At 72.9% G+C, this 55,753-nt stretch carries 51 protein-coding genes, 1 tRNA gene and 3 pseudogenes (2 of these 55 only partly in view); 34 read left to right on the forward strand and 21 right to left on the reverse strand.

Annotated features, from left to right (window positions below; translation table 11 throughout):
• The 3 genes from AC3D3D_RS13690 to AC3D3D_RS13700 all read left to right on the forward strand — a co-directional run.
• A protein-coding gene (locus AC3D3D_RS13690; RefSeq protein ID WP_463663007.1) for a restriction endonuclease subunit S crosses the window boundary here: on the forward strand, positions 1–146 show its 3' portion. 1,123 nt of this gene lie to the left of the window's left edge; 146 of the gene's 1,269 nt are visible here — the last part of the coding sequence; its start codon lies off the left edge, out of view; its stop codon occupies positions 144–146.
• A 286-nt stretch (positions 147–432) separates the two neighbouring features.
• Positions 433–3,585, forward strand: coding sequence for a type I restriction endonuclease subunit R (locus tag AC3D3D_RS13695; RefSeq protein ID WP_463663008.1), 3,153 nt, complete (start codon positions 433–435; stop codon positions 3,583–3,585).
• A gap of 140 nt (positions 3,586–3,725) precedes the next feature.
• Complete coding sequence (locus AC3D3D_RS13700) at positions 3,726–5,471, forward strand: pyruvate dehydrogenase (RefSeq protein WP_463663009.1); 1,746 nt, start codon at positions 3,726–3,728, stop codon at positions 5,469–5,471.
• Positions 5,472–5,492: 21 nt separating this feature from the next.
• Here AC3D3D_RS13700 and AC3D3D_RS13705 read toward each other — a convergent pair whose 3' ends face one another.
• Positions 5,493–5,801, reverse strand: a complete 309-nt coding sequence (locus AC3D3D_RS13705; RefSeq protein WP_463663010.1) for a DUF6157 family protein — start codon at positions 5,799–5,801, stop codon at positions 5,493–5,495.
• Positions 5,802–5,919: 118 nt separating this feature from the next.
• Here AC3D3D_RS13705 and AC3D3D_RS13710 point away from each other — a divergent pair.
• Positions 5,920–6,747: pseudogene (locus AC3D3D_RS13710) on the forward strand (IS1634 family transposase); the annotation flags it as partial.
• Positions 6,748–6,779: 32 nt separating this feature from the next.
• On the opposite strand, the pseudogene AC3D3D_RS13715 reads toward AC3D3D_RS13710, so the two are convergent.
• Positions 6,780–7,966 (reverse strand): annotated as a pseudogene (locus AC3D3D_RS13715) (IS3 family transposase).
• A gap of 63 nt (positions 7,967–8,029) precedes the next feature.
• On the opposite strand from AC3D3D_RS13715, the pseudogene AC3D3D_RS13720 reads away from it, so the two are divergent.
• The 3 genes and pseudogenes from AC3D3D_RS13720 to AC3D3D_RS13730 all read left to right on the forward strand — a co-directional run.
• Positions 8,030–8,824, forward strand: a pseudogene (locus AC3D3D_RS13720) (IS1634 family transposase); the annotation flags it as partial.
• A gap of 273 nt (positions 8,825–9,097) precedes the next feature.
• On the forward strand, positions 9,098–10,198 hold the full coding sequence (locus AC3D3D_RS13725; protein ID WP_463663502.1) for a serine hydrolase domain-containing protein: 1,101 nt from the start codon (positions 9,098–9,100) through the stop codon (positions 10,196–10,198).
• A gap of 107 nt (positions 10,199–10,305) precedes the next feature.
• The gene (locus tag AC3D3D_RS13730) at positions 10,306–11,241 is read left to right on the forward strand and encodes an Rv1352/Rv1906c domain-containing protein (RefSeq protein ID WP_463663501.1); all 936 of its coding nucleotides are present in this window, start codon (positions 10,306–10,308) and stop codon (positions 11,239–11,241) included.
• 10 nt (positions 11,242–11,251) lie between these two features.
• On the opposite strand, the gene AC3D3D_RS13735 is transcribed toward AC3D3D_RS13730, so the two are convergent.
• From AC3D3D_RS13735 to AC3D3D_RS13745, 3 genes are all read right to left on the reverse strand, one after another.
• Complete coding sequence (locus tag AC3D3D_RS13735; protein WP_463663500.1) at positions 11,252–12,235, reverse strand: NAD(P)/FAD-dependent oxidoreductase; 984 nt, start codon at positions 12,233–12,235, stop codon at positions 11,252–11,254.
• 142 nt (positions 12,236–12,377) lie between these two features.
• The gene (locus AC3D3D_RS13740; RefSeq protein WP_463663505.1) at positions 12,378–13,340 is read right to left on the reverse strand and encodes an arsenic resistance protein; all 963 of its coding nucleotides are present in this window, start codon (positions 13,338–13,340) and stop codon (positions 12,378–12,380) included.
• Between the two features lie 108 nt (positions 13,341–13,448).
• The gene (locus tag AC3D3D_RS13745; RefSeq protein ID WP_463663499.1) at positions 13,449–14,300 is read right to left on the reverse strand and encodes a GAP family protein; all 852 of its coding nucleotides are present in this window, start codon (positions 14,298–14,300) and stop codon (positions 13,449–13,451) included.
• Positions 14,301–14,408: 108 nt separating this feature from the next.
• Here AC3D3D_RS13745 and AC3D3D_RS13750 point away from each other — a divergent pair, with 108 nt between their 5' ends.
• The 4 genes from AC3D3D_RS13750 to AC3D3D_RS13765 are packed head-to-tail and all read left to right on the forward strand — an operon-like array spanning position 14,409 to position 17,694.
• Entirely contained in the window at positions 14,409–15,674 is a 1,266-nt protein-coding gene (locus AC3D3D_RS13750; protein WP_463663498.1) for a sensor histidine kinase, read from the forward strand.
• Positions 15,671–16,372 carry a response regulator gene (locus tag AC3D3D_RS13755; RefSeq protein WP_463663497.1) on the forward strand — a complete coding sequence of 234 codons (702 nt, stop codon included), beginning with the start codon at positions 15,671–15,673 and terminating at the stop codon, positions 16,370–16,372. The genes AC3D3D_RS13750 and AC3D3D_RS13755 overlap by 4 nt, the downstream gene beginning before the upstream one ends.
• Before the next feature lie 49 nt (positions 16,373–16,421).
• Positions 16,422–17,108, forward strand: coding sequence for a DNA alkylation repair protein (locus AC3D3D_RS13760; RefSeq protein WP_463663496.1), 687 nt, complete (start codon positions 16,422–16,424; stop codon positions 17,106–17,108).
• Positions 17,109–17,139: 31 nt separating this feature from the next.
• Entirely contained in the window at positions 17,140–17,694 is a 555-nt protein-coding gene (locus AC3D3D_RS13765) for a DnaJ family domain-containing protein (RefSeq protein ID WP_463663495.1), read from the forward strand.
• A 52-nt stretch (positions 17,695–17,746) separates the two neighbouring features.
• On the opposite strand, the gene AC3D3D_RS13770 is transcribed toward AC3D3D_RS13765, so the two are convergent.
• Both AC3D3D_RS13770 and AC3D3D_RS13775 read right to left on the reverse strand, forming a co-directional pair.
• A complete protein-coding gene (locus tag AC3D3D_RS13770) occupies positions 17,747–17,947 on the reverse strand; it encodes a hypothetical protein (protein WP_463663494.1) in 201 nt (66 codons plus the stop codon).
• Positions 17,948–18,378: 431 nt separating this feature from the next.
• A tRNA-Arg gene (locus tag AC3D3D_RS13775) sits at positions 18,379–18,451 on the reverse strand.
• Between the two features lie 227 nt (positions 18,452–18,678).
• Between AC3D3D_RS13775 and AC3D3D_RS13780 the strand changes: the two genes are divergently transcribed.
• Complete coding sequence (locus AC3D3D_RS13780; RefSeq protein WP_463663493.1) at positions 18,679–18,990, forward strand: thiamine-binding protein; 312 nt, start codon at positions 18,679–18,681, stop codon at positions 18,988–18,990.
• An 82-nt stretch (positions 18,991–19,072) separates the two neighbouring features.
• Here AC3D3D_RS13780 and AC3D3D_RS13785 read toward each other — a convergent pair whose 3' ends face one another.
• From AC3D3D_RS13785 to AC3D3D_RS13800, 4 genes are all read right to left on the reverse strand, one after another.
• Entirely contained in the window at positions 19,073–19,930 is an 858-nt protein-coding gene (locus tag AC3D3D_RS13785; protein WP_463663492.1) for an HAD family hydrolase, read from the reverse strand.
• Positions 19,931–19,993: 63 nt separating this feature from the next.
• Positions 19,994–21,157, reverse strand: coding sequence for an ABC transporter permease (locus AC3D3D_RS13790; RefSeq protein ID WP_463663491.1), 1,164 nt, complete (start codon positions 21,155–21,157; stop codon positions 19,994–19,996).
• Positions 21,154–22,299, reverse strand: a complete 1,146-nt coding sequence (locus AC3D3D_RS13795) for an ABC transporter permease (RefSeq protein WP_488512156.1) — start codon at positions 22,297–22,299, stop codon at positions 21,154–21,156. The genes AC3D3D_RS13790 and AC3D3D_RS13795 overlap by 4 nt, the downstream gene beginning before the upstream one ends.
• Before the next feature lie 19 nt (positions 22,300–22,318).
• Complete coding sequence (locus AC3D3D_RS13800) at positions 22,319–23,308, reverse strand: ABC transporter ATP-binding protein (RefSeq protein ID WP_463663489.1); 990 nt, start codon at positions 23,306–23,308, stop codon at positions 22,319–22,321.
• Positions 23,309–23,522: 214 nt separating this feature from the next.
• Here AC3D3D_RS13800 and AC3D3D_RS13805 point away from each other — a divergent pair, with 214 nt between their 5' ends.
• The 6 genes from AC3D3D_RS13805 to AC3D3D_RS13830 all read left to right on the forward strand — a co-directional run bounded on the left by AC3D3D_RS13805 (position 23,523) and on the right by AC3D3D_RS13830 (position 30,498).
• Positions 23,523–25,166 (forward strand): GTPase domain-containing protein, encoded by a 1,644-nt coding sequence (locus AC3D3D_RS13805; protein ID WP_463663488.1) that lies wholly within the window; start codon positions 23,523–23,525, stop codon positions 25,164–25,166.
• The gene (locus AC3D3D_RS13810) at positions 25,163–26,647 is read left to right on the forward strand and encodes a GTPase (RefSeq protein WP_463663487.1); all 1,485 of its coding nucleotides are present in this window, start codon (positions 25,163–25,165) and stop codon (positions 26,645–26,647) included. Before AC3D3D_RS13805 ends, AC3D3D_RS13810 begins: the two co-directional genes overlap by 4 nt.
• A gap of 194 nt (positions 26,648–26,841) precedes the next feature.
• Positions 26,842–27,420: a single-stranded DNA-binding protein gene (locus AC3D3D_RS13815; RefSeq protein ID WP_463663486.1), complete on the forward strand. Its 579-nt coding sequence runs from the start codon at positions 26,842–26,844 to the stop codon at positions 27,418–27,420.
• 138 nt (positions 27,421–27,558) lie between these two features.
• Positions 27,559–29,241: an energy-dependent translational throttle protein EttA gene (gene ettA, locus AC3D3D_RS13820; RefSeq protein WP_463663485.1), complete on the forward strand. Its 1,683-nt coding sequence runs from the start codon at positions 27,559–27,561 to the stop codon at positions 29,239–29,241.
• Positions 29,242–29,384: 143 nt separating this feature from the next.
• On the forward strand, positions 29,385–29,864 hold the full coding sequence (locus AC3D3D_RS13825) for a DUF4282 domain-containing protein (RefSeq protein ID WP_463663484.1): 480 nt from the start codon (positions 29,385–29,387) through the stop codon (positions 29,862–29,864).
• A gap of 94 nt (positions 29,865–29,958) precedes the next feature.
• Positions 29,959–30,498, forward strand: a complete 540-nt coding sequence (locus tag AC3D3D_RS13830; RefSeq protein WP_463663483.1) for an acyl-CoA thioesterase — start codon at positions 29,959–29,961, stop codon at positions 30,496–30,498.
• 9 nt (positions 30,499–30,507) lie between these two features.
• Here the strand turns inward: AC3D3D_RS13830 and AC3D3D_RS13835 are convergent, their stop codons facing one another.
• Both AC3D3D_RS13835 and AC3D3D_RS13840 read right to left on the reverse strand, forming a co-directional pair.
• Positions 30,508–31,425 (reverse strand): acyl-CoA thioesterase, encoded by a 918-nt coding sequence (locus AC3D3D_RS13835; RefSeq protein WP_463663504.1) that lies wholly within the window; start codon positions 31,423–31,425, stop codon positions 30,508–30,510.
• 83 nt (positions 31,426–31,508) lie between these two features.
• Positions 31,509–31,925, reverse strand: coding sequence for a globin (locus AC3D3D_RS13840; RefSeq protein ID WP_463663482.1), 417 nt, complete (start codon positions 31,923–31,925; stop codon positions 31,509–31,511).
• A gap of 137 nt (positions 31,926–32,062) precedes the next feature.
• Here AC3D3D_RS13840 and malQ point away from each other — a divergent pair, with 137 nt between their 5' ends.
• Positions 32,063–34,207: a 4-alpha-glucanotransferase gene (gene malQ / locus AC3D3D_RS13845; protein ID WP_463663481.1), complete on the forward strand. Its 2,145-nt coding sequence runs from the start codon at positions 32,063–32,065 to the stop codon at positions 34,205–34,207.
• A 30-nt stretch (positions 34,208–34,237) separates the two neighbouring features.
• On the opposite strand, the gene pepN is transcribed toward malQ, so the two are convergent.
• A complete protein-coding gene (gene pepN / locus AC3D3D_RS13850) occupies positions 34,238–36,814 on the reverse strand; it encodes an aminopeptidase N (RefSeq protein ID WP_463663480.1) in 2,577 nt (858 codons plus the stop codon).
• Between the two features lie 161 nt (positions 36,815–36,975).
• Here pepN and AC3D3D_RS13855 point away from each other — a divergent pair, with 161 nt between their 5' ends.
• From AC3D3D_RS13855 to AC3D3D_RS13890, 8 genes are all read left to right on the forward strand, one after another.
• Positions 36,976–37,602 (forward strand): mycothiol-dependent nitroreductase Rv2466c family protein, encoded by a 627-nt coding sequence (locus AC3D3D_RS13855; protein ID WP_463663479.1) that lies wholly within the window; start codon positions 36,976–36,978, stop codon positions 37,600–37,602.
• A gap of 54 nt (positions 37,603–37,656) precedes the next feature.
• Entirely contained in the window at positions 37,657–38,400 is a 744-nt protein-coding gene (locus AC3D3D_RS13860) for a hypothetical protein (RefSeq protein WP_463663478.1), read from the forward strand.
• 92 nt (positions 38,401–38,492) lie between these two features.
• On the forward strand, positions 38,493–39,284 hold the full coding sequence (locus AC3D3D_RS13865; protein WP_463663477.1) for a hypothetical protein: 792 nt from the start codon (positions 38,493–38,495) through the stop codon (positions 39,282–39,284).
• Between the two features lie 187 nt (positions 39,285–39,471).
• Positions 39,472–40,197: a hypothetical protein gene (locus AC3D3D_RS13870; protein ID WP_463663476.1), complete on the forward strand. Its 726-nt coding sequence runs from the start codon at positions 39,472–39,474 to the stop codon at positions 40,195–40,197.
• Positions 40,198–40,317: 120 nt separating this feature from the next.
• A complete protein-coding gene (locus tag AC3D3D_RS13875) occupies positions 40,318–40,965 on the forward strand; it encodes a hypothetical protein (protein WP_463663475.1) in 648 nt (215 codons plus the stop codon).
• A gap of 76 nt (positions 40,966–41,041) precedes the next feature.
• Positions 41,042–41,785, forward strand: a complete 744-nt coding sequence (locus AC3D3D_RS13880; RefSeq protein WP_463663474.1) for a hypothetical protein — start codon at positions 41,042–41,044, stop codon at positions 41,783–41,785.
• Positions 41,786–41,968: 183 nt separating this feature from the next.
• Positions 41,969–42,721 carry a hypothetical protein gene (locus AC3D3D_RS13885; protein WP_463663473.1) on the forward strand — a complete coding sequence of 251 codons (753 nt, stop codon included), beginning with the start codon at positions 41,969–41,971 and terminating at the stop codon, positions 42,719–42,721.
• A 188-nt stretch (positions 42,722–42,909) separates the two neighbouring features.
• Positions 42,910–43,650 (forward strand): hypothetical protein, encoded by a 741-nt coding sequence (locus tag AC3D3D_RS13890; RefSeq protein ID WP_463663472.1) that lies wholly within the window; start codon positions 42,910–42,912, stop codon positions 43,648–43,650.
• 3 nt (positions 43,651–43,653) lie between these two features.
• Here the strand turns inward: AC3D3D_RS13890 and AC3D3D_RS13895 are convergent, their stop codons facing one another.
• The gene (locus AC3D3D_RS13895; protein ID WP_463663471.1) at positions 43,654–45,723 is read right to left on the reverse strand and encodes a M13 family metallopeptidase; all 2,070 of its coding nucleotides are present in this window, start codon (positions 45,721–45,723) and stop codon (positions 43,654–43,656) included.
• Between the two features lie 44 nt (positions 45,724–45,767).
• Between AC3D3D_RS13895 and AC3D3D_RS13900 the strand changes: the two genes are divergently transcribed.
• From AC3D3D_RS13900 to AC3D3D_RS13910, 3 genes are read left to right on the forward strand one after another with little or no spacing between them, the layout of a single operon-like run.
• Entirely contained in the window at positions 45,768–46,211 is a 444-nt protein-coding gene (locus AC3D3D_RS13900) for a ribose-5-phosphate isomerase (RefSeq protein WP_463663470.1), read from the forward strand.
• On the forward strand, positions 46,208–46,975 hold the full coding sequence (locus tag AC3D3D_RS13905) for a hypothetical protein (RefSeq protein ID WP_463663469.1): 768 nt from the start codon (positions 46,208–46,210) through the stop codon (positions 46,973–46,975). Before AC3D3D_RS13900 ends, AC3D3D_RS13905 begins: the two co-directional genes overlap by 4 nt.
• A 7-nt stretch (positions 46,976–46,982) precedes the next feature.
• A complete protein-coding gene (locus AC3D3D_RS13910; RefSeq protein ID WP_463663468.1) occupies positions 46,983–47,840 on the forward strand; it encodes an alpha/beta fold hydrolase in 858 nt (285 codons plus the stop codon).
• Positions 47,841–47,963: 123 nt separating this feature from the next.
• Here AC3D3D_RS13910 and AC3D3D_RS13915 read toward each other — a convergent pair whose 3' ends face one another.
• On the reverse strand, positions 47,964–48,674 hold the full coding sequence (locus AC3D3D_RS13915) for a hypothetical protein (RefSeq protein WP_463663467.1): 711 nt from the start codon (positions 48,672–48,674) through the stop codon (positions 47,964–47,966).
• Between the two features lie 22 nt (positions 48,675–48,696).
• Between AC3D3D_RS13915 and AC3D3D_RS13920 the strand changes: the two genes are divergently transcribed.
• The 4 genes from AC3D3D_RS13920 to ptsP all read left to right on the forward strand — a co-directional run bounded on the left by AC3D3D_RS13920 (position 48,697) and on the right by ptsP (position 52,204).
• Positions 48,697–49,065 carry an MGMT family protein gene (locus AC3D3D_RS13920; protein WP_463663466.1) on the forward strand — a complete coding sequence of 123 codons (369 nt, stop codon included), beginning with the start codon at positions 48,697–48,699 and terminating at the stop codon, positions 49,063–49,065.
• Positions 49,058–50,128 carry an Fpg/Nei family DNA glycosylase gene (locus AC3D3D_RS13925; RefSeq protein WP_463663465.1) on the forward strand — a complete coding sequence of 357 codons (1,071 nt, stop codon included), beginning with the start codon at positions 49,058–49,060 and terminating at the stop codon, positions 50,126–50,128. Before AC3D3D_RS13920 ends, AC3D3D_RS13925 begins: the two co-directional genes overlap by 8 nt.
• A 115-nt stretch (positions 50,129–50,243) precedes the next feature.
• Positions 50,244–50,510 (forward strand): HPr family phosphocarrier protein, encoded by a 267-nt coding sequence (locus tag AC3D3D_RS13930; RefSeq protein ID WP_463663464.1) that lies wholly within the window; start codon positions 50,244–50,246, stop codon positions 50,508–50,510.
• Positions 50,510–52,204 (forward strand): phosphoenolpyruvate--protein phosphotransferase, encoded by a 1,695-nt coding sequence (gene ptsP, locus AC3D3D_RS13935; protein ID WP_463663463.1) that lies wholly within the window; start codon positions 50,510–50,512, stop codon positions 52,202–52,204. Before AC3D3D_RS13930 ends, ptsP begins: the two co-directional genes overlap by 1 nt.
• Before the next feature lie 46 nt (positions 52,205–52,250).
• Here the strand turns inward: ptsP and ulaA are convergent, their stop codons facing one another.
• The 5 genes from ulaA to epsC all read right to left on the reverse strand — a co-directional run.
• Positions 52,251–53,639 (reverse strand): PTS ascorbate transporter subunit IIC, encoded by a 1,389-nt coding sequence (gene ulaA, locus AC3D3D_RS13940; protein WP_463663462.1) that lies wholly within the window; start codon positions 53,637–53,639, stop codon positions 52,251–52,253.
• A gap of 44 nt (positions 53,640–53,683) precedes the next feature.
• A complete protein-coding gene (locus tag AC3D3D_RS13945) occupies positions 53,684–53,974 on the reverse strand; it encodes a PTS sugar transporter subunit IIB (protein ID WP_463663461.1) in 291 nt (96 codons plus the stop codon).
• A gap of 37 nt (positions 53,975–54,011) precedes the next feature.
• Positions 54,012–54,458, reverse strand: coding sequence for a PTS sugar transporter subunit IIA (locus AC3D3D_RS13950; protein ID WP_488512166.1), 447 nt, complete (start codon positions 54,456–54,458; stop codon positions 54,012–54,014).
• Entirely contained in the window at positions 54,455–55,264 is an 810-nt protein-coding gene (locus tag AC3D3D_RS13955; protein ID WP_463663459.1) for a GntR family transcriptional regulator, read from the reverse strand. Before AC3D3D_RS13955 ends, AC3D3D_RS13950 begins: the two co-directional genes overlap by 4 nt.
• Before the next feature lie 322 nt (positions 55,265–55,586).
• A protein-coding gene (gene epsC / locus AC3D3D_RS13960; protein WP_463663458.1) for a serine O-acetyltransferase EpsC crosses the window boundary here: on the reverse strand, positions 55,587–55,753 show its final stretch. Its footprint extends 433 nt past the window's final position; 167 of the gene's 600 nt are visible here — the last part of the coding sequence; the start codon falls outside the window, past its right edge; it ends in the stop codon at positions 55,587–55,589.

Below are 55,753 nucleotides of genomic sequence, written 5' to 3' on the forward strand. Positions count from 1 at the left end.
TCGCGGAGACAGCGCGCTTCATCGAGCTGTCGCGCGAGCGTCGAGCGGCGCTGATCACGGCGGCGGTGACTGGTCAGATCGACGTGCGAGCGGCGTCGTCCGATGAGGCGGCGGGCATCGTCAGTGAGGTCAGTGAAGTTCACTGAGGTCGGGTAGTGTGCACTGAGAGCCACAGTGACGTTCACTGAGGTTCGCTGACGGCATCTGAGGAGTAGCAGGGTGGCCCGCAACCGTCCGAGGCGCAGGTGATCGACGCGTTGTCGGTCGATGTGCCCATGGGGATCCACGAGCTTGCGGACACGTTGCGGAAGTCGTCGGGCGCTTTGCGCCCGATCCGTCGACGCGTGGTCCACGATGTCCAAGTGATTGCCACAGCCCCGCCGACCAGCCCCGATCGAAAGTATCTCCGTCCGGTGCCAGCAGGTGTTGATCATGGCTGACCACAACGAGGTGGTCTTCGAGGACGAGATCTGCGCGCACCTCGAGGCGCACGGCTGGTTCTACGCGAAGGACGACGCGGGCTACGACCGGGAGCGGGCGCTCTTCCCCAAGGACCTCTTCGCGTGGCTGGAGGCGACCCAGCCGACGCCCTTCGCCAAGGTTCTGAAAACCGCGGGATCAGAGGCGAAGTTCCTTGACGTCCTCGTCGCCGCGTTGGACCAGCCGCTCGAGCGCGGCGGCGGGATGCTCAACATCTTGCGCAACGGCGTGCAGTTCATCGGTGGGCGCCGACTGAAGATGGCCCAGTTCCGCCCCGAGACCTCATTGAACGCGACGACGGTCGAGCAGTACGCGGCGATGCGGGTGCGGGTGATGCGCCAGGTACGTTTCTCGACCGCAGATCAGCGCAGCATCGACCTGGTGTTCTTCGTCAACGGTCTGCCGGTCGCGACGGTGGAGCTGAAGACCGACTTCACCCAGTCGTTGAACGAGGCGATCAACCAGTACAAGCAGGACCGCCGCCCGGTGACCAACGGGCGGGTGGAGCCGCTGCTGTCCTTTGGCCACCGCGCACTGGTGCACTTCGCGGTCTCGAACGACCTGGCCGCGATGACCACTCGTCTCGAGGGCGACAAGACGCACTTCCTGCCCTTCAACACCGGCAACGACGGCAGTGCTGGCAACCCGCCCGCGGCGGACGGGAAGTCGGCCACGGCGTATCTCTGGGAGCGGGTGTGGGAGAAGCATGCCTGGCTGAACATCCTCGGCCGACTGATGCTCGTCGAGAACAAGGACGAGTGGGACGTGGCGACGGGGAACTCCGTCCGCCGCACCCCGATGCTCTTCCCTCGCTTCCACCAGTGGGAGGCCGTCACGTCCATAGCCGCCGCGATCGAGGAGGAGGGAGTCGGGCACCGGTACCTCATTGAGCACTCGGCGGGCTCTGGCAAGACGAACACGATCGCGTGGACAGCGCACCGGTTGGCACGCATGCACGTCGACGACCAGAAGGTTTTCGACTCGGTGATCGTCGTCGTGGACCGCACCGTACTCGACGGGCAGCTGCAGGACGCCATCCGGCAGATCGACGGTGGCAACAAGATCGTGGCGACGATCAGCCCGGAGGACGTGCGCAAGGCGGGCGCGACGTCGAAGTCGAGCCTCCTGGCGAAGGCGCTGAGGAACGGCGAGCTGATCATCGCGGTGACGGTGCAGACCTTCCCCTACGCGCTGGAGGAGATCCGGGCCGACTCGGCGCTCAAGGGCAAGACCTTCGCCGTCATCGCCGACGAGGCGCACTCCTCCCAGTCCGGCCAGGTCTCCGCGAAGCTCAAGGCGGTGCTGACCGCAGAGGAGGTCAAGGACATCGAGGAGGGCGGGCAGGTCGACGTCGAGTCGGTCCTGGCCGCGGAGATGGGGGTGCGGGCAGAGTCGCCGAACATCTCCTACCTTGCCTTCACCGCGACGCCGAAGAACAAGACGCTCGAGCTCTTCGGCCGGAAGGGGCCCGACGGCAAGCCGGTGGAGTTCCACCTGTACTCGATGAAGCAGGCCATCGAGGAGGGCTACATCCTCGACGTGCTCAAGGGGTACCAGTCCTACGACACCGCACTGAAGATCGCCGGAAACGCCAACGCGGACGGGGAGGTCGAGGAAGGCGCCGCGCGCAAGGGGCTGATGCGCTGGGTGCAACTGCACCCGACGAACATCAGCCAGAAGGTACAGATCATCGTCGAGCACTTCCATGCCAACGTCGCGCACCTGCTCGAGGGCAAGGCCAAAGCCATGGTCGTCACGGACTCGCGCCGGTCGGCCGTGAAGTACAAGAAGGCGATCGACGCCTTCATCGCCAAGCGCGCCGCCGAGGACCCCTCGTACAACTATCGGACACTCGTCGCCTTCTCCGGCGGGGTGACGATGGACGAGAACGAGGTGTGGACCGTCGAGTGGGGACCTGCGCCGAGCAAGGACGACGAGTTCACCGAGGCCAACATGAACCCCGGCGCGGGCACTGACCTCGCCGCGGCCTTCAAGGGCGATACGTACACGTTCATGACGGTCGCCAACAAGTTCCAGACCGGCTTCGACCAGCCGCTGCTGTCGGCGATGTACGTCGACAAGCGCCTGGCCGGTGTGACCGCCGTGCAGACCCTCTCTCGGCTGAACCGCACGCACCGTACGGCGGGTGGGGAGCAGAAGCGCAAGACCTTCGTCATCGACTTCGTCAACAAGCCCGAGGACATACGGGAGGCCTTCGAGCCGTACTTCGTCAACGCGACCCTCGAGACCGAGACGGACCCGTACGTCGTCGTCCACCTGGCCACCAAGCTGGCGCACGCGGGGATCTTCAGCGAGGACGAGGTCCGCCGGACGGCTGAGCTGTGGGTGACGCGCAAGGGCAACAACGCGCTGTCAGCCGCGGTCGCGCCGGCGAAGACCGCCTTCGCCAAGCGTTACGAGCAGGCGCTCGAGACCGACGACAAGGTGCTGCTCAACGAGCTCGACCTCTTCCGCAAGGACGTGTCCACGTACGTGCGGCTGTACGACTTCATGAGCCAGATCGTCGACTACGGCGACCCGTACATGGAGATGCTCTCCATCTACCTTCGGCTGCTCGAGCGTGTCATCAAGGACGAATCGTGGTCCGCCGAGGTCGACCTGTCCGACGTCGTGCTCGTCGGGGTCACGCACACCAAGGCCGCGACCGCCGACATCTCCCTCACCGGCGACGGCGAGCTCAAGGGCATCAGCGCCGCCGGCTCCGGTGTGAGGAAGGAGCCGAAGTATGTCGCGCTGCAGGTCGTCATCGACCGGATGAACGACCTCTTCGGGGCCGAGTCCTTCCTCGAGTCGCAGATCCGGGAGTTCATCAACGGTCTCGTCGGGAGGCTGCTGGAGGACCCTGAGCTCGTGGTGCAGACGCAGGTCAACTCGAAGAAGCAGTTCATGGAGTCGCAGGACTTCCAGGCCGCCGTGACCGAGGCTGTCGTGGACAACCAGGACGCCCACAACGCCATGGCCGACTACTTCTTCAGCGACGGGCCCGGCGTGCACGGAGTCGTTCTGGCGCTCGCTGATGCGTTCTACGAGACGGCGCACGCCGAGAGGGTGGGCGCCGGTCGGGGCACCGGGTCCGTGGACTGAGTGCACGCGCCGGGCGCGGTCGGGGCCGCCCCCGGATGCCCTCCCTTGCGCACCGGGCTAGCCTGGACGGAACCCAGGATCGACCCGGTGCCACGGCGACCGCAGTCGGGTGGCGCGTCGGGGTCAAGGAAGGTTGACCCGTGAAGCTCGCCGAGCAGATCGTCGCCCAGCTCCAGGCCGTCGGAGTCCGCCGCATCTACGGGATCGTCGGCGACAGCCTCAACCCCGTCGTCGACGCCGTGCGCCGCACCGGCGGCAGCGCGAACGGCGGGATCGACTGGATCCACGTCCGCCACGAGGAGGCCGCCGCGCTCGCCGCCGCGGCCGACGCCCAGCTGACCGGCGAGCTCGCCGTCTGCGCGGGCTCCTGCGGCCCCGGCAACCTCCACCTCATCAACGGCCTCTACGACGCCAACCGCTCCGGCGCCCCGGTCCTGGCCATCGCCAGCCACATCCCCAGCTCCCAGATCGGGCAGTCCTACTTCCAGGAGACCCACCCCGACCGCCTGTTCACCGAGGCCTCCGTCTACAGCGAGCTCATCAGCACCCCCGACCAGTCCCCGCGGGTCGTGCACGCCGCGATCACGCACGCGCTGGCCGCCCCAGGCGTCGCCGTCGTCACCCTGCCCGGCGACGTCGCCGACGAGTCCGCCTCCGCCGACGCCCCGACCTACGTCCCCGCCGTCCGCGGCACCCTCGAGCCCGCGGAGTCCGCCCTCGCGGCGGCGGTCGAGGCCATCGACGACGCCAAGCGGGTGGCGATCTTCGCCGGCGCCGGCGTGCGCGGCTCCCACGAGTCCCTCGTCGAGCTCGCCGACACGATCGCCGCACCGGTGGGGCACTCCCTGCGCGGTAAGGAGTGGGTGCAGTACGACAACCCCTTCGACGTCGGCATGACCGGCCTGCTCGGCTACGGCGCCGCCGCCGAGGGGATGGACGACGCCGACGTCCTGCTCCTGCTCGGCACTGACTTCCCGTACGACCAGTTCCTGCCCGACGGCCCCACGACCATCCAGGTCGACCGCCGCGCCGAGGTCATCGGCCGGCGCACCGGCGTCGACCTGCCCGTGCACGCCGACGTCGGGCCGTTCCTGCGGGCGCTGCTCGGGCGCGTCAAGCCCAAGCGGTCGCGCTCGTACCTGAAGAAGACCCTCGACCGGCACGAGAAGCTGATGACGCGCACCGTGGGCGCCTACACCCGCGACGCCGAGGACCTCGTGCCGATCCACCCCGAGTACGCGGCCTCGCTCATCGACCAGGCCGCCTCCGACGACGCCGTGTTCACGGCGGACACCGGCATGGGCAACGTCTGGCAGGCCCGCTACATCAACCCCAACGGGAAGCGCCGCATCATCGGCTCCTTCCTCCACGGGTCGATGGCCAACGCGCTCCCTCACGCCCTCGGCGCCCAGGCCGCCTACCCGGACCGGCAGGTCATCGCCATGTCCGGCGACGGCGGGCTGTCGATGCTCCTGGGCGACATGCTCACCGCCGTGACCTACGAGCTCCCGGTCAAGGTCATGCTGTTCAACAACTCCACGCTCGGCATGGTCAAGCTCGAGATGCTCGTCGACAAGCTGCCCGACCACGGCGTCGACGTCCCCGAGACGAACTACGCGGCGATCGCCACCGCCATGGGCTGGCACGCGGTGCGTGTGGAGGACCCCAAGGAGCTCGAGGGCGCCATCGCCACGGTCCTCGCCCACCCCGGCCCGGCGCTCCTGGACATCGTCACCGACCCCAACGCCCTGTCGATCCCACCCTCGATCACCGGCGAGCAGGTCTTCGGCTTCGCCACCGCGATGAGCAAGCTGGTCTTCACCAAGGGCATCGGCGAGGCCGTGTCGATAGCGCGCTCCAACCTGCGCAACATCCCCCGCCCGTAAGAGGTGGGGGAGTGGCGGGGGCTACCGGGAGGAACGCATCGCCGGCTTCTTGGTCACCGCCTCGTCGGCCACGAGCTCCTCGTAGCGCGCCGTGCCCGTCGCGACGAGCGCGATGCGCCCCTCGGCGTCGTGGTGCACAGCCCAGCCGTAGGTCTTCGTCAGCGGCGAGGCCCGCAGGCAGGGCTGGCCCTTGCCGAAGAACCGCTCGCGCTCGGTCTCGCGGTCCTGCTCGGCGATGCCGCGGCGCTCGCAGTGCACGTCGAAGAGCAGCTCGTCGCTGGTGAGCTCGTAGTCCTTGCCGAGCAGTCGCTCGAACTGGAGCTCGGCCACCGATCCCCCTGAGTTGGGTCACTTTCGCGGGTTCGCGTGGGGTGCGGGTCTCTGACCTGGGGTGATGTGTTCGTTAGTGTCCCGCTGAGGCACTAATCCTGGTCGGTAGGATCGGGGGATGGCCTGGGTTCGGCGGGTACGGACGGCCTCGGGCGCGACAGCGGTACAGATCGCGGAGTCCGTCGCGGGGCGTCGTCGGATCGTGCGGCACGTCGGCTCGGCGCGTGACGAGGTCGAGCTCGGGCTGCTGATCGAGCAGGCCCACGCGATGCTGACCGATCACGCGCAGGGCGAGCTCGATCTCGGGCTGACCCCGGCGGTCCCAAGGGCCGTGATGGTCCCGCCGCCGCGCGAGGACCTGATCGGTGACGAGCCGGCTCCTCGCTCATGGGTGCGCCGACCGCACGTGCTCAGGACCTCCTCCGCGTTGCTCTACGAAGCCCTCGCTGGTGTCTACGCCGGCCTGGGCCTGGATGTCGTGGCCGACGCGGTGTTCCGCGACCTCGTGATCGCCCGGGTGGTGGAGCCCACCAGCCTGCTCGATGCCGATCGGGTCCTGGCCGAGCTGGGCCGGGTCGCGGCCTCGCACTCGACACGTAAACGCACACTGCGCCGCGCGCAGGGCCGCCACTACCGCGACCTGCTCGCCGCGGCGTGCTTCGAGCACGCCACCAGCCGCGGTGACGTCAGTTTGGTGCTCTATGACGTGACCACGCTCTACTTCGAGGCCGACAACGAGGACGATCTCCGCAAGGTCGGGTACTCCAAGGAACGCCGGGTCGATCCGCAGATCGTGGTCGGTCTCCTGGTCGACCGGGGTGGGTTCCCGCTCGAGATCGGCTGTTTCGAGGGCAACAAGGCCGAGACCCACACGATCATCCCGATCGTCCAGGCCTTCCAGGAGCGTCATGGCATCGCCGACATGGTGATCGTCGCTGATGCCGGGAGGGTCTGCTGAAGGTTCTGTTGACTTCGGGGTTAGGCCGCTAGTGTGACGGCCTGGTGGTGGGCGAGTTCGTATTCAATCGGAGTGAGCTTGCCGAGTCGACGTTGCCGTCGGCGACGGTGGTAGGTCCGCTCGATCCAGTGCACGATCGCGAGTCGGAGCTCGTCGCGGGTGGCCCATCGCTTCCGGTCGAGCACGTTGTTCTGCAGCGTGGCGAAGAAGCTCTCCATCGCCGCGTTGTCCCCGGCAGCCCCCACCCGCCCCATGGAACCGACAAGACCGCGATGCTTGAGAGCGAGCTGAAACTTCCGGGAACGGAATTGCGACCCTCTGTCGCTGTGGACGATGCAGCCAGCCACCGCGGCTGCTCCATGGCGGCGTGCGACCGCGTCCTGCACGGCTGCTACGGCCAGGTCCGATGTCATGCGGGCGTCGATGGCGTAGCCGACGATCCTGCCCGAGCAGGCGTCCTTGACAGCGCACAGGTAGACCTTGCCCTCACCGGTGCGGTGCTCGGTGATATCGGTCAACCACTTGGCATTGACGCTCTCGGCGGTGAAGTCCCGCTCGAGCAGGTCATCGCATACCGGTGGGCCGGGTCGGCCGTAGCGCTTCTTTCGTCGGACGGTGGCAGAGAAGAGCCGCTGCTGGGAGCACAGCCGCCATACGCGCCGCTCCGAGACCACGTGACCGGCGGCCTGGAGCTCGTCGGCGATGAACCGGTGCCCGAACTCCGGATCGTCGGCGTGGATGTCATAGGCCGCATTGAGCAGATAGGCCTCGTCGATGTCCCGAGCACTGACAGGGTTCGCGCGCCACTGGTAGAACCCCTGCTTGGAGAAGCCGAGTACCCGACAGGTCACCGCGACCGGGATCCCGGCAGCAGCAAGGTCAAGGACCAGCGGGTAGATCATTTTGGGCGCGACTGCCCAGGGGCGAGGTTGGCCTGCGAGAGATACGCGGTCGCCTTGCGCAGGATCTCGTTCTCCTGCTCCAGTTCCCGGATCCGTTTCAGCATCCTCGTCTGCTCGCCACCGTCCCCGGCGCTCTGCCCGTGAGCGGGCTCGAAGCCGCGTTCTCGCAGGCGAGACTCGTTGACCCAGGCCTGCAGCGCCGACTTCGACATCCCCAGGTCTTGGCACACCTGCTTCTGAGTCATTCCCTGATCCAGCAGCTCCAGCGCGCTGGCCTTGAGCTCTTCTGAGTAGATCTTCGGCATGAGGACCATCCTCTCCGCTTCGCAGAGCAGTCAGGAAGTCAACCAGACCTTCAGCAGACCCGGATGCTCTCCGCGGCGAACCTGACCGCCCTGGACGAGGCGGGGCTGCGGTTCATCGTCGGCTCCCGGCAGACCAAGGCCCCGGGCGATCTGGCGACCTACTTCCACTACGAGGGTGCGGACTTCGATGACGGGCAGGTCATCGACACCACGACCCCCAGGCACGGCAACACCAAGAAGGACCTCACCCAGCGGCGCGAGCCCGTCTGGGACCCCGAAGAGCACCGGGGATGGTGGCGGGCGGTGTGGCAGTACTCCAGAAAGCGGGCCGTCCGCGACCGCCGCACCCTGGGCAAGCAGGAAGAGCGAGCCCGGGCGATCATCAGCGGCGAGAAGAAGGTCAAGGCCGCCCGGTTCGTCACCACCACCGCTGGCGGGCGGCGCCTGGACACCGCCGCCGTCGAGCGCGCCCAGGGGCTGGTCGGGCTGAAGGGCTACGTCACCAACATCCCCGCGCGGTTGATGCCGGCCGGGGAAGTGATCAGCTCGTATCACGACCTGTGGCACGTCGAGCAGTCCTTCCGGATGAGCAAGACCGACCTCGCCGCGCGGCCCGTGTTCGCCCGCACCCGCGACGCGATCGAGGCCCACCTGACCATCGTGTTCGCCGCGCTGGCGGTCTCCCGCACCGTGCAGAACCGCACCGGCCTATCGATCCGCCGGTTCTTACGCACGATCAAGCCGCTTAGATCCGCAACGATCGAGATCAACGGCCAGACCGCGACCCTCCCGCCCACGATCCCACCCGAGATCAGCGCCCTGCTCGAGACGCTCGAACACCCCGATCCAAGGCACTAAAGCAAATGACCCAACTCAGGTCGTAGTCCTTGCCGAGCAGTCGCTCGAACTGGAGCTCGGCCACCGATCCCTTCCCGGTGGGTGGCGGGGTCGAGGCCGCCGCCCTCGTGTCCGGTGCGGGCGTGATGAGGGTGCTGGTGTAGTTCGTCGAGTGCGGCACGGCCGCCTCCCCGTCGTCGTCGGTGCGGAACGTCGAACGGCGCGAGCGTAGGGCAGGGCACCGACATCGCCCGTGCCGGGCCGCCGCCGGCGGTCGACCCCTACGCTCGAACCATGGCCACCCTCGAGGACCTGCTCGACCGCCACCTCACCGTCGGCACGATGCCCGGCGCGATCGCCTCCGTCGGGCGCGACCTCGACCCGGTCGTCGTCGGCGCCGTCGCCCCGGGCGGGCCGCCGCTCGCCGTCGACGCGATCGTCCGGATCCAGTCGATGACGAAGGTGGTCACCGCCGTCGCGGCCCTTCGCCTGGTCGAACGTGGCGAGCTCGCGCTCGAGGACCCGGTGGAGCGTTGGCTGCCGGAGCTCGCCGACCGGCGCGTCCTGCTGCGGCCCGACGCCCCGCTCGACCAGACCGAGCCCGCGCGGTCGCCGATCACCGTCCACCACCTCCTCACCTGTACCTCCGGGTACGGGGTCCAGGTCGAGGACACGCCCCTGGCGCGGGCGATGAGGGCGAACGGGACCGCGGCGAGCCAGGACCCGCCCGGGCTGGGTGCCCAGGTCTGGCTCGAGGCGCTCGCCGACCTCCCGCTTGCCTTCCAGCCCGGCAAGGGGTGGCGGTACCACGACTCCTTCGCGCTGCTCGGCATCCTCCTGGGCCGCATCACCGGCACCAGCACCGAGGAGCACCTCCGCACGGACCTCTTCGGCCCGCTGGGCATGACCGACACCGGCTTCGCTGTGCGCGCCGGCCAGGCCCACCGCCTCCCGCCCGCCTTCCGCCACGCAGCGGGCGGCCTGGTCGAGATCGAGCCCGGCGGCGCGGGCTTCTACATCGACCCGCCGTTCGACGTCAGCCACGCCGAGCTCGTCTCGACGGCGTCGGACTACCACGGGTTCCTGCGCGCCCTGCGCGACGGCGAGCTGCTCGGCCCCGACCTCACCCGCGCCCTGCGCACGGACCAGGTCCCGGCTACCGCCAAGACCCCCGACAGCTTCTTCCCCGGGTTCTGGACGGGCACCGGCTGGGGCTACGGCGTCTCGGTCGTCACCGACGGACCCCACGCGGGGCGCTGGGGCTGGTCGGGCGGCCTCGGCACGGACTTCTTCGTCGACCCCGACGGCACCATCGGCCTGCTGCTCACCCAGGTCGAGATGGGCGAGCAGGTGATGGGGCTGCTCGGAGAGCTCCAGGAGGTCGCACCCCGGTAGGGGGACGCCGGGGACCAGGGTCCCACCTCCGATGTCGGACCCTGTTCGTACGGTGTCATCGACACGTCCCCCGGCGTGTCGTCAGCACCTCAGCCCCTGGAGCCCCCATGTCCGACACCACCCCGCTCGGCGGCCCCCCGTCCGCCGACGAGCCCACCGTCCCCGGCAGAACCGTCGCCCCCGACGCCGGGTACGCCCCCGCGGCCGGCTTCGCCCCGATCGAGGCCGGCTACCCGCCGCCCGCGACCTACGGTCAGGCGCCCACCCCGGGCGGCTGGGGGACCGGCGTCGACGAGCCGGCCGATCACCAGTCCGGCCCGGACACCGCCCGTCCGGGGGAGGGTCCCGCCCCGCGTCGCCGCGGACGTGGGATCGCGACGGCGGCACTCGCCGCCGCGCTCGCCCTCGTCGTCGGGATCGGTGTGGGACGTGCGGCGAGCGACCCGACGGCCTCCGAGGAGTACGCCGCGCTCGAGGACCGCCTGGGCACGGTCGAGAACGAGCGGGACCTCGCCCGTGAGGATCTCGAGACCACCGCCGGCGACCTCACCGTGGCCCAGCAGGGCGTCACCGACCTCACCGCCGAGCGCGACCAGGCGCTCGCCGACCTCGACGCCGCCACCGCCGGTCACGACGAGCGCGAGGCCGAGCTCGACGAGCGGGAGGCCGGCCTCGACGAGCGTGCGAGCGGTCTCGACACGCGCGAGACCGAGGTCGCCGACCGGGAGACCGCCGTCGGGGACCGGGAGACCGAGATCGGGGAGCGGGAGGTGGCCGTGGGCACCGCCGAGGAGGAGGTCCGCGAGGCCTCCTTCGGCTCCGGCACGCACATCGTCGGCACCGACATCGCGCCCGGCACCTACCGGTCCTCCGCGGGTGAGGGCGCCGGCTGCTACTGGGAGCGACTCTCCGGCCTGTCCGGCGAGCTCTCCGACATCATCACCAACGAGTTCACCGACTCCCCCTCGCCGATCGTGACGATCGCCGCCTCCGACGTGGCGTTCAGCTCCGACCGGTGCGGACAGTGGACGCCGGTGGAGTAGACCCGCGGGATCAGGCCGCCCCGGCGGCGGCCGTGCGGGAGTGCTCGACGGCCGCCGCGGCCTCCGCCTGCACGAGGTCGGCGTTGATGACCGCGCCGGCGAGCGCGCCCTGCGCGGATGCGGCCCCGACCTGGGCCGAGAGGTCCGCGGCGTTGCCGGCGACCCAGACGCCCGGGACGTCGGTGGCCCCGCCGTTCCCGGTCACCACGGCGGTCCCCATCGGGTTCTCCGCGGTCTCCAGCCCGAGGCCGGCGACCGGCTCGAGCCGCGCCCGCATGCGCGTCTGGACGGTGATCACCTCGGCGGGCAGCAGCGACCCGTCCGCCATCCGAAGGCCCGTCAGGCGCTCCCCGTCTCGCTCGACGGCGGCCGCCGGCCCGTCGACCAGGCGCACGCCGCGCGCGGTGAGCCGCTCGCGCTCCTCCTCGCCGATCCCCTCGGCGGGCACCACGAGCGTGATCCGCGCGGAGAGCTGGCGGAACAGCAGCGTCTGGTGCGCGGCCATCGGCCCCGTCCCCAGCACGACGATCTCCTTGTCCCGCACCTCGTAGCCGTGGCAGTAGGGGCAGTGCACGACGTCGCGACCCCACCCCTCGTGCAGGCCGGGCAGCTCGGGGAGCTCGTCGACCAGGCCCGTGGCCACGAGCAGGCGCCGTGCGCGGACGGTGCGGCCCTCGGCGGTGGTGACGACGAAGCCTGCGCCCTCGCGCGCGGCGGAGGTGACCTCCCCGTTCTCGACGACGCCGCCGTACCGCTCGACCTCCTCCCGCCCGCGGGCGAGCAGCTCGGCCGGGGCAGTGCCGTCGTGGCCGAGGAGGGCGTGCACGGCGTCGGCCGGGGCGTTGCGGGGCCGGCCGCCGTCGAGGACGAGGACCCGGCGCAGCGAGCGGGCCAGCATGAGCGCGCCGGACAGCCCGGCGGCGCCGCCGCCGATGACGACGACGTCCCATGCGTCGTTCTCGGTCGGGGTCGTGGGGTGTGCGGTCGAGGTCATGTCGCTCTCCTTCTGCGGGCGGACGCGCCGCCCGCCGGTTCGGCCTCTCGGGCGGGTACGGGTCGAGCGTGCGCGCCCACGAGCGGATCCGCAAGGATCCTTGCCGAACTGCAAAACAGGGAGGTGGTCCCAGCGTCTCGGATCAGGCTCCGAGGGGTGGCCGCCCCCGATCAGGCACGAGCACGGGGACGAGGCGGACGAGGACGACGAGGGCGACCAGCTCGACGAGCGTCTGGGTGACCACGACCAGCGGCGCCAGGTCGAAGGTGGCCGGGAGCGCGAGGGCGAGCGGGAGCACGACGAGCGAGTTGCGCGTGACGCCGCTGAGCACGAGCGACCGACCGGCCGGCACGTCGAGCCCGCTCACCCGCGCCGCGACCACCCCGACGACGACCATCACCGCCGCGAAGAGCAGGTAGACGGGCACCGCGCGAGCCAGGGCGGCCACGTGGCCGACGATCCCCTCCACCTGGGCGGCGACGACCAGCGCGAGCGTGAGCATCGTCAGCGGGACCATCCCGGCGGTCCCCGCGGCATGCAACCCGCGGGCCGCGCGGAAGCGGGCGCCGAGGCGTCGGGTGAGCTCGGCACAGATGAAGGGCACGACGATGACGAGGAGGAACGCCCGGACGAACGGCGCGAGGTCGAGCTCCGCCAGCACCTCGCCGCCGGCGGTCAGCCAGAGGTAGAGCGGCAGCAGGGCCATCTGCCCGAGCATGAGCAGGGGGGTGGCGGCCACCAGCCGGTCGGTCGCCCCGCCCGCGAGCCCGACGAAGGTGACGACGTAGTCGACGCACGGCGTCAGCAGCACGAGGAGCACGCCGAGGAGGAGGACGCGGTCGTCGGCCACCAGCCGCGAGAGGAGAAGGACGACGAACGGCACGACGGCGAAGTTCACCACCAGCACCGAGGCGAGGAAGCGGCCGTCGCGCAGGGACCGGCCGACCGCCTCGAGCGGCACCCCAAGGAACGTCGCCCACAGCAGCAGCGCGAGGACCGGCTCGATGCCCGCGGCCGCGGGGGCCGCGACCGCCGGGACGAGGAGCCCGACCGCGGCGCCGGTCACCAGCGCGAGCAGGTAGAGCAGGACCTGGTGGCGCTCCATCCGTTCGACCAGCACCGGCCGAGTCTCGCACCCGCGCGATGGTCGGGGACTGCGACGTCCGGCCCCTGCGAGGTCCGGCCCCTGCGACGTGACGACCCTCGGGGCCCGTCAGCCGTTGATCCCCTGCAGCCCCTGGAGGGCGAGGACCACGCCGACGATGCCCACCACCCACGCCGTCGTCGAGGCCGAGGTCCGGGTGAGGAAGGCGTCCAGGCGGCGCAGCGGCCCCTCCAGCAGGCGCGCGGCGAACACGCGGCCCGCCAGCAGCACGATCGCCGGGGAGATCATCACCAGGCAGTAGGCGGCCAGCCACAGCCCCGACGCCGGCCAGCCCGGACCCTGGGTGGAGATGAGGCCGATCCCGGCCAGGTACGGCAGCATCGAGAGCACCTCGATCGCCGCCGCGGCCAGCGCCAGACCCATGAGCGCACCGATCGAACCCCGCCGCACCCGCGGCGCGGACGCCTGGACGGTGGTGCCGCCGGTGCTCGCCCAACCGCCGCTGCCCGGCGCACCGTCAGAGCCGGCCGGCCCGGCCACGTCGGTACCCATGGCCCGGGCCCGCCAGCGCCCGATCCGGCCGCCCCCGGTCGCGGCGGACTCGGCGGCGCGGCGCTTCGCGGAGGGCGAGTCGAGCGCGAAGCTGAGCACGACGAGCACCGCGCCCACACCGACCATGAGGTGGTGCAGCGGCAGGGCGTCGAGCAGCCCGGAGAAGCGGGAGAGGAAGGCGCCGGCCCCGAGCATGACCGCCAGTCCGACGGCCAGGTAGAACCCGGCGACGGTGCCGAGGAAGACGAGCACGCGCCCGGGCTGGACCCGTCCCGGGGCCAGCATGAGCCAGACCGGGATGAGCAGCGTGCCGAAGCTCGTCGAGTCGATGAGGGCCAGCACGGCGAGCACGCCGGCGAGCGCCGGGGGCGACATGCCGCCGTCAGGCAGGGAGCCGAGGATGTCCATGACCACCAGGCTCCGCCACGACCGGGCCGGGCGCGTCCGTCGGACGGATCGACTTCGCCTACATCCTTCGACGGAGGCGCGGGCCGCCGCGCGTGCTGGGATAGGGGCATGACCCCCTCGACCGCGAAGGACCTGCGGGCCGCCGCCTACGTGGTGGTCATCGGCCTGGGCTTGACGGCGCTGGGGTTCTATCCGATCTCCAACCTCCCGCAGGCCTACGGCGTCGCCGCGGAGCAGATCCCGACCTGGTGGTTCGTCGCCCTCCTCCTGCTCGGCGCCGTCGTCGTCGCGCTGCGCAGCCGCCACGCCGGGCTCGCACTGGCGGCCGGGACGGTCATCTTCCTCGCCGACCAGGCCATCGGCGGGAGCGTCGCGGTGCTCCTGGTGATCTGGGAGCTCCTCCACCACGCGGCGCTCGTCGGCTCGGCGCGGCTGCGCCTGTCGGCGATGATCGGGGTGGGCGTGCTCGCCGCGGCCGCCGCCGTCGGGGTCGCGGCCGCCGAGTCCGACCCGCGCGCATGGATCTCCGTCGTCCTCCAGGTGGCCGCCGTCGGCATCATGCCGATCTGGTGGGCCAGCGAGGTCCGGCGCGGCAACGAGCTCGCCGCGGCGGCCGCCGAGCGCGCCCGCCTGGAGACCGAGCGGGCCGACGCCGTCGCGCTGGCCGCCGAGCGCGAGCGCGCGCAGGCCGTCCGTGAGGAACGCACCGCGATGGCCCGCGACCTGCACGACGTCGTCACCTCCCACCTGTCGGCCATCGCCATCCACTCCGGCGCGGCGCTCGCCGCCCCGCCCGACGCCGCGCGCGACCGGGAGGCCCTGGCCCAGGTGCGGCGCGAGTCCGTGGCCTCCCTGGAGGACATGCGCACGATGGTGCGGCTCCTGCGCACCGAGTCCGTCGACGGCTGGGCCACCAGCGCCGGCCTGTCCGAACTGCCCGCCCTGGTGGAGCGCTACCGGGAGGCCGGGCTCGACCTCACCACCGACACCGGCGCCATCACCGGCGGGCTCGCCGGCGAGCCCGCCGGGGCGGAGGCGGCCCACCTCCGGCTGCCCACCGCCGTCGAGCAGGCCGCGGTCCGCGTCACCCAGGAGGCGCTGACGAACGCGCTGCGCCACGGCGCCGGCGACGCCCACCTCGAGCTCGACCTCGACGACGGCCGGCTCGAGCTGGCCGTGACCAACGAGCTGCACGCGGGTGGCGCCGCCGGGGGGAGCGACGGCCGCGACCGGCTGGACGCGGGCCCCTCCGGGGGCGTCGGGCTGGCATCGATGCGGGAGAGGACCGAGGGCGCCGGGGGGACCTTCCAGGCCGGCGCCCGTGACGGCGTGTGGCAGGTCCGCGCGACGTTCCCCACCGAGGAGAGAACATGATCCGGGTGCTGCTCGCCGACGACCACTCCGCCATCCGCGCCGGGCTGCGGCTCCTGCTCGACGGCGCCGACGACATCGAGGTGGTCGGGGAGGCCGCCGACGGCCGGGCTGCCATCACCAACGCGCGCGCCCTGCGCCCCGACGTCGTCGTCATGGACGTGCGCATGCCCGGCGTCGACGGCGTCGAGGCCACCAGGACGATCGTCGGCGAGCAGATCGCCGACGTCCTCGTGCTGACGACCTTCGACCTCGACGAGGTGGTGTTCGGCGCGCTGCAGGCCGGTGCCGCCGGGTTCCTGCTGAAGTCCGCCGAGCCGGAGGCCCTCGTCGAGGCGGTGCGCCGGGTCGCGGCCGGCGACGGCGTCGTCGCCCCCGAGGTGACCCGCCGGGTGCTCACCGCCTTCACCACCCCCGGGGTCCGGGCCGGGACGCCGGGTGCCGCCCGGGGCGTCGGGGAGGGCGCCGCGGCCGGCACGGGGCGCGCCGGGGCGGACCCGTTGGCCGGGATCGAGCTCACCGAGCGGGAGTCCGAGGTCCTCGGCGCCCTGGGCAGGGGACTGTCGAACGCCGGCATCGCCGGCGAGCTCGTCATCGCCGAGGCCACCGTCAAGACCCACGTCTCGCGGGTGCTGGCCAAGCTCGGCGTGAGCTCGCGGATGCAGGCGGCGATCGTCGCCCGCGAGGCGGGACTCGCCTGACCGCCCGGGCGCATACTGGAACCGGCGGACGACCCGGAAGATGACGCGCATGTCGACGACGAGCACCACCACGGACGAGACGGTCGAGAGTCTGCAGGCCGAGCTCAGCGCCCTCGCCGACCCGACGATCCTCGCGGTCAACCAGCGTCACGGGGACGACCACGCGGTCAACCTCACGAAGTTGCGTGCCGTGGCCAAGCGCGTGCGCACGAACCACGACCTCGCGCTCGACCTGTGGGGCACCGGTGACACCGCCGCCCGGCTGCTCGCGATCCTCGTGTGCCGGCCCAAGGCCTTCGACGCCGAGGAGCTCGACACCATGGTCCGCGGCGCCCGCACCCCCAAGGTGCAGGACTGGCTCGTCAGCTACGTCGTGCGCAAGAACCGGCACGTCGAGGACCTGCGCCTGCGCTGGCTCGCCGACGCCGACCCCGCGGTCGAGAGCGCCGGTTGGGCGCTCACCTCCGACCGGGTCGTCAAGGACCCGGCCGGGCTCGACCTCGACGAGCTGCTCGACGACGTCGAGGCCCGCATGCAGGACGCGCCCGAGCGGCTCCAGTGGGCAATGAACACCACGCTCGCGCAGATCGGCATCGAGCACGCCGAGCACCGCGAGCGTGCTCGGGGCATCGGCGTGCGCCTCGAGGTCCTCAAGGACTACCCGACGCCGCCGAACTGCACCTCGCCCTACGCCCCGGCGTGGATCGACGAGATGGTGCGCCGCAAGGAGGGCTGAGGCCCGCGGACCGACGACGGAGGAGGACCCCGTGACACGGCGCAAGCCCGGGGACGTACCGGTGGGTAACTGGGTCGACGAGCTCGTCCGCGAGGCACAGGAACGCGGCGAGTTCGACAACCTGCCTGGCGCCGGCAAGCCCCTGCGCGACGTCGACCAGACCGACGAGGACTGGTGGATCCGCCGCAAGCTGCGCGACGAGAAGCTCCCCACCACGGCGTTGCTGCCGCCGGCCCTCGTCCTGCGCAAGGAGGTTGCCGACCTGCCCGAGAACGTGGCGCACCTGCGCGACGAGGAGGCCGTCCGCGCGGCCGTGCGCGAGGTCAACACCCGGGTGGCGGAGTGGATCCGCCTGCCCACCGGGCCGGTCGTGCCGGTGGCCCCGGCCGACGTCGAGGAGGTCGTCGCGGGCTGGCGCGCTGCACGGACCGAGCAGGGGGAGGGCGGTGCGGCTCGCGGTCCGGCAGGCCCGGACGAAGGTGCCGCGGATGTCGCCGGGGCCGCCGGCAAGGGGAAGTCTGGGCGACGCCGACGGCGCTGGTGGCGTCGTCGTCGCGACGACGGTCAGCGGCGTCAGGCGACGTGACGATCGCGGCCGCGCAGCCGGCCGAGGTCGAAGCCGTGGACGGCGCCGCAGATCACCAGGCGTCCGGTTCCGCGCGTAGGTCCTCGTTCGCGATCCTCTTAGCGTCGGCGTGGAACCGGCCCAGCCACCGTTCGTGGTCCAGGAGCCGCAGGGCGCGGCGCAGGGTGTCGGACGTGCTCTCGCCGGGGCGGGCGGCCTCGCGCAGGATGCGCGCGTCCTCGGCGGTGGGGCGGAAACCGATCGTCGAGGACATGGCCAGAGGATGCGCGCGCCTTCGACATCTGTCCAGCAGCCCGTCGTCGGCGTAGTTACGAACCATGGCGCGGGTTGGGCGATAGGCATTGGCGGAGTGCGTTGCTAGCATCGTGACATTGCTCCCCGCCGTCCGCACCGCGGATTGGCGGGGCTTTTTCTTGACGGGAGGAAGCACTGATGTTTCGGGCCGCGGTCGCTATCGACTACCAGAACGTGCACCTGACGGCCCGCTGCACGTGCCTTCTGGGAACGTACGCATGTCGACCATGACTCTGGTCAGCATCGGCGGTGCATCATGCAGACCGACCAGTGGCGACAGGGCGGGCGGAAGGCACGCTCCGCGACCTGAAGTACAGGCACCTGCGCGGGGCAGATGGTCGCCCTGGCCTCAATGGTGAAGTGAAGGGTGAAGTGGACTGGCGAAACGGGTGCCCCCGCCCGGACTCGAACCGGGAACCGTCGGATTAGAAGGCCGGTGCTCTATCCATTGAGCTACGGAGGCGTGGGCGGCCGCGGTGCGTCCGCCACCGGGACAGTCTAGGTGTCCGACCAGGACGTCTCTTCGGCCGACGGCCGAGGTGCACGCCACGGATCTCGGTGAGTCGATTGCGGGCGCCGGGCGCGGGGTGGCCGCCGGACCGCGGGCCGTCAACCGGGCCACACTGGGCCATGTCAGCCGCCGTCGCGCCCTGCGCCGACCTGCGGACCCTCACCGGGAAGGACCCCGCCATGCTGCTCGCATTCTCCGTCGCCCCCTCCGGGACCGGCCGCGCCGACGGCTCGGTCAGCGACGCCGTCGCCGAGGCCGTCCGCGTGGTGCGGGCGTCCGGCCTGCCCAACCGCACCTCGTCGATGTTCACCGAGATCGAGGGCACGTGGGACGAGGTCTTCGACGTCCTGCGTCGCGCCACCGACGCGGTCGCCCCCTACGGTTCGCGGATCTCCCTGGTCGTCAAGGCCGACATCCGCCCCGGGTTCGAGGGACAGCTCGACGCGAAGATCGAGCGCGTCGAGCAGGCGCTCGAGCAGCCAGGGGAGTAGCGGTAGGCGCGCCCGAGGCGGTCACGCACGCGGCGGTCGCCTACGCCTCAGGCGCCCCTGCCCGTCCGAGAACCCCGGTCGCTCAGGCGTCGAGCAGGGCGCGCAGCGTCCGCAGGACGCCGTCGTCGTCGTTGGAGGGGGCCACGAACCGCGCGACCTCCCTGACCTCCGGCTCGGCGTTGGCCACCGCGAAGGGCATGCCCACCGACTCCAGCATCGCCAGATCGTTGTGGTGGTCCCCGAAAGCGGCGGCCTGCTCGCGCGGGATGCCGAGCGCGTCGCGCAGACGGGTCAGCGCCGCACCCTTGGACGCGCCGGCCCGCAGGACGTCGATCCAGTGCGCGTGCGAGCGCACCACGCCGGCGTCGAGGTCGAGACCGCTGATCGCGGGCGCGACGACGTCGACGATCGGCGGCGCCGACCAGGTGGCGACCTTGACGATCTCGGCGGACAGGTTCGTCAGGTCGTCGACGATCTCCACCTCGGGGTAGAAGTGGCGCACGTGGGTGAGGAACTCCGTATCCGAGCGCTCCACGTAGGCCCGCTCGGGGGCGCCGGCCACGATCCCGGCGTCGAGCCCCTGCCCGACCAGGTCGCGGACCGTGCGCACGACCTGGACCAGGACGTCGCGGTCGACGACCTCGGCGCGCAGGACGTCGTCCCCGCGCCACACCACCGACCCGTTCTCGGACAGGACGGTGATCCGGTCCCCGACCGGCTCCATGGTGCGCATGATCGCCGAGCGCTGCCGCCCGCTGGCCGCGACCAGCACGATCCCGCGGTCGAGGAGCTCGGTGGCCACCGGCCAGAACTCCTCGTTGACGGTGTGGTCGGACCGCACCAGGGTGCCGTCCATGTCCAGGGCCACCAGGCGCAGGGCCCGCGCCTCGGCGGCGTCGGGCAGGTCGAGGGTCTCGGTCAGGGTCGTCGGCTCAGGCACCTGCCCATCCTCCCAGGCGGCGGGTCGGGGACGACCCGCCGCCCGGGAGGCGTGCGCCACCGATCACAGGGAACGGGACAGCGACCGGCGCATCGCCCAGGAGCCCGCCAGCCCCACGAGCAGGGCCATGCCGGCCAGCACGCCGAGCATCGGCAGGATGTCGACCAGCCCACCGTCGTGGCGCTGGATCTCGGCGAAGGCGTCGTAGGCCCAGGCGTGCGGGGTGATGTGGGCGACCGTCTGCATCGTCTCGGGGAAGATCTCCAGCGGGGCCATGCCGCCGCCGATGCCGGCGAGCACAAGCCCCAGCCCGACGCCGACCCCGGACGCCGCCCCCTCGTTGTCCAGCAGGGAGCCGAGCAGCATCGCCGCCCCGGCCGCCACGAACCCGAACAGCGCGAGGATGAGGAAGGCCAGGCCGAGGTTGCCCCAGTCCACCCCGAACAGCACCGCTGTGGCCGCCATGATGTACAGGCCCTGGAAGACCGCGATGACCCACCGGCCCAGGGTGAGGCCACCCATGAGCTGGCCGGGCCGCACCGGGGCGGCCAACGACCGGGCGATGACGCCCTCGCGACGCGCCTGGATGAGCGTGCCGGAGGCGGCCAGGGAGACGAGGAAGACGAACAGCAGCAGCTGGGAGACCGCGCTGAGGTCGAACTGACCTAGCCCGGAGAACTCCTGGGTGATGGCGTCGACGTTCTGCACCGCCACCTCCGGCTCACCGGTATCGGCGCGCGCCTGGGCCAGCGCGGCGTCGACCTCGCCCGGGTCGGCGCCGGCCGCCACCAGGGCCTCGACCTGGCTGCGTTTGAGGGACATGTCCTCCACGGCGGTGGAGACCCGCTGCTGCACGGCGGGGGCGTTGCCGGCGGAGCCGGCGATCATCTCCAGCGTCACCGGGCCGTCCTGCTCCCAGGCGGCCACGGCGTCCTCGGGGACGACCAGCGCGACGTCGGTGCGGCCGCGCGCCACGGCGGTGCGGGCCGCGTCGTCGTCGGCGGTGGAGACCTCCAGGTCGTGCTCCTCGAGCACGGCGACGACCTGGTCGTGCAGGTCCCCGGTCTCGCCGGCGACCGTGACCCGGCCCTGGGAGCCGCCCCCGCCGAACTGTGAGCCGAGCACGACCACGAGCAGCAGCGGGAAGAGGAAGACGAAGAAGATGTTCGAGCGGTCACGCAGGAAGCGGCGCAGCTCGGTGGCGGCGATCGTGACGATCCGTCTCACAGCGAGGTCCCCCTGTCCGGCACGAGGCGCGAGAGGGCGCCCATGACGAGTGCGAAGCCGAGCATGATGACGACGGGTACGCCGATGTCGGCCACCCCGCCTCCGCCCGAGGTGATCCCGAGGCCGCGGGTGAACGCGCCGATCGGGTTGAGGTCGAGCACCTGGCCGAGCAGGCCGGTGGCGCTCATCGGGAAGAACGCGCCGCCGGCCATACCCAGCACGAGGGCGACGATCGACTGGGCGATGTTGGCCTGCTCGCTCGAGCGGGTGGCCCGGGCGATGAGCAGCATGACCGACGTGCCGGCCGCCGCGGCGCACAGGATGAGGACCCCGATCGCGAGCGGGTCCCCGAAGTCGACGCCGAACAGCAGCGAGCCTGCGGTGATGAGCACGGTCGTGGAGACCACGCCGAGCAGGAAGCTGGTCAGCGCCTTGGCGGCGATGATGTGCCAGGTCGGCATGGGCATCGAGCGCAGGCGGGCCAGCGTGCCCTGCTCGCGCTCGGTGACCAGGGCCAGCACCCCGAAGCCGACGGTGAACAGCAGGAACAGCCCGGCCTGGCCGGCGACCAGGGTGCCCGAGGCATCGAGCTGCTCGTCCGCGGTCTCGCCCTGGGCGAGGCCCACGGTGGGGTCGGCGGTGGCGACCTGCTGGGCGAGGTCGCCGAGGTCCTCCGGTGCGAGACCGAGGCCCGCCCCGGCACCGGCGGCGACCGAGCCGGCCGTCATCCGGGTGAGCGTGCCCTGCAGGATCGAGAGGACGACGTCGCCCTCGATCCCGGACCCGTCGCCCTCGACGACGGTGATCTCGGGCGCCTGACCGCCCTGCAGGTCGTCGCCGAAGCCGTCGGGCACGAGGATCGCGAGGGCGGCGTCGCCGTCCTCCACGAGTGTGCGCGCCTCGTCCTCGTCCGTCTCCTCGACGGTGACGTCGAAGCCGTCGACCGTGCCGAGCACCTCGACCAGGGCGCTCGCGCTCTCGTCGTCGGCAGGCGCCGAGGCGGCCACGGTGATCGGGTCCAGCCCGTCGTCCTCGCTGGGGATGACGAGGTGGAGGACCGTCATCAATGCCAGGGGCACGACGATGGCGAAGATGAGGACCGAGCGGTCCCGCAGGCGTTGCCGCAGGTCCGAGGCGGTCATCGTCCAGATGGTCCGCATGTCAGTCCCTCAGCGCCTTCCCGGTCAGGTGGAGGAAGACCGACTCCAGGTCGGGGCGCGAGATCTGCACGTCCGAGAGGGTCACGCCCGCGCCCGTGGTCGCGTTGACGATCGTGGCCACGGCCGACGGCGCGTCGTCCACGGACAGGCGCAGCGTGCGCCGGTCGACGTCGACGCCGCGGACCCCCGGGACCTCGCGCAGCGCGGCGGCCGCGGCCTCGGTGTCGCCGGTGCCCTCGAGGACGACCTGGTCGGCCTCGCCGACGATCCTCGTCAGCTCGTCGCGGGTGCCCTCGGCCTGGATCGTGCCGGCGTCGACGATGGCGATCCGGTCGCAGAGGCGATCGGCCTCCTCCATGTAGTGGGTGGTGTAGAGGACCGCCATGCCCTCGCCGGAGAGCCGCTCGACGGACTCGAGGATCGAGTTGCGCGACTGCGGGTCGACGCCGACGGTGGGCTCGTCGAGGATGAGCAGCTCGGGGCGGTGCAGGAGGCCGACGCCGATGTTGAGCCGGCGCTGCATGCCGCCCGAGTACTTCTTGGCCTGGTCCTTGGCCCGGTCGGTGAGCCCGATGAGCTCGAGGACCTCCTCCACGCGTGCCTTGAGGTCGGCGGTGGCCATGCCCTGCAGGCGCCCGAAGTACATGAGGTTCTCCCGGGCGGTGAGCTCGGGGTAGATCGCCAGGTCCTGCGGGACGAGGCCGATGTGCCGCTTGGGCGCCACGGCGTGCGGGCCCACCTTCTCGCCGGCGATCGTCACCGTCCCGGAGTCGGCCGGCACCAGCCCGGCGACCATGGAGATGGTCGTCGTCTTGCCCGCGCCGTTGGGGCCGAGCAGACCGAAGGTCTCCCCGGGGTCGATGTGGAAGCTCACGCCCCCGACGGCGGTGAGGTCGCCGAAGCGGCGCACCACCTCCTCGACGACGAGCACGGGCTCGCGCGCGCCGCTCCTGCCGGGGCGGGGCTGCCCGTCCTGCTCGATGGTGTCCACGTGGTGGCCTCTCCTTCGTCGCGCTGCCGCGCTGATGACGTCTCCGGTCGTTCCCGGCCGTGGCGACGCTACGAGCGGCGCCCGGGCCGCGGTAGTGACATCTGTCGTGAAGGTGGCACGAGGGGTGTCATCCGGCGGACGGGTGAGCGGTGCGACGGCGCGCCGGGGCGGGCGTAGATGCACCGATCCGGCGCGGGCGGCCACAATGGTTCCCGTGCCCTTCCCCGCGACCCGACCCCCGCAGGCGAACCGCGCCGTCGGGGAGCGGACCGGGGACGGCGTCCCCGACCGACTACCCCGGGTGGCCGTCATCGCCGACACGCTGAGCGACCTGCGCGACCTGCGCCTGCCCCTGGACATCCCCGGCGCCGACGAGGCGCGGCAGCGGCGTCGGCGCGTGCTCACCGAGCTCGAGGTGCGCCTCCTGCCGCGGCTGCGCGAGGAGTCGGCGCCCGCGGTGGTCGTCCTGGGCGGCTCCTCGGGGGCGGGCAAGTCCACGCTGCTCAACTCCCTGGTCGGCAAGGAGATCTCGCTGGCCGGGGTGCTGCGCCCCACCACGCGCACCGCCGTGCTCGCCGCCCACACCGACGACGCGCCGGCGCTCGCGGACAACCCCCTGCTCGAGCTCGCCACGCTCGTGCCCGGCGACGAGGTGCCGCGCGGCGTGGCCGTGCTCGACGCCCCCGACCTGGACTCCGTCGAGGCCCGCAACCGCTCCCTGTCCGCCCGCCTCGTCGAGGCCGCCGACCTGTGGGTCTTCGTCACCACGCCGGTCCGCTACGGCGACGAGCTACCCTGGTCCGCGCTGAGCGCCGCCCACGCGCGCGGGGTGACGGTCGCGGTGGTGCTCAACCGGGCCGGCGACCGGGTGCGCCGCGAGGTCCAGCACGACCTCACCCGCCGCCTGCAGGCCCTGGGTGCCTCGGACGCACCGATCTTCGTCATCCCCGACGTCGGCCCGAACCACGGCCCGCTGGCGGCCGAGCGGGTGCGCGAGCTCAAGGACTGGCTGGCCCTGGTGGCGCGCTCGCGGGCCGGGTCGATGCTCCGGCGCCAGACCACCCGCACCACCTGGGCCGCGCTGCGCGAGGACCTCCTGGCGATCGCCGACGCCGCCGACGCCCAGGTGCGCCGCGCCGAGGACCTCGCCGACCTCGTCGACGAGTCGGTCGCCGGGCCGGTGGCGGGCGTGCGGGCCGACCTCGCCGACCCCGCCCTGACCCACGGCTCCCCGACGACCCGGTGGCTGGGGTTGGCCTCGACCGGCGGGCCGCTGGCGGGCCTGACCAACCGCCCGGGCCGGCTGCGGCCCGGACGCAGCCGCGCACGGGCCGAGCGGCGCGCGGCGGCGCTCGTCGTCGGGACCCAGGTCGACGGCCCCGTCCACGACACGATCCTGCGCCACGTGCGCGCCGCCGACCGCGAGCTCGGCCGGCGCTGGGAGGACGGCGGGGCGGCCGAGATCATCGCCGGCGAGCGCGTGCATCGCGTCCGCGGCCCCGAGGCGCTCGCCGAGCGCGCCGTCGAGGCGTGGAGCGCCGAGATCGCGACCGAGGTCGAGTCCGTCCTGGCCGGGCCCGAGGGGCGCACCGCCGCCGAGGCGCTGGGTCCCGACGGCGTCGCGGCTCTCGTGCGCGCCGGCGCGGCCGGCCTGGCCGGACCCGCCGCCGCCCTGCGCGGGCTGTTCCCGGAGCAGGGGGAGCGGCTCGTGACCACCGCCCGCGAGCGGCTCGCCGAGCTGGGCGAGGCCGCCGTCCGCGACGTCGCCCGCCCGTACGTCGACGTCCTCGCCGACCTCGCCGTCGACCCCGGAACCGCCGTGCGCCTGCGCGCCGGCGAGCTCAAGGAGTTCACGTGACCGCACCCGCCCCCCGCCCCGCACGCGACGGCGGCCCCGCCTCGCCGGGGACCGACCGGCCGGTGGCCGAACGGCTGCGCGCCCGCATCGGCGGCATCACCGGCGCCCTGGACCAGGCCGGCGACCGCGTCGACCCCGAGGAGGCCGGGCGCGCCCACGCACGATCGACCGAGCTGCTCGAGCGCCTCGACCTGGGGGTGGACCACGCGGTGGTCGCCCTGGTCGGGGGGACCGGCTCGGGCAAGTCCTCGATGTTCAACCAGATCTCCAAGCTCGAGGTCGCCGAGGTCGGCCCGCTGCGGCCCACCACCGAGGAGCCCACCGCCTGCGTGTGGGGTCCCGACGCCTCCGGCCTGCTCGACTTCCTCGGGGTCCTGCCCGAGCGGCGGGTGACGCGTGAGTCCCTGCTCGACGCCGGCGACGAGGAGCTCCTGCACGGGCTGGTCCTGCTCGACCTGCCCGACCACGACTCCCGCTCGGCGGCCAACCAGAAGATCGTCGAGCGGATGCTGCCGCTGGTCGACGTCCTCGTCTGGGTCGTCGACCCGCAGAAGTACGCCGACCACGTCCTGCACGACAACTACCTCACCCACCTGCGCGGCCGCGAGGAGCACATGCTCGTCGTGGTCAACCAGATCGACAACCTGCGGCCCGAGGACGTCGACGTCGTCGTGGGCGACGTGCGCCAGGTCCTGCTCGACGACGGCCTGTCCGGGGTGGAGATCCTCTCCGCCTCCGCCCTGACCGGTGAGGGCGTGGCCGACGTGCGCGAGTTCCTCGCCCGCGCGCTCGTGCGCCCCACGACCTCCTCGGCGACCCTCGACGCCGGCATCGACCGGATGGCCGACCACCTCGCCGGGCAGGTCGCCGCCCGCGAGGTGGCGCTGCCCGCCGACGGCGCCGTGGGCGCCCACCTGGCCCGCGCCGTGGGCACCGACGCCGCGGCGGACTCCGTGCGCACGGCGGTGCGCTCCGGCGGCGCCGCGGCCCGCCCGGAGCCCGTGCGCCCCGTGGCGGTCGAGGACGTGCGCGCCGACTGGCTCACCGAGGTGACGACCGGGCTGCCCGAGCGGTGGACCCGGGCGGTCGACGAGGCCGCGACCCCCACCGAGGAGCTGGCCGGCCGGGTCGACTCCGCAGTCGCCGAGGTGGCGCTGCCGTCCACCGAGGTGCCGCGCGCCCGGGGCCTGACCATCGGCGGGATCGTCGCGCTCGTGCTGGCCGCGGCCGTGGTGGTCGGCGGGCTGCTCGCCTCCCTGCCTCTGCTGGCCTGGGCGCTCGGCGCCGCGGTGCTGGCCGTCGTCGGGGCGGTGCTGCTGGCCGCCGCCCCGCGGGTGCGGGAGCGCGCCGCCGAGGAACGGTCCACCGCCTACGCCCACGCCCTGGACGAGCGGTTGCGCGAGGTGGGGCGCTCCGCCCTGCGCGAGCCCGCCGAGCAGGTCCTCGCCGACCACGAGACGCTGCGCCGCGCCCTGTCCTGATCTCCGCCACATCTCCTCCCGACGACGGGGAAGTGCGTGCTCGTCGAGCGCGATCGGCGGCCCCGCGCGTCCTCCACAGCCCCCGCCCCGGACACCCCCTCCACAGGAGGCGCCACCACGCCGGGCGGGCGCGGGGCGCCGACCGCGACGCTGGGCCCGAGCCGGCACCGGGTCGGCGTCGAAGGAGGCACACCATGAGCAACGAGATCCACGTGACGGTGCGCGGCAACGCCGCCGCCGACCCCACGCTGCGGTACACCGAGTCCGGCACGCCGTGGGTGTCCTTCCGGCTGGGCTCGGCCGCCCGCCGGTTCGACTCGCGCACGAACGACTGGACCGACGGGCCCACGCAGTGGTTCAACGTCAAGGTCTTCGGGCGGATGGCGGAGAACATCGGCCGGTCCCTGCACAAGGGCTTCCCCGTGCTCGTGCGCGGCAGCCTGGTCAGCGAGTCCTGGCTGACCAAGGAGGGGCAGGAGCGCACCGACATGGTCATCACCGCGGACTCTGTGGCCCTGGAGATGTCCCGCGGGATCACCACCTACACGCGCGTCGCCGTCGAGCCGCGCGCGCAGGACGGGACCGTCGCGCAGCCGGCCGGGGAGGACGACGCCTGGGCGGTGCCTGACGCGGACGGCCCCGACCAGAACGGCCCCGACCAGAACGGCCCCGACCATGTGGGGACCGAGGAGCACGACGGGTCCGGGCCGGCGGACCTGGGCGCCGACGAGGAGCTGATCGAGGACGAGGACCGCACGGCGGCGCTCGTCTGATCCCGGGCGGGGCAGGGGGCACGCGGCCGTCGCGGGGGACGCGCGGCGGCCGCGGGCGCGCTCTCGCCTACGCTGGGTGCCGGAACCCCGGCCGCACCGGCCGGGCACCGCACACCCACCCGCACGAGAGGGAGCTACGTGGCCGAGTACATCTACTCCATGGTCCGGGCCCGCAAGGCCCACGGGGACAAGGTCATCCTCGACGACGTCACGATGTCGTTCTACCCCGGCGCGAAGATCGGCATGGTCGGTCCCAACGGCGCCGGCAAGTCCACGATCCTCAAGATCATGGCCGGCCTGGACCAGCCGTCCAACGGCGACGCCGTCCTCACCCCCGGGTACACCGTCGGCATCCTCCTCCAGGAGCCGCCGCTGAACGAGGAGAAGACCGTCCTGGGCAACGTCCAGGAGGGCGTGGCCGACATCCTGGGCAAGGTCGAGCGGTTCAACGAGATCGGCAACGAGATGGCCGATCCCGACGCCGACTTCGACGCCCTCATGGAGGAGATGGGCAAGCTCCAGACCGAGATCGACGCCGCGAACGCCTGGGACATCGACGCCCAGCTCGAGCAGGCGATGGACGCGCTGCGCTGCCCGCCCGGCGACCAGCCCGTCACCCACCTCTCCGGTGGTGAGCGCCGCCGCGTGGCGCTGTGCAAGCTGCTCCTCGAGCAGCCCGACCTCCTGCTCCTCGACGAGCCCACGAACCACCTCGACGCCGAGTCCGTGCTCTGGCTCGAGCAGCACCTGACCAAGTACCCCGGCGCCGTCATCGCCGTCACGCACGACCGGTACTTCCTCGACCACGTGGCCGAGTGGATCGCCGAGGTGGACCGCGGCCGCCTCTACCCCTACGAGGGGAACTACTCCACCTACCTGGAGAAGAAGCAGGAGCGCCTGGCGATCCAGGGCAAGAAGGACGCGAAGATGGCCAAGCGCCTGGCCGACGAGCTCGAGTGGGTGCGCTCCAACGCCAAGGGCCGTCAGGCCAAGTCCAAGTCCCGTCTGGCCCGCTACGAGGAGATGGCCGCGGAGGCCGAGCGTACGAGGAAGCTCGACTTCGAGGAGATCCAGATCCCGCCCGGCCCGCGCCTGGGCAACATCGTCATCGAGGCCGACAAGCTGCAGAAGGGCTTCGGGGAGCGCGTCCTCATCGACGGCCTGTCGTTCACGCTGCCCCGCAACGGCATCGTCGGCGTCATCGGGCCCAACGGCGTCGGCAAGACGACCCTGTTCAAGACGATCGTCGGGCTCGAGCCCCTCGACGGCGGCGACCTCAAGGTCGGCGAGACCGTGAAGATCAGCTACGTCGACCAGTCCCGCGGCGGGATCGACCCGGACAAGAGCCTGTGGGAGGTCGTCTCCGACGGCCTGGATTTCATCCAGGTCGGTCAGGTCGAGATGCCCTCGCGCGCGTACGTCTCGGCCTTCGGCTTCAAGGGGCCGGACCAGCAGAAGCGCGCCGGCGTGCTCTCCGGCGGTGAGCGCAACCGTCTCAACCTCGCGCTCACGCTCAAGCAGGGCGGCAACCTGCTGCTCCTGGACGAGCCCACCAACGACCTCGACGTCGAGACCCTGGGCTCGCTGGAGAACGCCCTGCTCGAGTTCCCCGGCTGCGCCGTCGTCGTCACCCACGACCGGTGGTTCCTCGACCGTGTCGCTACCCACATCCTCGCCTGGGAGGGCACCGAGGAGAACCCGGCGAACTGGTACTGGTTCGAGGGCAACTTCGAGTCCTACGAGGCCAACAAGGTCCAGCGTCTCGGCGCGGACGCGGCCCGCCCGCACGCGGTGACCTACCGCAAGCTCACGCGCGACTGAGCGGCCGACCAGACCGCGAGGACCGACGACGGGCCGTCCACCACTGGGGTGGGCGGCCCGTCCACGTGGCGTCCGCCTCGGGGGCCGACTCCTGTCCGGTATGGTCCCCGCGGCCCGATCCCCTCGCTCCCAGAAGGAGACTCATGACCTACGACAACCCGTCCGCCGCCTCCGCCCCCGGTGGCCAGCCCGGCCCGCAGGGCTACCCGCAGCAGGCTGGCTACGGCCAGACCGGCCCCCAGCAGCAGGGCGGCTACGGACAGCCCGGCCCGCAGCCCGGCTACGGCCAGCCCGGCCCGCAGGGTGGCTACCCGCAGCAGGGCGGCTACGCCCCGCAGAACGCGGGCGGCGAGAACTTCTTCTCCGCCCTGTTCCGCCCCGACTTCTCCAGCTCGGCCGTCGCGAAGTTCGCCTCGGTGTTCTTCTACATCGGCGTCGCCGTCCTCGCCGTGGAGTGGATCTCGCAGATCTTCACCCTCACCAGCACCTACGGCGACGCGCCCGCCGGGCTGTGGGTGCAGTGGGTGCTCAGCCTCCTGGTCGTGCTGCTCAAGATCGTCGTCCTGCGCGGCTTCCTCGAGATCGTCGTCGCGCTCACGCGCGGCGCGGGCGACCGCCGCTAGTCGGCAGGCCGTCCCGACGGGCGGGGGAGCCGGCACGATGCCGGGTCCCCCGCCCGACGTCGTCCGGGCCGGCGCGCAGGGGGAGAATGGACCCATGCCGCGACTGACCATCCCCGTCCAGCTGCGCTGGTCCGACATCGACGCCTACCGGCACGTCAACAACGCCCGGATGCTCAGCATCCTCGAGGAGTGCCGCATCGCCGCCTTCTGGGCCTCGGTGCCGGGCGACCCGGCCGCCGACGCGGCCCAGGACCGGGCCGACGACGCCGCCGGCCGCGTCTCGGCGCTGCAGGCCGCCGCGGGCGTGCCGGGCACCAAGGTGCTGGCCACCGGCCCCGGCTCGGGGACCAACACCTACATCGCCCGCCAGGAGATCGAGTACCTCGCGCCGGTGCCGTACTCGCTCACGCCCCTGCAGGTGCAGCTGTGGATCTCCCACCTCGGCGGCGCCTCGGTCGACGTCTGCTACGAGATCCCGGGCCCCGACGGACCGGCGGCCCGCGCCCTGACCACCATGGTGCTCATCGACGAGGCCACCGGGCGCCCCCGCCGCATGACCGCCGACGAGCGCGAGGTCTGGGGCCAGTTCCTCGACGAGCCGATCCGCTTCCGCCGCCGCGGCGGGGAGGGCTGAGCCGCCCGACTACCGAAGCGAGGGCTGCTGCCACTCGACGTCGGGACCCGTACCCGCCGAGGTGGGCCGGCGGTCCTTGATCCGGACCATGCCCTCCTGGTTGACGGTGGCCACCCGCGCGCCGGAGCGGTCGTAGATGTCGGCGACCCCGAGCGCCCGCCCGCCCTGGGCGGAGGGGGAGCGCTGGACGTAGAGCAGCCACTCGTCGACCCGCAGCGGCCGGTGCCACCACATCGCGTGGTCCAGCGACGCGACGGACATGTCCTTCGTGCGCCAGTGCAGGCCCTGGCGGCGCAGCGCCGGCTCGAGGAGGACCTGGTCACAGGCGTAGGCCAGCAGGGCCCGGTGCAGGAGCTGCGGCGTCTCGGGCGGCAGCGCCGAGCGCGCCCGCATCCACAGCATCTGCCGGTCCGTGCGCTCGGGGTCCGGTCCAAGGTAGAGGTTCGGACCGACGTGGCGGATGTCGAAGGCGGCCGTCGAGGACATGAACTTCGCGACCGGGTGGTCGACCGACTCGAACAGCTCGATCGCCCCCGGCAGGGACTCCGGGTCCGGCGCCTCGGGGCCGACGTCCTGGTGGTCGAGCCCGGGCTGCTCCTCCTGGTAGGAGGAGGTGAGGGAGAAGATCGGGCGGCCGTCCTGGAACGCGTGGGTGCGCCGGGTGGAGAACGAGCGTCCGTCGTGCAGCCGCTCGACGGCGAGGCTCACGCCCTGCTCGGCGCGTCCGGGCCGCAGGAAGTAGCCGTGCACGGAGTGCAGCTGGCGCGGCCCGTCGCCGTCGTCGACGAGGGTGTCGTCGGCGGCCAGGATCGCCTGGGCGAGCACCTGCCCGCCGTAGATCCGCCCCGAGAGCTGGGGCAGCGAGTCACCGGCGTAGGTGTCCGGGCCGGTGCGCTCGAGCCGCAGCGAGCCCAGGATGAGCGCCATCTGCTCCGAGTCGCTGGTGGGCACCTCCACCACGCCGCTGCTGTCCGCCCCGGGCGGCGGCGGGACGGCGGGCACGCCCGCGCTCACGGCCGGGCCTCGAGGGTGTTGACCATCGCGTCAGCGGCCCGCACGAGGTAGTCCCACAGGTCGCGCTCGGCCTCGGCGTCGAGCTCGACCTCGTCGACGGCGGCCCGCATGTGGGTGAGCCACCGGTCCCGAGCGTCCGGGGTCACGCGGAAGGGGGCGTGCCGCATCCGCAGGCGCGGGTGGCCGCGCTGCTCGGAGTACGTGGTCGGCCCGCCCCAGTACTGCACGAGGAACATCCGCAGCCGCTCCTCGCCGCCGTCGAAGTCGCCGTCGTACATCGGCGCGAGGACATCGTCGGTGCGCACACCCTCGTAGAACCTGCGCGCGAGGTGGTCGAAGGTCGCGTGCCCGCCCATGCGCTCGAACAGCGCGGCACGCTCGTCGGCCTGCGGCCGGGGGTCGCTGGTGCTCATCGCCCCATTGTCGCCCGTGGAACCGTTGCGGCAACACGGCACCGCCTCGCGGCGCGTGCACCGATGCTCTGGCAGGATCGAGGACGATCCACCGATCGACGACGGCCGGCCAGCGCGGGCCACACGTAAGGAGCGCCATGGCTGACGCCACCCGGGACGAGGCACCCTCCGACGACCTCGCGCGGCTCGCGGAGCTCAAGGGCGTGGCGACCGACTTCTGGGACTTCCACGGCACCCACCGCGTGATCGGGGCGGACACCATCCGCGCCGCCCTCGACGCGCTCGGGGTGCCCGCCCAGACCGAGGAGGAGGTCGCCGAGTCGCTGGCCGAGCACGAGTTGGCGCCGTGGCGCGAGGTCCTGCCCGACTCGGTGGTGGTGCGCCGCGGCCACGAGTCCCGCCTCGCTGTGCACGTCCCGCTCGGCGCCGCGGTCACCGTGCACGTCGAGCTCGAGGACGGCGGCACCTGGGAGCTTGCCGACTCCGCCGAGCCCCCGGAGCTGCGCGACGTCGACGGCCGCCGCCACGCCCGCGTGGAGTTCGTCGTCCCCGCCGACCTGCCGCTCGGGTGGCACACCCTGGTGGCCCGCCCCGCCGGCTCGCGCCCGCGCCGCTCCCCGCTGGCGGTGACCCCGGACCGCCTCGACCTGCCCGAGCTCGAGGGCGGCCGCGGCTGGGGCCTGGCGGCGCAGCTGTACTCGGTGCGCTCGAACCGCTCCTGGGGGCTCGGCGACGTGGCGGACCTCGGCGAGCTGGCCGCGCTCGCCGGCGACGCCGGGGCGGACTTCGTCCTCATCAACCCCCTGCACGCGGCCCAGCCGGACCCGGACCAGTCGCCCTCGCCGTACCTGCCGGTCACCCGCCGCTTCGTCAACCCGATCTACCTGCGCCCCGAGGAGATCCACGAGGCCACCTACCTCACCGGCCCGCAGCGCTCGCTGGTGCAGTGGGCCGCCGACGAGGTCCGCCCGCTGAACTCCACCAACGAGCCGCTGGACCGGGCCGCGGTGTGGGAGGCCAAGCGGCAGGCCCTCGAGGTCATCTTCGCCGCCGGCCGCTCGCCCGCCCGCCAGCGGGCGTTCGAGCGGTTCCGCGCCGCCGAGGGCGAGGGCCTGGAGGACTTCGCCCTGTGGTGCGCCCTGTACGAGGAGCAGGCCGGCGAGCCCTGGCCCGTCGAGCTCACCGACCCGGCCAGCCCGCAGGTCGCGCTCAAGCGCGCCGAGCTGGCCGAGCGCGTGGAGTTCTTCGCCTGGCTGCAGTGGGTGCTCGACGACCAGCTCGCCGCCGCCCAGCGCGCGGCCAAGGAGTCCGGCATGGCACTGGGGATCATGCACGACCTCGCCGTCGGCGTGGACTCCCTGGGCGCCGAGCGGTGGTCGGGCCAGGAGGTCTTCGCCGCCGGCATCGAGGTCGGTGCCCCGCCGGACATGTACAACCAGCAGGGCCAGAACTGGTCCCAGCCGCCGTGGCGGCCCGACGCGCTCGCGCGCACCGCATACGCCCCGCTGCGCCAGATGGTGCGCACCGTGCTGCGCCACGCCGGGGCGGTGCGCATCGACCACGTCGTCGGCCTGTTCCGGCTGTGGTGGATCCCCGTGGGCGGCCCGGCCGACCAGGGCACCTACGTGGGCTACGACCACGAGGCGATGGTCGGCGTCGTACTGCTCGAGGCCCAGCGGGCCGGCGCGGTGGTCATCGGCGAGGACCTGGGCACCGTCGAGCCGTGGGTGCGCGAGTACCTCGCCGAGCGCGGCGTGCTCGGCACCCAGGTGTTCTGGTTCGAGAAGGACGACGACGCCGGACCGAAGCGGCCCGAGGACTACCGGCGGCTCGCGCTGGCCACCGTCGACACCCACGACCTGCCCCCGGTGGCCGGCTACCTGGCCGACGAGCACGTCGACCTGCGCGAGCGCCTGGGCCTGCTCGTCGAGCCGGTGGAGCAGGTGCGCGCGGAGTCTGCCCTGGAGCGCCGCCGCACGATCGAGCGGCTGCGCGAGTACGGGCTGGTGGGCGAGGACCCCTCCGAGCGGGAGATCCTCGAGGCCCTGCACGCCTACGTGGCCTCGACGCCGAGCTACCTCGTGGGCGTCTCCCTCGTCGACGCCGTCGGGGAACGTCGTGCGCAGAACCAGCCGGGCACCCACACCGAGTACCCCAACTGGCAGGTCCCGCTCGCCGACGGCACCGAGCAGGTCGTCCTCCTCGACGACCTGCACGGCCACCCCCGGGTGCGTTCCCTGGTGGAGACCGTCAACCGGGCGATGGGGCGCGAGCAGGACTGAGCCCGCCCGCGCCCCACGAGAGCCCGGCGCTCAGCGCCCGGCGTCGACCCGCTGGGCGCGCACGGCCCGCTCGGCGGTGTCGAGCCGCTCGGCCACCAGGCGGCGCAGCGCGGCCGGTGCGTCGGGGTGGGAGCTGAGCCACCAGCGGGTCTGCTCGACGACGTCGATCCCGGTCTCGTCCGCCCGACCCGCCAGGGCGGCGGGGAAGGCGTAGGTGACGACGTTCTGCGCCATCTCGTTGGTCTGCTCCGCCCAGACGCGCTCGAGGGAGTCGAGGTACTTCTGCACGTAGGGCGTGAGGAGGGTGACGTCGCGGACGTCGGCGAAGCCCAGGGCGGCGTAGCGCTGCTGCGTGTTGGGCAGGGCCGCGGACTCGACGATCTGCTCCCAGACCCACTTCTTGGCCTCGGGCGTGGGCCGGGCGGCCCGCACCCAGACCGCGTGCTCGCGGCCCGTGGCGGAGGGGTCGGCCCGCAGCTCGGCCTCGACGTCGGCCTCGGTCACGGCACCGGCCAGGGCCAGCCCGCGCAGCACCTCCCAGCGCTGCTGGCTGTCGACCTCCTGGCCCGCGAGCGGGGCCGAGCCGTCGATCCAGCCGCGCACCGTGGCCACCTGCTCGTCGGTGACGACCAGCTGGGCGGCGGCCCGGGAGAGCTGGAGCTGGGCGTCCGAGCCCGCCTGCGCCCCCTGGGCCAGCGCCACGAGGTCGTCGGCGACGGCCGCGCGCACCTGGTCGCGCGTGGCGGGGTCGCCGTAGCGCTCCACCCCGGTGCGCAGGTTGGCCAGCAGCACGCGCATCGCCGTCGGCTGGGTCTCCGAGGCCAGCGCCCGCAGCGCCAGGTCGAGGTAGCGGCTCGCGGCCCACTGCCCGTCGCGGGTCATGTCCCAGGCCGAGGCCAGCACGAGGGTGCGCGGCATGGCCTCGGCGAAGGCGTCGACGTGCCTGGTGGCCGCGGCCAGCGAGCGCTCGTCGAGCCGGACCTTGGCGTAGGCCATGTCCTCGTCGTTGACGAGCAGCACCGCCGGCCAGGGCCGTCCCTCGAGCCGGGGCAGCTCGGTGCGGGCGCCGTCGACGTCGACCTCCTCGCTCCAGGCGCGCACGAGCTTCTCGCCGTCGAGCTCGTAGCCGGCGACGGCGAGGCGGTGCGGACGCTGGACGGGGTGCGCCTCGGGGACGGTCTGCACGAGCGCGGCGGAGGTGATCCGCTCGGTGCCGTCCTCGCCGGTGGCGGTGGTGACCTCGGGGGTCAGGGTGGTCACGCCCGCGGACTCCAGCCACAGCTGCGACCACGTGCGCAGGTCGCGGCCGGAGGCGGCCTCGAGCTCGACGAGCAGGTCGGACAGCTCGGTGTTGCCGAAGGCGTGCTTCGCGAAGTAGCGGCGCAGGCCCGCCAGGAACGCGTCATTGCCGACGAACGCCACCAGCTGGGTGAGCACCGAGGAGCCCTTGGCGTAGGTGATGCCGTCGAAGTTGACCTCGACGTCCTCCAGGTCCTCGATGCTCGCCACGATCGGGTGGGTGGTGGGCAGCTGGTCCTGGTCGTAGGCCCACGCCTTCTCCAGGGAGGAGAAGGTCACCCACGCGTCGGAGATGCCCAGGCCCTCGGCCGCCGCCAGGTGCGAGGCGTACTCGGCGAAGGACTCGTTGAGCCACAGGTCGTTCCACCAGCGCATGGTCACCAGGTCGCCGAACCACATGTGGGCCAGCTCGTGGAGGATGGTGATGACCCGGCGCTCGCGGATCGCGCCGGAGACCGGGCCGCGGAAGACGTAGTTCTCCAGGTAGGTCACCAGCCCGACGTTCTCCATGGCGCCGGCGTTGAACTCCGGGACGAAGACCTGGTCGTACTTGGTGAACGGGTAGGGCTGGTCGAAGGCCTCCTCGTAGAAGGCGAAGCCCTGCCGGGTGACGTCCATGATCGTCTCGCCGTCGAGGTGCTCGGCCAGCGAGGCGCGCGCGTAGACGCCCAGGGGGATCGTGCGGCCGTCGCTCGAGGTCAGCTCGCCGGTGACCCCGGCGTAGGGGCCGGCGACGATCGCCGTGAGGTAGGTGGAGATGTGCGCGGTGGGGGAGAAGGTCCAGGTGCGCCCGCCCTCCTCGGCCTCGTCGACCCGGGCGGCGGACTCGTTGGAGAACACGGTCCAGTCCTGCGGGGCGGTGACGACGAAGGTGAACTCGGCCTTGAGATCGGGCTGCTCGAAGCAGGCGAAGACGCGGCGGGCGTCGGCGACCTCGAACTGGGAGTAGAGGTAGACCGCGGAGTCGATGGGGTCGACGAACCGGTGCAGGCCCTCCCCGGTGGTCATGTAGGCGCCCTCGGCGAGGACGACCAGCTCGTTGTCCTCGGCCAGGTTCTCCAACGGGATGCGCGAGTCGGCGAACACGGCGGGGTCCACGTGGTGGCCGTTGAGGGTGATGGCGTGCACCGCGGGGGCGATGAGGTCGACGAAGGTCGAGGCGCCCGCGGTGGCCGAGAACCGGATCGTCGTGCGCGTGCCGAACCGCTCGGGCCCGCGCGTGAGGTCGAGCTCGACCCGGTAGGAGCGGGTGTCGACGAGGGCGGCGCGCTCGGCGGCCTCCGCCCGGGTGAGGTTCTCTGCGGGCACGAGGGCTCCTGTCGGTCGTCGGACGTGGGGCAGGCACCGCCGTGGTGCCGGCCTGGCGCGGAAGCGCCCGTCGGGGAAGCGTAGTCGCGAGCTCCTGGGCGGCGGTGGCGACACCGCGGGCCCTCCCCGCCGCGCGGGGCCGGACGTGTGACGATGGGGCCATGACGGACGCAGCCTCGTTCCAGCCCCTCGACGTCGATCTGTGGTTCGACCCGCACTGCCCGTGGGCGTGGATGACCTCCCGCTGGCTCACCGAGGTCGCCGAGGTGCGCGGCCTCAACCTCCACCTCCACCTCATGCCGCTCGTCATCATCAACGAGGGCAAGGACGTGCCCGCCGACTACCGCGCGGGCCTCGACCAGCAGTGGGGCGTCGTGCGTGTCTTCCAGGCCGCCAAGGAGCGCCTGACCGACGAGCAGTTCGCCGCGCTCTACACCGCGGTCGGCACGCGCTTCCACCCGGGCGGCCGCGTCTCGGAGCGCCTCGACGTCGTCGCCGAGGCCCTCGCCGAGCTCGGCCTCCCCGCCGACCTGCTGGACTCCGCGGAGGACACGAGCCTGGACGAGGCCTTCCGGGCGACCACCGCCGCCGCCCAGGAGCTGGTCGGCGACGACGTCGGCGTGCCGGTCATCCGCTACGGCGAGAGCGCCTTCTTCGGCCCCGTCGTCACCCCGGCCCCGACCGGCGAGGAGGCGCTGCGCCTGTGGGACGGCTTCGCCCTCGTGGTGTCGGTGCCGGGCCTCTACGAGCTCAAGCGCACCCGCACCTCGGGCCCGATCTTCGACTGACCCCTCGGGCCGCCCGCCGGCACCGACCCCTCCACCTCACCACCTAGGAGTCCCATGCGACACGGCCGCACCCTCGGCGTCGGCGCGACGATCGCCCTCGCGGCGGCGCTCGCGGCGTGCTCTCCCGTCGACAGCCTCGACGAGGAGGAGACCTCGTCGGCCGAGGAGACCGCCTCGGAGTCCACCTCCGACGCCGGCGTGGCGAGCCCGCAGGACGAGGAGTCCAGCACGGACGAGCCCACCGAGGCGCCCAGCGGCGAGCCCGCGGAGGACGCGTCCGAGGCACCCACGGAGGACGAGGGGGATGCGGAGGAGCAGGAGCCGGACGAGGAGGGCTCGGCCGAGGTCGACGGCGAGGTCACCACCGTCGAGCACGACGCCGGCACCGTCACGTACGTGCTGCCCGAGACCTGGAACGACCTGTCCTTCGCCTACCAGGGACACCCGACGATCGTCATGGCCGCCGCCCCCCTGGAGACGGCCGCCAACGGCAGCCAGGTCACCCTCACCGCGGTCGAGGGCGGCGCCGGGTCCTTCGAGGCCTACCGGGAGGCGCTCGAGGCGCAGCGCCCGGAAGGGGCAACGATGACCGACGCCGAGCCGCTGACCGTCGAGGGCGACCAGGTGCCCGGGCTGCGGGTCGAGATGGACACCCCGCAGGGGCCGTTCGTCCAGTACACCTACCCGATCTTCGACGGCGGCTACCAGTGGGAGCTGCAGTTCGCGATGGACGCCGGCGACGAGGAGGCCGACCACCCCCAGATGCGGACGGTTGCCGAGTCGCTGACCATCGACTGAGGCTCACGGCGTCGCTGATGGGCCCCCGATCAGGGCAGATGTGCCCAGCGTGAGAGGTGTCGGCACGGCTTCCCGGTTGCGATACTCGTGTCATGCACACTTCGAAGACAGCCCCCCGACGTCACGCCGGCATCGGAGCCCTCACGCTCGCCGCCGCCCTCACGCTCGCCGCCTGCGGCGGGTCCGACGAGGCCATCGCACCCTCGACGGACGAGGACGGCCAGGCGACCGAGCCCACCGAGCCGACCGACGACTCCACCTCCGACGACGACACCACGGACGAGGACACGGACACCGACACGGACACCGACACCTCCGACGACGACGCTGACGCCGACACCTCCGACGACACCGCCGAGGAGCCGGCCGACGACGACACGTCCGACGACTCCACCTCCGACGACGACGCGGACGACGACCAGGCCGGCCCCGGCGCCGCGCCGTCGGGCGACATGCCCCAGGTCGACGTCACGTGGCCCGAGGAGTGGGTCGAGGCGACCCCGACCCTCGACGTCTCCTCGGACGCCGAGGCGGAGGTCTACGCGGAGCCGAACCCGGACGGCTTCCCCATGCAGGGCTTCGTCGTCACGTACCCGGCCGGCACCGCGCCCGAGGGCGCGACCTACGCGGACGTGGTCGTCGAGGGCCTCGGCGGCGACTCCGGTCAGCTCCAGGAGCTGGGTGAGCGCGACATCGACGGCCAGACCGCGACGGGCTACCAGCAGGACTCGGACCAGGGCGGCGGCACCCACCGCCAGCGCATGTACGGCGTGGTGCTCGAGGACGGCAGCGTCGTCGAGTTCCTCCTCGCGGCCGAGGTCGGCGAGATCACCTCGGGCATGGAGCTCTTCGAGTCCGTGCTCGACTCGGCCACCATCAACTGACGGCCGGCCACCACCGCAGCAACCACCCGAGCGCCGTCCGACCCGTCAGGGCCGGGCGGCGCTCGCGCGTGCCCGGGCTTGCCGACCGACCCGGCTCCATCCGCACGACGGCCGCCCGGCGTCGTGAGTGTCCAGCCGCACGCCTGATACCTGCGCGGACACCCGCGAGGGGTGCGACCCTGGGTGCATGACGATCCAGCTGAACCGGTCCCGCGCGACGGGTGCCGCCGTTGCGCTCGCCGGTGCTCTCGTCCTGGCCGCGTGCGGCGGGGGCGACGACGAGACCTCGATCGCGCCACCCCCGGCGCCTCCCGCGGCCACCCCCGACGGCGAGGACACCGCGGGTACGGACACGACCGGCCCGAACATCGAGACCGACACCGGCACGGACGCCGACACCAGCACCGACACGGGCACGGACTCCGGGACCGACGACGCTACGGACGCCGGGACCGACACCAGCACCGACACCGACGCCGACACCGGTGCGACACCGGTCGCCGAGGTGACCTGGCCGGCGGACTGGCAGGACCTCTCGGAGTTCAACACCGTCGACACGACCGGCATCGACTTCGAGGTCTACGGCGTCCCCGGGGGCTCGTTCGCCACGAACGGCACCCTCGCCGTCTACCCGTCCGCGCTCACCGGTGGTGCGTCCTACGAGGACCTCATGGCCGCCAACGGGCTCGACCCCTCGGCGATCACCGAGCAGCCGTCGGTGCAGGTCGACGGCCGTGACGCGATGGCCTTCGAGGTCGAGCGCGACGCGCAGGGCATCTCGATCCGCCAGCACCTGTACGCGCTCGAGCTCGAGGGCGGCATCGTGGAGATCGTCTTCTCCGCCAGCGCCGACTCCTTCGACGAGCACGTGGGGACCTTCCAGGAGATCCTCGACTCCGCGACCATCTCCTGATCCGGAGCCCGAGGCGGTCGCGCTCTCGCGGCCGACGCGCCGCTCGCCCCCGGGACGTGCGGCATATCTCACTCGCGGGTCGAGATGCGGGCGGGCACCCGATGGTGTGAGTCTGGGGCGATGACCACGACGTCCCCGCGCTCGCGCCCGGCGCTCGCCGCCGTCGCGCTTGCCGGCGCCCTCGCCCTGGCCTCCTGCGGTGGCGGGGACGAGGACCCCGACGACGCCGAGCCCGGGTCGAGCGCCGACGAGACCGCGGACGCGCCCACCGAGAGTCCCTCGGAGTCGGCGTCCGGCGACGAGTCGGCGAGCGAGTCCACCTCGGACGGCCCGCCCGAGGGGGTGCCGTCCGTCGAGGCCGAGTGGCCCGAGGGGTGGGAGGACATGTCCCCCTACATCTCGGCCGCGCCCGAGGACGCGGATGTCCAGGCGTGGGGCGACCCGCAGGTCGACCTCGCGACCGCCGTCGTCGTCATGGCCTTCCCCGAGAGCTCCGTCGGCGGCAGCACCTACCTCGAGCTCCTCGAGGAGCAGGGCGCCGACCTGTCGACCTACGCCGAGCTGGCGCCGCGCGAGATCGACGGCGTCACCGTCACCCCCTACGAGACCGTCGTCGAGGCGGAGGAGCGGCTGGTCGTCCAGCACCTGTACCCCGTCGAGCTCGAGGACGGTTCGCTGGTGGAGATCACCCTCATCGCCGACCAGGCCACCTTCGCCGAGGCCATGCCACAGTTCGAGCAGACCCTGGACTCGATCCAGATCGACTGAACCCACCCTTCCGCGCCGCCACCGGCGCGCGGGAAACGGGACCGCACGTCCTGACTCCGACCGGAAAGAGGACCCCATGAAGAACGTCAACGCACCTGTCCGCCGCTCGCTCGTCGCGGCCGTCGCCCTGGGCGCCGGTCTCACGCTCGCCGCCTGCGGCGGGGACGAGGAGAGCGAGAGCCCGGACAACGGCGAGGACACCTCCGAGACCGAGGAGACCTCCGAGACCGAGAGCGACGCCGGTGCCGAGTCCGGCTCGGACGACGCGGAGTCGCCCACGGAGGGCGGCTTCGGCGGCGAGAGCCCCAGCGACGAGGCGCCCAGCGGCGAGGCCGGATCGGCCGGCCCGGGCGGCGAGTCCGGCAGCGCGGGTGCCACCGAGGCGATCCTCGAGGTCACGGCGCCCGAGGGCTGGCAGGACCTCGTCGAGGCCGGCGTGGTCCCGCAGGGCGACGGTGTGGCCGAGACCTACGCCTACGCCCCGGCCGACGACCAGTCGCTGTCGACGAGCATCTCCGTGCTGCGCCTGCAGCCCGGCACCGTCGAGGGCGACTCGTACCTCGAGATGCTCGAGCAGAGCGGGCAGGACACCTCCCAGTTCACCGAGCTCGAGCCGCGGGACGTCGGTGGTTACGAGGCGGAGGGCCTGGAGGCCGAGGTCGACAACGGCACCGGCACCCAGACGCGGATGCAGTCCTACGGGGTCTCCCTCGACGACGGTTCCTTCGTCGAGATCGCCTTCTCGGCACCCCCCGAGGAGTTCGACGCCCAGCTGCCGGAGTTCGAGGCCGTCCTGGACTCGATCCAGGTCAACGAGTAACAGCCACGACCGTTGGTCCGCGGCCCTGACCCGCCGCGCACCCTCCGCCGACGGCGCCGCCCACCACGGGCGGCGCCGTCGGCGTTCGTCCGGGCGGCTCGGGTGCGTGACGAACGTCCCACGGGGATATCTCTCCATCCCACCTCCCCCTCTCGGACGGCCCGTTGCCCGAAGGTTGATCCCATGAAGAACACCCAGACCACTGTCCGTCGCTCCGTCATCGCCGCTGTCGCGCTCGGCGCCGGCCTCACGCTCGCCGCCTGCGGCGGGGACGAGGAGACCGAGAGCCCGGACACCGGGGAGGAGACCTCCGAGACCGAGGAGACCTCCGAGACCGAGAGCGACGCCGGCGAGGAGACCGACTCCGAGGAGAGCGACTCCGAGGGGACCGAGTCGGAGTCCGAGGACGGCGGCTTCGGCGGCGAGACCTCCAGCGACGACTCCGCCACCGGCGGCGCGGGCACCGACGGTGCCGAGTCCGGCAGCGGCGGCACCGGCGAGGAGATCATCGAGGTCACCGCCCCCGAGGGGTGGGTGGACCTCGCCGGTGAGGTGGATGTGCCGGTGCCCGCCGGTGTCGACGAGATGTACTCCTACGGCGACCCGTCCAACCCCACCTTCGCCCCCAACGTGACGATCCTGCGCTACTCGGCCGGCACGATGGGCGACGGTTCCTACATCGAGCTGCTCGAGCAGAGCGGCCAGGACACCTCGGTCTACACCGAGCTCGAGCCGCGTGACATCGCCGGCCACGAGGCCGAGGTCCTGGAGTCGGAGACCGACTACGGCCAGGGCGCCGTCCGCCAGGTGGCCTACGGCTTCCCGCTCGACGACGGCTCGTACGTCGAGATCGTCGCCTCGGCCCTGGCCGAGGAGTTCGACGCCAACCAGGCCGACTTCGACCCCGTCCTGGACTCTCTCCAGATCAACGAGTAACACCCACGATCACCGGACGCGGCACGCACCAGCCGCGCACCGATCGCCGACGGCGCCGCCCACCACGGGCGGCGCCGTCGGCGTTCGTGCGTCCGGTCCCGGTCACCGGGCATGTGGAGGGAGGGGGAGCGGGTCGAACCCTGTGGATGAGACTCGGGCCCGGACTGCGCGGCGGTGAGGCTGGCGGCATGACCTCATCGATCAGCACACGCCTCCGCCCAGCGGCCGTCGTCCTGGCAGCCGTCGCCGCCCTCGGGCTCGCCGCATGCACGCCGTCGGGGGGCCATGCCGCCCGTGACCTCGGCGTCGCCGAGCTCAGCGCCGACCAGGCCGGCGACGGCGAGGTGGCATCGACGGGTGACGACGCCGAGGCGCCGTCGGCGGGCGACGACCCCGAGGAGTCGCCGTCAGGTGACGACGCCGAGGCATCTCCGTCGGGTGAGGCCGCCGGACCGACGCCGGCCCCCGCGCCGGACGGCCCCGCCGAGACCGCCACGGACGGCGCGCCGCCGGACTCGCTCACCCTGCACGTCACCTGGCCCGAGCGGTGGGAGGAGCAACCGGCCGCCGCGGAGACCCTCCCGCCGGGCTCGATCGCCATGGGTACCGCGTTCGAGGACGGCACCGTCGCCGGGGCCACCGTCGTCGTGCACACCTCCGACCCGCCCACCGACGACATGCCCGCGCTGCTGACCTCGCGCGGCAACGACCCCGCCTCGATCACCGAGGCCGGGAGCGTCGTCGTCGCGGGGTCGCCGTCGAGCCGGTGGGAGGCCCGCGACGTCTCGGGCGAGTGGGACACGATCGCGCACGCCGTCGAAGGACCGGAGGAGGTGGTCGTGCTGCTGACCTTCGTGGTCAGCGCCGGCCACGGCGACGCCATCGAGGAGGACGTCGCCGCGGTGCTGGCCTCGGTGGAGCTGACCTGAGCGTCACCAGATGGCGACGCGCTCCTCCGGGGCCCGGTAGCCGGCGTCGGTGGGCTGCACGTCGAAGGCCTCGTGGAAGGCGGCGAGGTTGCTCGCCGTGACCGAGCAGCGGAACTCGTCGGGGGAGTGCGGGTCGGTGGCCATCTGGGTGCGCAGCACGGCGTCGCGGCTCTTCGAGCGCCACACCCGCGCCCAGCCGGTGAAGAAGCGCTGCAGGGCGGTGAGGCCGTCCACGACCGGGGCGTCGGCCAGGCTCGCGACGCCACGCTCGCGCAGGGCGATCTCGTAGGCCTTGAGCCCGATCGAGAGCCCGCCGAGGTCGCCGATGTTCTCGCCCACGGTGAGCGCGCCGTTGACCCGGTGCTCGGAGTCGGCGCCCAGCTGGGCCGGGACCAGGCCGTCGTACTGCTCGACGAGCGCCCGGGCGCGCTCCATGAAGCGCTCGCGGTCCTCCTCGGTCCACCAGTTCTCGAGGCGACCGTCGGGCCCGAACTTCGAGCCCTGGTCGTCGAAGCCGTGGCCGATCTCGTGGCCGATGACCGCGCCGATGCCGCCGTAGTTGAAGGCGTCGTCCGCCTCGGGGTCGAAGAACGGGGGCTGGAGGATGGCCGCCGGGAAGACGATCTCGTTCCAGGACGGGTTGTAGTAGGCGTTGACCGTCTGCGGGGTCATTAGCCACTCGCGGCGGTCGACCTCGGTGCCGTAGCGGGACAGCTCGTCGTCCCACCAGAAGGCGCGGCCCGCCCGCACCGTGCCCACGAGGTCCCCGGGGGTGACCGTCAGGCCGGTCGAGTCGCGCCAGACCTCGGGGTAGCCCACCTTGGGGTTGAAGGCGGCGAGCTTGACCTGGGCGCGCTCCTTGGTCTCGGCGCCCATCCAGTCCAGGTCCTCGATCGAGCGCCGGTAGGCCTCGACGAGGTTCGCGACCAGGCCGTCCATGTGGGCCTTGTGGGTCGGCGGGAAGTGCCGGTCGACGTAGAGGCGGCCGACGTCCTCGCCGAGGAGCCCCTCGACCAGGGCCACGCCCCGGCGCCAGCGCTCCCGGTTCTGCTCCGCGCCCGTCAGCGTGCGGCCGGCGAAGTCGAAGCGCTCCTCGACGACCTCCTCGGTGAGGAACGGGGCGCGCGCCGCCGCCGCGTGGAAGGACAGCCACAGGCGCAGGTCCGTCACGGGGGCCTCGGCCCAGGTCCTTGCCGCACCGGAGATCGCCGAGGGCGTGGCCACGAGCAGCTTGAGCTCGCCGTCGGGCAGGCGCAGGCCCTGGCGGTAGGCCGTCCAGTCGAGCCCGGGCGCCGAGGCGACGAGCTCGTCGAAAGTCATCGGGTTGTCGATCTGGTCGGCCTCGCGGGTGCGGACGTTGTCCCAGTGGTCGGCGGCGACGGCGGTCTCCAGGGCGAGCACGCGCTCCGCGGCGGCCTGCCCCTCGCCGGCCTCGACGGCGCCGACCAGCTCGAGCAGCCGCGCGACGTGGGCGACGTAGGCCGCGCGCACCTCGGCGTGCTCGTCCTCGCGGTAGTAGGCCTCGTCGGGCAGCCCGATGCCGTCCTGGGCGAACCACACGAGGTAGTCGGGGTCGGAGATGCCGGGGGAGACGTCGAGGCCGAACAGGCCCCCGACGCCGGTGCGCTGCAGCTCGCCCATCACCCGGGCGAGCGCGGTGTGGTCCTCCGCGCCCACGATCGCCTGCAGGTCGGCGGCCAGCGGCGCCGTACCGGCGGCCTCGATCGCCTCGGTGTCCATGAAGGTCGCGTACAGGGCACCGATCTTGGCCGCGGCGTCCGCGCCCGTGACCGGGGCGGTGCTCGGTGCGGTCCCCGACGGGCCGGCGCCGTCGGTGTCCTCGACGGCGGTGTCCTCGACGGCGGCGCCGAGCTCCTCGATGAGGGCGCGCACCCGGTCCTCGGAGCGGTCGCGCAGGTCGACGAAGGCGCCGATGCGGGCGCGGTCGCCGGGGATCTCGGTGCTGCTGAGCCAGGCCCCGTTGACGTGACGGAAGAGGTCGTCCTGCGGCCGCACGTCCTCGTCGACGAAGGCACGGAAGTCGGTGGGGGTCTCGGAGCTCTCGAGGGTCATACGACCAGGGTAGGTCCAACCACGGACGTGCCAGACTGTGCGCCATGCGCGTCCACATCGCCGCCGATCACGCCGGCTTCGAGCTCAAGTCCGCACTGACGGCCCACCTCGTCGAGGGCGGGCACGACGTCGTCGACCACGGCGCGGAGGTCTACGACGCCGAGGACGACTACCCCTCGTTCTGCGCCGACGCCGGTCGTGCCGTCGTCGCCGAGCCGGGTTCGCTCGGCGTCGTCATCGGCGGGTCGGGCAACGGCGAGCAGATCGCGGCGAACAAGGTGCCCGGCGTGCGCGCCGGCCTCGCCTGGTCGCAGGAGACCGCGCGGCTCACGCGCGCGCACAACGACGCCAACGTCGTCGGCATCGGCGCCCGCATGCACACCGAGGCCGAGGCCTTCGCCATCGTCGACGCCTTCCTCGCCGAGCCCTTCTCCGGCGAGGCCCGCCACCAGCGGCGCATCGACCAGGTCGCCGAGCTCGAGCGATGACCGCCGCCGGGACCCGGGCCGTGCCGACCGCCCGTGCCCGCCGCGCGGTCGTGCCGGCGGCCGCGCTGGCGCTCGCCCTTACCCTGACCGCCTGCGGCGGCGAGGAGGACGAGGCCGATCCGACCGACCCCGCGCCGACCGCCACCGCGGAGCCCGAGGAGTCGGGCACCACCGCCCAGGACGGGTCCGACGCCGCGAGCGACGGCGGGACGGTCGGCGACGGTGCTGACGAGGCACCGAGCGACGGCGGGACGTCCGCCGACGGCGCCGACGAGGCACCGAGCGACGACCAGGACCCGCAGGATCCCGCGGACGGCGAGGGCACGCCGGGCGGTATCCCGCCGGTCTCGTTGACCTGGCCGGCCGGGTGGGTCGACCTCAACGACCTTGTGGGACCCGGCGCGCCCGGGACGCAGCTGGAGATGTTCGGCGTGGACGAGACCATCGTGTACCCCGCGGGCGTCCTCACCGTCTACGACGAGTCGATGGTGGCGGGCCGGACGTTCGAGGAGATGGTCGTGGCCGAGGGGGCGGACCCGGCGATGCTCGCAGCCCTGCCCGAACGGGAGGTCGCCGGCCAGACCGTGAGCCCCTTCGAGGTCGAGATCGAGCAAGGCGGCTTCGAGCTCGTGCAACGCTTCTACCCCCTCGACCTCGGGGACGGCCGGCTCGCCGCGATCACGTTCACCGCATTCGTGGAGGACCTCCCCGACGCGGACCCGGTCTTCGACGCGCTCCTCGACTCCGTCGCGCTCGACGGCTGACCGCCGGGTGCAGGGACAGGTCGGCCGCGGGACCACGGCCCGGACGGACACCGGTGCGGCGTCCGCGACGCTCGTCCTGATCGGCGGCAGCGGGCTCGGCCGCGGGCTGTGGGACCGGGTGACCCCGCACCTGACCGGCGCCGGGTGCCGCGTGGTCACCCCGCAGCTGCGCGGAATCGACGGCGATCCCACGCCGCCCGCAGGCGTCACCCTCACGCATTGGGTCGAGGACGTCGTGGCGGCGCTCGCGCGGGTGAGCGGGCCGTGCACGATCGTGGCCCACTCCTTCGCGGCGTACGTCGTCGCGGGGGTGCTGGAGGGTCGACGCACGGCGGGGATGGTGGACCGTCGGGGCGTGGCGGGGATGGCGAACGGCGGCGCGGACCCGGCCGACCACGCCGACCTCGCCGCACGCGCCGACGTCGCCGACCGCGTCGACTCCGTGGTGATGATCGACGCCGTCCTGCCCCGGCCGGGCCGGTCCTGGTTCGACGAGCAGGGGGAGGGAGCCGAGCAGGTGATGTCCACCCTCGCCGTCGGGGGAGCGACGCCCTGGTTCACCCGACGGGAGATCGACGCCCTCTACCCGGACCACGGCCTGACGGACGAGGACTACGCCTGGCTGACCGCCCGGGCGAGCGGGCAGCCGCTGCCCACCTACGCCGAGCCGGCCGCGCGGCGACCGATCGAGGACGCTGGCGTCGACCTGGCGCTCGTGCGCTGCCTGCGCACCGACCCGCCCACCGCGCCGGTGACGGCGGCGACCCCGGGGTGGCGCTACCGGGAGATCGACGCCGGGCACTGGCCGATGGTCACCGCCCCGCGGGCGACGGCCGAGGTGATCCTCGAGCTCGTCGGCGTCTGAGCGCGTGGCCGGTCCCGCAAGCGGACCGGGCTCTGCTCACCCGTCGTGAACGGTGGCCGGCGGCGTCGTCGGGAAGGTGGGTGGACCGAAATCTTGCTCACTCGTCGTGAGCGGGGGATGAGGCTACCGGCGGCGGGCGGAGCCGCGGACGCTGAGCGCCGCGCACAGCGCGGCCAGCGGCACCACGGCCAGCGCCGGGGGACCGGTCAGCACCGCGGCCACGGCCACCGCCGGGCCCTGCACGAGCCAGGCCAGGGGGACCACGGTGGTCTGCTTCCGGCCGGCGATCGCCTGTGCCCGGGCGCGCTCGGCCTCCTCGCCCGGCGCGAACAGCGAACGGCGCCAGAGGGCGGCGGCCGCGGCGTCGGCCAGGGCCGAGGCCGTCCACCAGGCACCGCCGGCCACGAGCGCCGCCGCCCACAACGGACCCTCGGTCGCCGAGACGAGCAGCCCGGCGGCCAGACCCACGACCGGGCCGAGCGCCGCCGTCGTGGCCGCGCCGGCCGCCACCCCGAGCCGGGGGGAGCGGCCGCCGACCAGGCGGGCGGCCAGCACGCCGAGCGCCGTCGCGAGCAGCCAGCCGAGGGCCACGACGAGCGCGAGCAGGAGGGAACGCGACAGGTCCCCGGCCACCCCCGCCCAGATCAGCCCGCCCGCGAGCGGGAGCGCCGCGCCGGCGGTGCGCAGTGCCGATCGGGTCAGCGAGCGTCGGGCGGCGGCGGTCAGCTCGGCGCGGACGTCGATGTGCTCGTGGGGCACCGAGCCGTCGCAGTGTGAGCAACCTGCCCCGTGGGCGTCGGCGGTGCTGGGCGTGGGAAGGGTGGAGGAGGACATGTTGCCTGGAATCATAGGGAACATGTCCGTCCCCCGGTCCGCGCCGACCACACCGACCGAGCTCGCCGAGCTCGTGCTCGACGTCGCGCAGCAGGTCCCCGAGGGACGCGCGACGACCTACGGGCTCATCGCCGAGGCCGTGCGGGAGCGCACCGGGCACGGCAGCCCCCGCTACGTCGGCACCGTCCTGGCCCGGCACGGGCACCTCGTGCCCTGGTGGCGGGTGGTGCGCGCGGACGGGACCCTGCCGCGCCAGCTGCGCGCCGACGCGCAGGCCCGCTACCGCGACGAGGGCACCCCGCTCGAGCCGCACGTGCCGACGATGGTCGACCTGCGCCGCGCCCTGTGGGACGCCCCGACCGCGTGGAAGGCACCCGTGGGCGATGCCTGAGGGACACTCCATCCGCCGGCTGGCCACCCTCCTCGACCAGCTCTTCACCGGCCGGTCCGTGCGCGCCACCTCCCCGCAGGGCCGGTTCGACGCGGGCGCCGCGGTCATCGACGGCTGGACCGTCACCGGTACGGACGCGCACGGCAAGCACCTGTTCATCGAGCTCGAGCCGCCCGGCGGCGGGGAGCCGAGGGTCGTGCACATCCACCTCGGCCTGTACGGCGCGTGGTCCTTCGCCACCGCCGACGGCGCCGCCCCCCACGCGATCGGCGCGCCCCGCGTGCCCGGGGGCGGGTCCCCCGCGAGCGGGGACCGCGCGGGCGCGCTGCTCGCGGACAGCCCCGTCGGGCGGGGCCGGGTGGCGTCGTCGCAGAACGCGGAGGACTACATCACCCTGGTCGCCGGCGGTGACGAGGCCGGGCAGTTCGTGCCGCCCGAACCCAGGCCCACCGTGCGGCTCCGCCTGACGACCGAGTCCGTCGCCGCCGACCTCACCGGCCCGGCGCGCTGCGACCTCATCGACCTCGTCCAGAAGGAGGCCGTGCACGAGCGGCTCGGGCCCGACCCCCTGCGGACTGCAGACGTGCCGGACGGGCGCGCCGACGTCGAGCACTTCGTGGCGGCCGTCCGGCGCACGAGGCGCTCCGTCGGCGAGCTGCTCATGGACCAGTCCGTCATCGCGGGCGTCGGCAACATCTACCGGGCCGAGGCGCTGTTCCGCGCCCGGATCCACCCCCGCACCGAGGGGCGCGCGGTGAGCGTACGGCGGCTCCGCGCGATGTGGGACGACATCGGCGCGTTGCTGCGCTCCGGCGTCGATCTCGGCGTGATCGTCACCACTCTCCCCGAGGACCGACCGGGCCCGGCCCCGGCCACCTGGGCGCGGGCCGCGGAGCGGGCCACCGACGAGGAGGCCGACTACCGCTGGTACGTCTACCGCCGCGCGGGCCGCCCCTGCCACGTGTGCGCGCGGCCCGTCTCGGTCGAGGACATGGCCGGGCGCACCGTCTTCTGGTGCGCGGGCTGCCAGAAGCGCCTGCGGGTGCGCACCCGCGCGGCCTGACGGGGGCTCCCGACGACGGGCCTCCCCGGGCGCGACGCCGGGCAGCGCCCGCCGATACCCTGGGCACCCAGTCGTCGGCGCCTGTCCGGTCGTCGACCCGGACGAAGGAGCCCCCATGGCCCAGCGCACCGCCGTCGTCGCCTCACCCCATGGACTGCACGCCCGCCCCGCCTCGGAGTTCGTTGCCGCTGCCGCGGGGTCCGGCGTCGAGGTGACGATCGCCCGGACCGGCGGCACCCCGGTCCCCGCGGCCTCGATCCTGTCGGTGATGTCGCTCGGCGTGAAGCAGGGCGACGAGGTCGTCCTCGAGGCCGAGGGCGAGGGCGCCGAGAGCGCGCTGGACGCCCTCAAGGAGCGCCTCGAGACCGAGGAGGGCGCCTGATGGGCGCCGGGCGCGAGCTGGCCGGCATCGGCGTCGGGAGCAGGGGCGTCGTCGGCCCGGTGCGCCTCGTGCGCCCCGCCCCGACCGTCCCGGCCGACGAGCCGGCCCCCGCTGAACCCGAGAAGGGGAAGCGCCAGGTCACCGAGGCGCTCGCCGCCGTCGGGGCCGACCTCATGACGCGGGCCGAGGCGGCCGCCGGCACCACGCTCGGCGACGTCCTGTCCGCCGCCGCGCAGATGGCCGGGGACCCCGCCCTCGCCGCCCGCGCCGCCGAGCTCGTCGCCGGTGGCACGGGGCCCGCGACCGCCGTCGACACCGCCGTCGAGGAGTTCGCCACCACCTTCGAGTCGATCGGCGGCTACATGGCCGAGCGGGTGACCGACCTGCGCTCGGTGCGCGACCGCGTCGTCGCTCGGCTGACCGGGCAGCCCGAGCCCGGCGTCGAGCTGGATGCGCCCGCCGTGGTCGTCGCCCGCGACCTCTCGCCCGCCGACACCTCCGCCCTCGACCTCACCCTCGTCCTCGGCATCGTCACCGAGGAGGGCGGGGCCACCTCGCACACCGCGATCATCGCCGGACAGCTCGGGCTGCCCTGCGTCGTGCGGGCCGAAGGAGCCACCGGGCTCGACGACGGCACGACCGTCGCCGTCGACGCCGCCGGGTCGCGGGTCGTGGTCGACCCCGGGCCCGACGTCGTCGCCGCCATCGAGCACCGGGCGGAGGCCGTCGCCGCGCTCGAGGGCGACACGGCCCCCGGTGCCACCGCCGACGGCCACGCCGTCCAGCTGCTCGCCAACATCGGCACCGCCGAGGACGCCAAGCGCGCCGCCGGCAGCGGCGCCGAGGGCGTCGGCCTGTTCCGCACCGAGGTGCTCTTCCTCGACGCCACCGAGGCGCCGGGTGTCGCCGAGCAGGCCGAGACCTACGCGCGCGTGCTGCGGGCCTTCGCCGGCCACAAGGTCGTCGTGCGCACCCTCGATGCCGGGGCCGACAAGCCGCTGGCCTTCGCCAACCAGCAGGCCGAGGAGAACCCGGCGCTCGGCGTGCGCGGCTACCGGCTCGTGCGCACCCTGCCCGAGCTGCTGGGCGACCAGCTCGCCGCGCTCGCTCAGGCCAAGGAGCTGGCGGGGGAGGAGGGGGCCGAGCTGTGGGTGATGGCTCCCATGGTCTCCACCCCCGCCGAGGCCGCGGCCTTCGCCGCCGCCGCGCGGGCCACCGGGATCGGCACCGTCGGCGTCATGGTCGAGGTGCCGGCGCTCGCCCTGCGCGCGGACCGGCTGCTCGCCGAGGTCGACTTCGCCTCGCTGGGGACCAACGACCTCGCCCAGTACACGATGGCCGTCGACCGGCTCGAGGGCCGGCTCGCCGACCTGCTCGACAAGTGGCAGCCCGCCGTCCTCGAGCTCGTCGGCCGCACCGCGCAGGCGGGGGCTGCCGCCGGGAGGCCGGTCGGCGTGTGCGGTGAGTCCGCCGGCGACCCGCTCATGGCGCTCGTGCTCACCGGCCTGGGCATCACCAGCCTGTCGATGTCCGCCGGCTCCCTGCCGGAGGTGCGCTTCGCGCTGCGCTCGCACACGCTGGCCCGGTGCGAGGAGATGGCCCGGGCCGCCCTGGACGCGGACGATCCGGAGGCGGCGCGGGCCGCCGTGGCCGAGCTGGTCGCGCCCGAGGTGCGCGAGGTGCTGGGGGTCTGACCCGTCGCGTGGTCGCCCCGTTCGTCGTGCAGACGGGTGCCGGGCGTCAGGCGTCCGCCGGGGCCTCCTCCGTGGCCGTCTCGGTCCGGCGCCGGCGCCGACCGACCAGAGCGCTCGCGACGAACATGAGGACGACGCCGACGATGATGCCGGCGACGATCGCCCACTTCCCACCGGCCTGGTCGAGCCAGCCGATGAACAGGCCGAACCCGTAGTCGGAGTCGCCGAAGGTCGTGCTGGCGGTCCCGAACTCGCCGAGCATCCGCAGCAGCGCGAGAGGTACCACGGTGATGAGGGCGCCGTTGGCGAACGCACCGAGGATGGCACCGCGGCGCCCGCCCTGGGCGTTGCCGATGACACCGGCGGCGCCGCCGGTCATGAAGTGGGCGATGATGCCCGGGATGATGACGGCGCTGCCCGCCACGCCCATGATCGCCATGCCGATGATGCCTGCGACGAGCGAGCTGAGGAAGCCGATCATCACCGCGTTCGGGGCGAACGGGAACGTCACCGGGACGTCGAGCGCCGGCTTGGCATTGGGGACGAGTCGTTCGGAGATCCCCTTGAAGGCGGGCACGATCTCCGCGAGGATCACGCGCACGCCGGCGAGGATGATGAACACGCCCGCCGAGAACTGGCCCGCCGCCATGAGTGCCCAGACGACGTAGTTCTGGCCGTCGGAGATCTCCGTCGAGACGTATGCAGGCCCGGCGATGAGGGCGACGACGAGGAAGATCAGCCCCATCGAGAGCGCCACGATGACGGTGGTGTCGCGGACGAAGCCGAGGGACTTGGGAACGTTGACCTTCTCGGTCGACCGCTCCGGGTCGCCCTTCGTCACCTTGGCGACGAGTCCGGACAGGGCGATGCCGACACCACCGGTGTGGCCGAGGGCAATGTCGTCGTTGCCGGTGACCTTGCGCATGAACGGCTGCACGAGGGCGGGGGAGATCGTCACGATGAGGGCCTCGGCGATCGAGCCCCACAGGATGGCCTCCCACTGCGACATGCCCGCGGTGATGAGCAGGACGGCGATCATCGCGGACTGGTACAGCGCGACGTGGCCGGAGAGGTAGATGTACTTGAAGTTGGTCAGTCGCGCGAAGAGGACGTTGATGACCATGCCGAAGAAGAAGATCAGCGCGGCCGTGGTGCCGTAGTCGATGAGGACGGGACCGACGATGGCCTCGTTGTTAGGGACGACACCCTGCACGCCGAAGACCTCGGAGAACATGGCGCCGAACGGGTCAAGCGCCGCGACGACGACGCCCGCACCTGCGGAGAGCACGAGGAACCCGACGAAGGTCCGGATCGTGCCCTTCATGATGTCCGAGCCGCTCTTGCGCTGGAGGCCCAGCCCGAGGAGCGCGATGAGGGCGACGAGGATCGCCGGTTGACTGAAGACGTCCACGAGGACGTCGAGGACCGAGTTCATGTGAGTACTGCTTCCGACGGGGAGCGACGCTGGCGGTCAGCGGCTCAGGACGTGTGGGGGATGCCGAGGCGATCGGCGGTGGCACGGACCTTCTCGACCAGCTCGTTCTGGTCGATGATCGACTCGAGCACCACGACGTCGTCGAAGTGGGAGACCGAGTTCGCGAGGTCCTTGCCGACGAAGAAGACGTCGGCGTCGCCGTTGCTGGTGGAACCGAGGTCGCCGTGCTCGACGGTGACGCCGTCGGCGCCGATGGTCTTGAGGGCCTTCTCGAGATTCATCCGGACCATGAGCGACGAGCCGAGGCCGGAGCTGCACATTGTCATGAACTTCATGGGGTGGTCCTCCTTGTGGTGGCGTGTGCCGGGTGGGTCAGTCGGCGTCGATGACGGCGCGGACCTGGGCGTGGTCGGTGGCGGTCACCAGGGCGTCTCGCCGTTGCTCGTCGATGAGCATGGAGGCGATGTCTGCCATGACGTCCTGGTGGCTCGAGCTGTTCTCGGCGGCAAGGACGATGACCGCCCGGACCGGGTGCTCGGACGAGTCCGCCAGCAGGGCGGGTGTCGCCAGGAGCAGGAGCGCGACGGCGGTCTGTCGCACGCCGGCCTCGGGTCGGGCGTGCGCCAGCGTGACCCCGAAGCCGAGGTCCATGTAGGTTCCGCCGGGCTCGCGGACGTTGTCGACGATCTGGTCGACGTAGCGCTCCTCGACCGAGCCGTCGGCGACGAGCGGAGCGGCCGCCCGGCGGACGGCCTCCTCCCAGTCGAGTGACCCGGCGAAGGCGATGCGGTCGTCGGTGAGCAGGTCGGGCAGCATCATTCTCCTTGGGGGCGGGCACGGGGCTGGTCGATCGCCTGCGGCGTCGGCGCGACGACGGTGAAGCTGGCCGTCGCGTCGGCGGAGGCGAACGTCGTGCGTCCGTGCACGATCGGCTGGTGGTCCGGTGCGTAGGCCGTGGACTCGGTCTGGAGGCGGCGCGCGTCGGTCGGCACGTCGAGCAGGTCGGCGGCGTCGCCGGTCGGGCGGACCATCGACACCCGTACCCGGTCCTCGACGAGCTTGACCCCGTAGGTCTCGCCGAGGAAGCCGTAGAGCGAGGTGTCGGTGAAGTCCGTCGTGGCGACCTCGGGGTAGACGAGGTGGGAGAGCCACACACGGCTGAGATGGTCGACGGTGCCGTCGATGGAGCGCAGGCGGTCGAGCCGGACCACGGGGGCGGTGGGGTGGATGCCCAGGGCCGTGGCGACGTCGGCAGGTGCGGTGAACACGCCCTGGACGAGGACCCGGGAGTCGACTCGGCGCCCCTCGGCGGCCATCTGCCGGTACAGCCCGGTGAGGTCGTAGACCTCGGTCCGCGCCCCGTCGAGGGCGCGGCGACCGGTGGTGAAGGTTCCGCGGCCCTGCTCGCGACGGACGACGTCGGCACGGGCGAGCTCGTCGAGGGCGCGGCGGACGGTGATGCGCGAGACGCCGTACTCGTCGCACAGCACCGTCTCGCTCGGTAGCGCCGTCTCGGGCGGGGCGGCGGAGTATCGCCGCAGGAGGTCGTCCCGGACGGCGACCCACTTGCCCCTCGGCGCGCGCGGCCGCATGGCCGACGGGGGGCGCGCGGTGGTCTGCGTCATCGGAGCCTCGCTGCACATCATGATGAATGGACGACAAACATCATAACAACTAGCCGGAAGGATGGTCAATCATTATGACCAAGGTGAGGGGCGGCCTGACGGGGGTGATGCGGCATGGTCACGGCAGCGTGTGCGTGACCGCGTGTGCGTGACCGCCTGCGCCGGTCGTTGGTTCGGTGCACGACCGGCACCTCCCGCCCCGGCACATGACGAGGGGCCGAGGAGCTGATGCTCCCCGGCCCCTGGTGCCGGTCCGGCGCCCACGTCCCGGCGCCTGCGCGGTGGCGCCGTCGTCGGTCGGGATGTTCCTCCCGCGACCGGCTCAGATGTAGATCGCGGGGTCCAGCCACCGCTCCTCGGCGTCGGCGGTCACCTTGGGCGGGAGCGCACGGGCCGGCACCCCCACGGCGGAGGTGTCGTCGGCGACGTCCTTGACCACCACGGCGTTGGCGCCGATGCGGGCGTCCGCGCCCACGGTCACCGGGCCGA

This window comes from Georgenia sp. X1117 (assembly GCF_057784635.1).

Bases quoted from the DNA above. Each gene is read 5' to 3' on its own strand.
- ptsP (WP_463663463.1), top strand. From the start codon at position 50,510: ATGGGCGCCGGGCGCGAGCTGGCCGGCATCGGCGTCGGGAGCAGGGGC.
- AC3D3D_RS13890 (WP_463663472.1), top strand. From the start codon at position 42,910: ATGACCTCATCGATCAGCACACGCCTCCGCCCAGCGGCCGTCGTCCTG.
- AC3D3D_RS13770 (WP_463663494.1), bottom strand. From the start codon at position 17,947: ATGTCCTCGACGATCGGTTTCCGCCCCACCGCCGAGGACGCGCGCATC.
- AC3D3D_RS13730 (WP_463663501.1), top strand. From the start codon at position 10,306: ATGTCCGACACCACCCCGCTCGGCGGCCCCCCGTCCGCCGACGAGCCC.
- AC3D3D_RS13695 (WP_463663008.1), top strand. From the start codon at position 433: ATGGCTGACCACAACGAGGTGGTCTTCGAGGACGAGATCTGCGCGCAC.
- AC3D3D_RS13830 (WP_463663483.1), top strand. From the start codon at position 29,959: ATGCCGCGACTGACCATCCCCGTCCAGCTGCGCTGGTCCGACATCGAC.
- AC3D3D_RS13875 (WP_463663475.1), top strand. From the start codon at position 40,318: ATGACCACGACGTCCCCGCGCTCGCGCCCGGCGCTCGCCGCCGTCGCG.
- AC3D3D_RS13865 (WP_463663477.1), top strand. From the start codon at position 38,493: ATGCACACTTCGAAGACAGCCCCCCGACGTCACGCCGGCATCGGAGCC.
- AC3D3D_RS13760 (WP_463663496.1), top strand. From the start codon at position 16,422: ATGTCGACGACGAGCACCACCACGGACGAGACGGTCGAGAGTCTGCAG.
- AC3D3D_RS13930 (WP_463663464.1), top strand. From the start codon at position 50,244: ATGGCCCAGCGCACCGCCGTCGTCGCCTCACCCCATGGACTGCACGCC.
- AC3D3D_RS13745 (WP_463663499.1), bottom strand. From the start codon at position 14,300: ATGGACATCCTCGGCTCCCTGCCTGACGGCGGCATGTCGCCCCCGGCG.
- AC3D3D_RS13855 (WP_463663479.1), top strand. From the start codon at position 36,976: ATGACGGACGCAGCCTCGTTCCAGCCCCTCGACGTCGATCTGTGGTTC.
- AC3D3D_RS13780 (WP_463663493.1), top strand. From the start codon at position 18,679: ATGCTGCTCGCATTCTCCGTCGCCCCCTCCGGGACCGGCCGCGCCGAC.
- AC3D3D_RS13740 (WP_463663505.1), bottom strand. From the start codon at position 13,340: ATGGAGCGCCACCAGGTCCTGCTCTACCTGCTCGCGCTGGTGACCGGC.
- AC3D3D_RS13840 (WP_463663482.1), bottom strand. From the start codon at position 31,925: ATGAGCACCAGCGACCCCCGGCCGCAGGCCGACGAGCGTGCCGCGCTG.
- AC3D3D_RS13735 (WP_463663500.1), bottom strand. From the start codon at position 12,235: ATGACCTCGACCGCACACCCCACGACCCCGACCGAGAACGACGCATGG.
- AC3D3D_RS13955 (WP_463663459.1), bottom strand. From the start codon at position 55,264: ATGACGCAGACCACCGCGCGCCCCCCGTCGGCCATGCGGCCGCGCGCG.
- ulaA (WP_463663462.1), bottom strand. From the start codon at position 53,639: ATGAACTCGGTCCTCGACGTCCTCGTGGACGTCTTCAGTCAACCGGCG.
- AC3D3D_RS13860 (WP_463663478.1), top strand. From the start codon at position 37,657: ATGCGACACGGCCGCACCCTCGGCGTCGGCGCGACGATCGCCCTCGCG.
- AC3D3D_RS13755 (WP_463663497.1), top strand. From the start codon at position 15,671: ATGATCCGGGTGCTGCTCGCCGACGACCACTCCGCCATCCGCGCCGGG.
- AC3D3D_RS13750 (WP_463663498.1), top strand. From the start codon at position 14,409: ATGACCCCCTCGACCGCGAAGGACCTGCGGGCCGCCGCCTACGTGGTG.
- AC3D3D_RS13815 (WP_463663486.1), top strand. From the start codon at position 26,842: ATGAGCAACGAGATCCACGTGACGGTGCGCGGCAACGCCGCCGCCGAC.
- AC3D3D_RS13835 (WP_463663504.1), bottom strand. From the start codon at position 31,425: ATGGCGCTCATCCTGGGCTCGCTGCGGCTCGAGCGCACCGGCCCGGAC.
- AC3D3D_RS13920 (WP_463663466.1), top strand. From the start codon at position 48,697: ATGTCCGTCCCCCGGTCCGCGCCGACCACACCGACCGAGCTCGCCGAG.
- AC3D3D_RS13945 (WP_463663461.1), bottom strand. From the start codon at position 53,974: ATGAAGTTCATGACAATGTGCAGCTCCGGCCTCGGCTCGTCGCTCATG.
- AC3D3D_RS13870 (WP_463663476.1), top strand. From the start codon at position 39,472: ATGACGATCCAGCTGAACCGGTCCCGCGCGACGGGTGCCGCCGTTGCG.
- AC3D3D_RS13880 (WP_463663474.1), top strand. From the start codon at position 41,042: ATGAAGAACGTCAACGCACCTGTCCGCCGCTCGCTCGTCGCGGCCGTC.
- AC3D3D_RS13905 (WP_463663469.1), top strand. From the start codon at position 46,208: ATGACCGCCGCCGGGACCCGGGCCGTGCCGACCGCCCGTGCCCGCCGC.
- AC3D3D_RS13895 (WP_463663471.1), bottom strand. From the start codon at position 45,723: ATGACCCTCGAGAGCTCCGAGACCCCCACCGACTTCCGTGCCTTCGTC.
- malQ (WP_463663481.1), top strand. From the start codon at position 32,063: ATGGCTGACGCCACCCGGGACGAGGCACCCTCCGACGACCTCGCGCGG.
- AC3D3D_RS13885 (WP_463663473.1), top strand. From the start codon at position 41,969: ATGAAGAACACCCAGACCACTGTCCGTCGCTCCGTCATCGCCGCTGTC.
- AC3D3D_RS13825 (WP_463663484.1), top strand. From the start codon at position 29,385: ATGACCTACGACAACCCGTCCGCCGCCTCCGCCCCCGGTGGCCAGCCC.
- AC3D3D_RS13795 (WP_488512156.1), bottom strand. From the start codon at position 22,299: ATGACCGCCTCGGACCTGCGGCAACGCCTGCGGGACCGCTCGGTCCTC.
- AC3D3D_RS13950 (WP_488512166.1), bottom strand. From the start codon at position 54,458: ATGATGCTGCCCGACCTGCTCACCGACGACCGCATCGCCTTCGCCGGG.
- AC3D3D_RS13925 (WP_463663465.1), top strand. From the start codon at position 49,058: ATGCCTGAGGGACACTCCATCCGCCGGCTGGCCACCCTCCTCGACCAG.
- AC3D3D_RS13725 (WP_463663502.1), top strand. From the start codon at position 9,098: ATGGCCACCCTCGAGGACCTGCTCGACCGCCACCTCACCGTCGGCACG.
- AC3D3D_RS13915 (WP_463663467.1), bottom strand. From the start codon at position 48,674: ATGTCCTCCTCCACCCTTCCCACGCCCAGCACCGCCGACGCCCACGGG.
- AC3D3D_RS13900 (WP_463663470.1), top strand. From the start codon at position 45,768: ATGCGCGTCCACATCGCCGCCGATCACGCCGGCTTCGAGCTCAAGTCC.